The 57,155-nt window shown below is 34.7% G+C and carries 64 protein-coding genes (1 of these 64 running past the window's edge); 38 read left to right on the top strand and 26 right to left on the bottom strand.

Annotated elements, in window-relative coordinates:
• The 3 genes in view from fdhD to CW357_RS06540 are tightly spaced (at most 28 nt apart) and all read left to right on the top strand, a layout consistent with a single transcriptional unit that may run on beyond the window.
• Positions 1-735: the 3' portion of a formate dehydrogenase accessory sulfurtransferase FdhD gene (gene fdhD, locus CW357_RS06550; RefSeq protein ID WP_119414886.1), read on the top strand. Its footprint begins 60 nt before the window's first position; 735 of the gene's 795 nt are visible here — the last part of the coding sequence; its start codon lies beyond the left edge, outside the window; it ends in the stop codon at positions 733-735.
• A 24-nt stretch (positions 736-759) separates the two neighbouring features.
• On the top strand, positions 760-1,779 hold the full coding sequence (gene moaA, locus CW357_RS06545; RefSeq protein ID WP_119414887.1) for a GTP 3',8-cyclase MoaA: 1,020 nt from the start codon (positions 760-762) through the stop codon (positions 1,777-1,779).
• A gap of 28 nt (positions 1,780-1,807) precedes the next feature.
• Complete coding sequence (locus tag CW357_RS06540; protein WP_124217627.1) at positions 1,808-2,590, top strand: formate/nitrite transporter family protein; 783 nt, start codon at positions 1,808-1,810, stop codon at positions 2,588-2,590.
• 42 nt (positions 2,591-2,632) lie between these two features.
• Here CW357_RS06540 and moaC read toward each other — a convergent pair whose 3' ends face one another.
• The 3 genes from moaC to CW357_RS06525 are packed head-to-tail and all read right to left on the bottom strand — an operon-like array spanning position 2,633 to position 4,204.
• Positions 2,633-3,121: a cyclic pyranopterin monophosphate synthase MoaC gene (gene moaC, locus CW357_RS06535; RefSeq protein ID WP_124217626.1), complete on the bottom strand. Its 489-nt coding sequence runs from the start codon at positions 3,119-3,121 to the stop codon at positions 2,633-2,635.
• Positions 3,114-3,716, bottom strand: a complete 603-nt coding sequence (locus CW357_RS06530) for a molybdenum cofactor guanylyltransferase (protein WP_124217625.1) — start codon at positions 3,714-3,716, stop codon at positions 3,114-3,116. Before CW357_RS06530 ends, moaC begins: the two co-directional genes overlap by 8 nt.
• Positions 3,713-4,204 (bottom strand): MogA/MoaB family molybdenum cofactor biosynthesis protein, encoded by a 492-nt coding sequence (locus CW357_RS06525; RefSeq protein WP_124217624.1) that lies wholly within the window; start codon positions 4,202-4,204, stop codon positions 3,713-3,715. Before CW357_RS06525 ends, CW357_RS06530 begins: the two co-directional genes overlap by 4 nt.
• 94 nt (positions 4,205-4,298) lie before the next feature.
• On the opposite strand from CW357_RS06525, the gene CW357_RS06520 reads away from it, so the two are divergent.
• The 8 genes from CW357_RS06520 (at position 4,299) to CW357_RS06485 (ending at position 10,494) form a co-directional block, all read left to right on the top strand.
• Positions 4,299-5,315, top strand: a complete 1,017-nt coding sequence (locus CW357_RS06520; protein WP_124217623.1) for a thiazole biosynthesis adenylyltransferase ThiF — start codon at positions 4,299-4,301, stop codon at positions 5,313-5,315.
• A gap of 13 nt (positions 5,316-5,328) precedes the next feature.
• Positions 5,329-6,618 carry a molybdopterin molybdotransferase MoeA gene (gene glp, locus CW357_RS06515; RefSeq protein WP_119414893.1) on the top strand — a complete coding sequence of 430 codons (1,290 nt, stop codon included), beginning with the start codon at positions 5,329-5,331 and terminating at the stop codon, positions 6,616-6,618.
• On the top strand, positions 6,582-7,097 hold the full coding sequence (mobB, locus tag CW357_RS06510) for a molybdopterin-guanine dinucleotide biosynthesis protein B (protein WP_119414894.1): 516 nt from the start codon (positions 6,582-6,584) through the stop codon (positions 7,095-7,097). Before glp ends, mobB begins: the two co-directional genes overlap by 37 nt.
• A gap of 1 nt (position 7,098) precedes the next feature.
• Positions 7,099-7,575 carry a molybdenum cofactor biosynthesis protein MoaE gene (locus tag CW357_RS06505; protein ID WP_119414895.1) on the top strand — a complete coding sequence of 159 codons (477 nt, stop codon included), beginning with the start codon at positions 7,099-7,101 and terminating at the stop codon, positions 7,573-7,575.
• Positions 7,568-7,801 (top strand): molybdopterin converting factor subunit 1, encoded by a 234-nt coding sequence (gene moaD, locus CW357_RS06500; protein WP_119414896.1) that lies wholly within the window; start codon positions 7,568-7,570, stop codon positions 7,799-7,801. Before CW357_RS06505 ends, moaD begins: the two co-directional genes overlap by 8 nt.
• A 299-nt stretch (positions 7,802-8,100) precedes the next feature.
• Positions 8,101-9,555: a D-alanyl-D-alanine carboxypeptidase/D-alanyl-D-alanine endopeptidase gene (gene dacB / locus CW357_RS06495; RefSeq protein WP_119414897.1), complete on the top strand. Its 1,455-nt coding sequence runs from the start codon at positions 8,101-8,103 to the stop codon at positions 9,553-9,555.
• Positions 9,556-9,595: 40 nt separating this feature from the next.
• Positions 9,596-9,979: an OsmC family protein gene (locus CW357_RS06490; RefSeq protein WP_119414898.1), complete on the top strand. Its 384-nt coding sequence runs from the start codon at positions 9,596-9,598 to the stop codon at positions 9,977-9,979.
• 86 nt (positions 9,980-10,065) lie between these two features.
• On the top strand, positions 10,066-10,494 hold the full coding sequence (locus CW357_RS06485; protein WP_119414899.1) for a GatB/YqeY domain-containing protein: 429 nt from the start codon (positions 10,066-10,068) through the stop codon (positions 10,492-10,494).
• Positions 10,495-10,559: 65 nt separating this feature from the next.
• On the opposite strand, the gene CW357_RS06480 is transcribed toward CW357_RS06485, so the two are convergent.
• Positions 10,560-11,264, bottom strand: coding sequence for a hypothetical protein (locus CW357_RS06480; protein WP_119414900.1), 705 nt, complete (start codon positions 11,262-11,264; stop codon positions 10,560-10,562).
• Between the two features lie 266 nt (positions 11,265-11,530).
• On the opposite strand from CW357_RS06480, the gene dacB (CW357_RS06475) reads away from it, so the two are divergent.
• The 3 genes from dacB (CW357_RS06475) (at position 11,531) to CW357_RS06465 (ending at position 14,654) form a co-directional block, all read left to right on the top strand.
• Entirely contained in the window at positions 11,531-12,979 is a 1,449-nt protein-coding gene (dacB, locus tag CW357_RS06475; protein WP_119414901.1) for a D-alanyl-D-alanine carboxypeptidase/D-alanyl-D-alanine endopeptidase, read from the top strand.
• 157 nt (positions 12,980-13,136) lie between these two features.
• A complete protein-coding gene (locus CW357_RS06470) occupies positions 13,137-13,577 on the top strand; it encodes a BrxA/BrxB family bacilliredoxin (RefSeq protein WP_119414902.1) in 441 nt (146 codons plus the stop codon).
• Between the two features lie 60 nt (positions 13,578-13,637).
• Positions 13,638-14,654 (top strand): aromatic acid exporter family protein, encoded by a 1,017-nt coding sequence (locus CW357_RS06465; RefSeq protein ID WP_119414903.1) that lies wholly within the window; start codon positions 13,638-13,640, stop codon positions 14,652-14,654.
• A 362-nt stretch (positions 14,655-15,016) separates the two neighbouring features.
• Here the strand turns inward: CW357_RS06465 and CW357_RS06460 are convergent, their stop codons facing one another.
• From CW357_RS06460 to CW357_RS06445, 4 genes are all read right to left on the bottom strand, one after another.
• Positions 15,017-15,559 carry an SMI1/KNR4 family protein gene (locus CW357_RS06460; RefSeq protein ID WP_119414904.1) on the bottom strand — a complete coding sequence of 181 codons (543 nt, stop codon included), beginning with the start codon at positions 15,557-15,559 and terminating at the stop codon, positions 15,017-15,019.
• A 540-nt stretch (positions 15,560-16,099) separates the two neighbouring features.
• Positions 16,100-17,659 (bottom strand): lipase family alpha/beta hydrolase, encoded by a 1,560-nt coding sequence (locus tag CW357_RS06455; RefSeq protein ID WP_124217622.1) that lies wholly within the window; start codon positions 17,657-17,659, stop codon positions 16,100-16,102.
• Positions 17,660-18,252: 593 nt separating this feature from the next.
• Entirely contained in the window at positions 18,253-18,534 is a 282-nt protein-coding gene (locus tag CW357_RS06450; protein WP_119414906.1) for a hypothetical protein, read from the bottom strand.
• A gap of 218 nt (positions 18,535-18,752) precedes the next feature.
• Positions 18,753-19,211 carry a VOC family protein gene (locus CW357_RS06445; RefSeq protein ID WP_119414907.1) on the bottom strand — a complete coding sequence of 153 codons (459 nt, stop codon included), beginning with the start codon at positions 19,209-19,211 and terminating at the stop codon, positions 18,753-18,755.
• A 219-nt stretch (positions 19,212-19,430) separates the two neighbouring features.
• Here CW357_RS06445 and CW357_RS06440 point away from each other — a divergent pair, with 219 nt between their 5' ends.
• The 5 genes from CW357_RS06440 to CW357_RS06420 all read left to right on the top strand — a co-directional run bounded on the left by CW357_RS06440 (position 19,431) and on the right by CW357_RS06420 (position 22,317).
• The gene (locus tag CW357_RS06440; protein WP_119414908.1) at positions 19,431-20,207 is read left to right on the top strand and encodes a class I SAM-dependent methyltransferase; all 777 of its coding nucleotides are present in this window, start codon (positions 19,431-19,433) and stop codon (positions 20,205-20,207) included.
• A gap of 331 nt (positions 20,208-20,538) precedes the next feature.
• A complete protein-coding gene (locus CW357_RS06435; protein ID WP_119414909.1) occupies positions 20,539-21,063 on the top strand; it encodes a P-loop nucleotide/nucleoside kinase family protein in 525 nt (174 codons plus the stop codon).
• An 18-nt stretch (positions 21,064-21,081) separates the two neighbouring features.
• On the top strand, positions 21,082-21,267 hold the full coding sequence (locus CW357_RS06430; RefSeq protein ID WP_119414910.1) for a hypothetical protein: 186 nt from the start codon (positions 21,082-21,084) through the stop codon (positions 21,265-21,267).
• The gene (locus CW357_RS06425) at positions 21,254-21,538 is read left to right on the top strand and encodes a non-canonical purine NTP pyrophosphatase (RefSeq protein ID WP_119414911.1); all 285 of its coding nucleotides are present in this window, start codon (positions 21,254-21,256) and stop codon (positions 21,536-21,538) included. The genes CW357_RS06430 and CW357_RS06425 overlap by 14 nt, the downstream gene beginning before the upstream one ends.
• 386 nt (positions 21,539-21,924) lie before the next feature.
• The gene (locus CW357_RS06420) at positions 21,925-22,317 is read left to right on the top strand and encodes an NUDIX domain-containing protein (RefSeq protein ID WP_119414912.1); all 393 of its coding nucleotides are present in this window, start codon (positions 21,925-21,927) and stop codon (positions 22,315-22,317) included.
• Positions 22,318-22,446: 129 nt separating this feature from the next.
• Here the strand turns inward: CW357_RS06420 and CW357_RS06415 are convergent, their stop codons facing one another.
• Positions 22,447-23,271, bottom strand: a complete 825-nt coding sequence (locus CW357_RS06415) for a non-homologous end joining protein Ku (RefSeq protein WP_119414913.1) — start codon at positions 23,269-23,271, stop codon at positions 22,447-22,449.
• 109 nt (positions 23,272-23,380) lie between these two features.
• Here CW357_RS06415 and CW357_RS06410 point away from each other — a divergent pair, with 109 nt between their 5' ends.
• Positions 23,381-25,210, top strand: coding sequence for a DNA ligase D (locus CW357_RS06410; protein WP_124217645.1), 1,830 nt, complete (start codon positions 23,381-23,383; stop codon positions 25,208-25,210).
• A gap of 53 nt (positions 25,211-25,263) precedes the next feature.
• Here CW357_RS06410 and CW357_RS06405 read toward each other — a convergent pair whose 3' ends face one another.
• Both CW357_RS06405 and CW357_RS06400 read right to left on the bottom strand, forming a co-directional pair.
• The gene (locus CW357_RS06405) at positions 25,264-25,890 is read right to left on the bottom strand and encodes a nitroreductase family protein (protein WP_124217621.1); all 627 of its coding nucleotides are present in this window, start codon (positions 25,888-25,890) and stop codon (positions 25,264-25,266) included.
• 185 nt (positions 25,891-26,075) lie between these two features.
• Positions 26,076-26,438 carry a VOC family protein gene (locus tag CW357_RS06400; RefSeq protein ID WP_119414915.1) on the bottom strand — a complete coding sequence of 121 codons (363 nt, stop codon included), beginning with the start codon at positions 26,436-26,438 and terminating at the stop codon, positions 26,076-26,078.
• 181 nt (positions 26,439-26,619) lie between these two features.
• On the opposite strand from CW357_RS06400, the gene CW357_RS06395 reads away from it, so the two are divergent.
• The 3 genes from CW357_RS06395 (at position 26,620) to CW357_RS18185 (ending at position 27,801) form a co-directional block, all read left to right on the top strand.
• A complete protein-coding gene (locus CW357_RS06395) occupies positions 26,620-27,003 on the top strand; it encodes a YhfM domain-containing protein (RefSeq protein WP_119414916.1) in 384 nt (127 codons plus the stop codon).
• 126 nt (positions 27,004-27,129) lie between these two features.
• On the top strand, positions 27,130-27,456 hold the full coding sequence (locus CW357_RS06390; RefSeq protein WP_119414917.1) for a hypothetical protein: 327 nt from the start codon (positions 27,130-27,132) through the stop codon (positions 27,454-27,456).
• Positions 27,457-27,624: 168 nt separating this feature from the next.
• Positions 27,625-27,801 (top strand): hypothetical protein, encoded by a 177-nt coding sequence (locus CW357_RS18185; RefSeq protein WP_164489556.1) that lies wholly within the window; start codon positions 27,625-27,627, stop codon positions 27,799-27,801.
• Between the two features lie 6 nt (positions 27,802-27,807).
• Here the strand turns inward: CW357_RS18185 and CW357_RS06385 are convergent, their stop codons facing one another.
• Both CW357_RS06385 and prli42 read right to left on the bottom strand, forming a co-directional pair.
• Complete coding sequence (locus CW357_RS06385; protein WP_119414918.1) at positions 27,808-28,101, bottom strand: transposase; 294 nt, start codon at positions 28,099-28,101, stop codon at positions 27,808-27,810.
• Positions 28,102-28,265: 164 nt separating this feature from the next.
• The gene (gene prli42, locus CW357_RS06380; RefSeq protein WP_255416300.1) at positions 28,266-28,391 is read right to left on the bottom strand and encodes a stressosome-associated protein Prli42; all 126 of its coding nucleotides are present in this window, start codon (positions 28,389-28,391) and stop codon (positions 28,266-28,268) included.
• Positions 28,392-28,486: 95 nt separating this feature from the next.
• On the opposite strand from prli42, the gene mce reads away from it, so the two are divergent.
• The 4 genes from mce to CW357_RS06360 all read left to right on the top strand — a co-directional run bounded on the left by mce (position 28,487) and on the right by CW357_RS06360 (position 32,576).
• Positions 28,487-28,897 carry a methylmalonyl-CoA epimerase gene (gene mce, locus CW357_RS06375; protein ID WP_119414920.1) on the top strand — a complete coding sequence of 137 codons (411 nt, stop codon included), beginning with the start codon at positions 28,487-28,489 and terminating at the stop codon, positions 28,895-28,897.
• 8 nt (positions 28,898-28,905) lie between these two features.
• A complete protein-coding gene (locus CW357_RS06370) occupies positions 28,906-30,459 on the top strand; it encodes an acyl-CoA carboxylase subunit beta (RefSeq protein WP_124217620.1) in 1,554 nt (517 codons plus the stop codon).
• A 482-nt stretch (positions 30,460-30,941) separates the two neighbouring features.
• Positions 30,942-32,063 (top strand): M20/M25/M40 family metallo-hydrolase, encoded by a 1,122-nt coding sequence (locus CW357_RS06365; RefSeq protein ID WP_119414923.1) that lies wholly within the window; start codon positions 30,942-30,944, stop codon positions 32,061-32,063.
• 27 nt (positions 32,064-32,090) lie between these two features.
• The gene (locus tag CW357_RS06360; protein ID WP_119414924.1) at positions 32,091-32,576 is read left to right on the top strand and encodes a chemotaxis protein CheW; all 486 of its coding nucleotides are present in this window, start codon (positions 32,091-32,093) and stop codon (positions 32,574-32,576) included.
• A 76-nt stretch (positions 32,577-32,652) separates the two neighbouring features.
• Here CW357_RS06360 and CW357_RS06355 read toward each other — a convergent pair whose 3' ends face one another.
• From CW357_RS06355 to CW357_RS06330, 6 genes are all read right to left on the bottom strand, one after another.
• A complete protein-coding gene (locus CW357_RS06355; RefSeq protein WP_119414925.1) occupies positions 32,653-33,828 on the bottom strand; it encodes a YbfB/YjiJ family MFS transporter in 1,176 nt (391 codons plus the stop codon).
• A 230-nt stretch (positions 33,829-34,058) separates the two neighbouring features.
• The gene (locus CW357_RS06350) at positions 34,059-35,483 is read right to left on the bottom strand and encodes an NAD(P)-binding domain-containing protein (protein ID WP_124217619.1); all 1,425 of its coding nucleotides are present in this window, start codon (positions 35,481-35,483) and stop codon (positions 34,059-34,061) included.
• A gap of 58 nt (positions 35,484-35,541) precedes the next feature.
• Positions 35,542-35,874, bottom strand: coding sequence for a hydroxyisourate hydrolase (gene uraH / locus CW357_RS06345; RefSeq protein ID WP_119414927.1), 333 nt, complete (start codon positions 35,872-35,874; stop codon positions 35,542-35,544).
• An 11-nt stretch (positions 35,875-35,885) separates the two neighbouring features.
• Positions 35,886-36,410 (bottom strand): 2-oxo-4-hydroxy-4-carboxy-5-ureidoimidazoline decarboxylase, encoded by a 525-nt coding sequence (gene uraD, locus CW357_RS06340; protein WP_119414928.1) that lies wholly within the window; start codon positions 36,408-36,410, stop codon positions 35,886-35,888.
• Positions 36,411-37,730, bottom strand: coding sequence for a nucleobase:cation symporter-2 family protein (locus CW357_RS06335; RefSeq protein WP_119414929.1), 1,320 nt, complete (start codon positions 37,728-37,730; stop codon positions 36,411-36,413).
• Between the two features lie 143 nt (positions 37,731-37,873).
• Positions 37,874-39,490: a PucR family transcriptional regulator gene (locus CW357_RS06330; protein ID WP_124217618.1), complete on the bottom strand. Its 1,617-nt coding sequence runs from the start codon at positions 39,488-39,490 to the stop codon at positions 37,874-37,876.
• A 184-nt stretch (positions 39,491-39,674) separates the two neighbouring features.
• On the opposite strand from CW357_RS06330, the gene CW357_RS06325 reads away from it, so the two are divergent.
• The 3 genes from CW357_RS06325 to allB are packed head-to-tail and all read left to right on the top strand — an operon-like array spanning position 39,675 to position 43,499.
• Positions 39,675-40,928, top strand: a complete 1,254-nt coding sequence (locus CW357_RS06325) for a Zn-dependent hydrolase (RefSeq protein ID WP_124217617.1) — start codon at positions 39,675-39,677, stop codon at positions 40,926-40,928.
• 1 nt (position 40,929) lies between these two features.
• The gene (locus CW357_RS06320; RefSeq protein WP_119414932.1) at positions 40,930-42,186 is read left to right on the top strand and encodes a pyridoxal-phosphate-dependent aminotransferase family protein; all 1,257 of its coding nucleotides are present in this window, start codon (positions 40,930-40,932) and stop codon (positions 42,184-42,186) included.
• Positions 42,183-43,499, top strand: a complete 1,317-nt coding sequence (gene allB / locus CW357_RS06315) for an allantoinase AllB (protein WP_119414933.1) — start codon at positions 42,183-42,185, stop codon at positions 43,497-43,499. The genes CW357_RS06320 and allB overlap by 4 nt, the downstream gene beginning before the upstream one ends.
• A 35-nt stretch (positions 43,500-43,534) precedes the next feature.
• Here the strand turns inward: allB and CW357_RS06310 are convergent, their stop codons facing one another.
• The 3 genes from CW357_RS06310 to phaQ all read right to left on the bottom strand — a co-directional run bounded on the left by CW357_RS06310 (position 43,535) and on the right by phaQ (position 45,287).
• Complete coding sequence (locus tag CW357_RS06310; RefSeq protein ID WP_119414934.1) at positions 43,535-44,074, bottom strand: GNAT family N-acetyltransferase; 540 nt, start codon at positions 44,072-44,074, stop codon at positions 43,535-43,537.
• Positions 44,075-44,337: 263 nt separating this feature from the next.
• Entirely contained in the window at positions 44,338-44,826 is a 489-nt protein-coding gene (locus CW357_RS06305; RefSeq protein ID WP_119414935.1) for a hypothetical protein, read from the bottom strand.
• A 44-nt stretch (positions 44,827-44,870) separates the two neighbouring features.
• Positions 44,871-45,287 (bottom strand): poly-beta-hydroxybutyrate-responsive repressor, encoded by a 417-nt coding sequence (gene phaQ, locus CW357_RS06300; RefSeq protein ID WP_119414936.1) that lies wholly within the window; start codon positions 45,285-45,287, stop codon positions 44,871-44,873.
• A 163-nt stretch (positions 45,288-45,450) separates the two neighbouring features.
• Here phaQ and CW357_RS06295 point away from each other — a divergent pair, with 163 nt between their 5' ends.
• The 5 genes from CW357_RS06295 (at position 45,451) to rnz (ending at position 50,229) form a co-directional block, all read left to right on the top strand.
• Positions 45,451-45,840 carry a polyhydroxyalkanoate biosynthesis repressor PhaR gene (locus CW357_RS06295; protein WP_124217616.1) on the top strand — a complete coding sequence of 130 codons (390 nt, stop codon included), beginning with the start codon at positions 45,451-45,453 and terminating at the stop codon, positions 45,838-45,840.
• Positions 45,841-45,932: 92 nt separating this feature from the next.
• Entirely contained in the window at positions 45,933-46,673 is a 741-nt protein-coding gene (fabG, locus tag CW357_RS06290) for a 3-oxoacyl-[acyl-carrier-protein] reductase (RefSeq protein WP_371683854.1), read from the top strand.
• Between the two features lie 26 nt (positions 46,674-46,699).
• Entirely contained in the window at positions 46,700-47,758 is a 1,059-nt protein-coding gene (gene phaC, locus CW357_RS06285) for a class III poly(R)-hydroxyalkanoic acid synthase subunit PhaC (RefSeq protein WP_124217614.1), read from the top strand.
• Between the two features lie 279 nt (positions 47,759-48,037).
• Complete coding sequence (locus tag CW357_RS06280) at positions 48,038-49,279, top strand: DNA polymerase IV (RefSeq protein WP_124217613.1); 1,242 nt, start codon at positions 48,038-48,040, stop codon at positions 49,277-49,279.
• Between the two features lie 11 nt (positions 49,280-49,290).
• Positions 49,291-50,229 carry a ribonuclease Z gene (gene rnz, locus CW357_RS06275; RefSeq protein ID WP_124217612.1) on the top strand — a complete coding sequence of 313 codons (939 nt, stop codon included), beginning with the start codon at positions 49,291-49,293 and terminating at the stop codon, positions 50,227-50,229.
• A gap of 314 nt (positions 50,230-50,543) precedes the next feature.
• Here rnz and CW357_RS06270 read toward each other — a convergent pair whose 3' ends face one another.
• The 4 genes from CW357_RS06270 to CW357_RS06260 form a co-directional block, all read right to left on the bottom strand.
• The gene (locus tag CW357_RS06270; RefSeq protein ID WP_119414942.1) at positions 50,544-51,500 is read right to left on the bottom strand and encodes an alpha/beta hydrolase; all 957 of its coding nucleotides are present in this window, start codon (positions 51,498-51,500) and stop codon (positions 50,544-50,546) included.
• Positions 51,501-51,722: 222 nt separating this feature from the next.
• A complete protein-coding gene (locus CW357_RS18180; protein WP_164489555.1) occupies positions 51,723-51,875 on the bottom strand; it encodes a hypothetical protein in 153 nt (50 codons plus the stop codon).
• Positions 51,868-52,239 carry a hypothetical protein gene (locus CW357_RS06265; protein WP_233548020.1) on the bottom strand — a complete coding sequence of 124 codons (372 nt, stop codon included), beginning with the start codon at positions 52,237-52,239 and terminating at the stop codon, positions 51,868-51,870. The genes CW357_RS18180 and CW357_RS06265 overlap by 8 nt, the downstream gene beginning before the upstream one ends.
• Positions 52,240-52,320: 81 nt before the next feature.
• A complete protein-coding gene (locus CW357_RS06260) occupies positions 52,321-53,406 on the bottom strand; it encodes a CotH kinase family protein (RefSeq protein ID WP_119414943.1) in 1,086 nt (361 codons plus the stop codon).
• A gap of 299 nt (positions 53,407-53,705) precedes the next feature.
• Between CW357_RS06260 and CW357_RS06255 the strand changes: the two genes are divergently transcribed.
• The 3 genes from CW357_RS06255 to CW357_RS06245 all read left to right on the top strand — a co-directional run bounded on the left by CW357_RS06255 (position 53,706) and on the right by CW357_RS06245 (position 57,065).
• Positions 53,706-55,235 carry a DEAD/DEAH box helicase gene (locus tag CW357_RS06255; protein ID WP_199670665.1) on the top strand — a complete coding sequence of 510 codons (1,530 nt, stop codon included), beginning with the start codon at positions 53,706-53,708 and terminating at the stop codon, positions 55,233-55,235.
• A 23-nt stretch (positions 55,236-55,258) separates the two neighbouring features.
• On the top strand, positions 55,259-56,038 hold the full coding sequence (locus CW357_RS06250; RefSeq protein ID WP_119414945.1) for a YqhG family protein: 780 nt from the start codon (positions 55,259-55,261) through the stop codon (positions 56,036-56,038).
• A 292-nt stretch (positions 56,039-56,330) separates the two neighbouring features.
• Positions 56,331-57,065, top strand: a complete 735-nt coding sequence (locus tag CW357_RS06245; protein ID WP_199670667.1) for a 3-ketoacyl-ACP reductase — start codon at positions 56,331-56,333, stop codon at positions 57,063-57,065.
• Positions 57,066-57,155 lie beyond the last annotated feature (90 nt).

Below are 57,155 nucleotides of genomic sequence, written 5' to 3'. Positions count from 1 at the left end.
GAAGATACAATCGTAACAGAATATGCTGTAACCGTTAAAGTTAATCAACAAGAATTTGTTACGATGGTTTGCACGCCAGAATATGTCAAAGATATGGTTATTGGCTATTTAGCCTCAGAAAAAGTGATTACTCACTTTGACGACATTGAAAATATTTGGTTTCAAGAAAAAGAGGGCGTTGTACACGTCCAAACCAAAAAGGTAAACCCATTTGCGAATAAGTTACAAAATAAGCGCTATATTACATCCTGCTGTGGAATGAGCAGACAGGGGTTTGTATTTGCGAGTGATGCACTAACTGCTAAGACAATGGAAGATATTCATATTCAATTGACTCCACAAAATTGTTTTGACCTTATGCAAAATATGCAGGACAATGCAGTGACCTTTCAAAAAACAGGTGGGGTTCACAATGCAGCCTTATGTGATGCTAAAGACATTATTTTGAGTCGTAAGGATATCGGCCGCCACAATGCGCTTGATAAAATTTATGGCTATTGCTTACAAAATGATATTTCGATTCACGATAAGGTTATTGTATTTAGTGGCCGTATTTCATCGGAAATTTTAGTGAAGGTGTCTAAAATCGGATGTGAAATCATTCTTTCTAAGTCAGCTCCAACTGAATTAGCTTTACAATTAGCAGAACAATTAGGAATAACAACTGTAGGATTTATTCGTCAAAATTCGTTAAATGTATATACACATCCAGAACGAATTCTATTAGATGTATAAGTTTAGCAGTATCTGAACAAGGAGATGAAAAGCATGAATTTGATACAAGATCAATATAAGCGCCCATTGAGAGATTTACGTATTTCCGTAACGGATCGTTGCAATTTTCGTTGCCGCTATTGCATGCCAGAGGAAATTTTTGGACCGGACTATGCCTTTTTACCATCTCAACAAATATTGTCATTTGATGAAATTGAGCGACTTGTTAAAATCTTTGTTTCTTTTGGTGTAAAAAAGATTCGTATTACAGGCGGTGAGCCTCTATTGCGAAAAAATATTGTAGAACTTATTGAGAGACTTCATCTTTTGCCTGGCGTAGAAGATATTGCGATGACGACAAATGGTTCACTATTGAAAAGTTTTGCAGAGGATTTAGCAAAAGCAGGATTGTCACGTGTATCTGTTAGTCTAGATTCTTTAAATGAAGAACGCTTTTTATCCATGAATGGTCAACGTGGTAAAGTGAAAAATGTTCTTGCTGGAATTGAAAAAGCAGCTCAAGCAGGAATCCAGGTCAAAGTCAATATGGTTGTACAAAAGGGAAAAAATGAACAAGATATTATTCCTATGGCTCAATTCTTTAAAGACAAAAAACATACATTAAGATTTATAGAATATATGGATGTAGGAAATTCCAATGGCTGGCGCCTAGATGATGTTGTATCGAAAAAAGAAATTCTTCATGCGATTCAGCAATTTTCACCGATAGAGCCATTAAGTCCTAATTATAAAGGAGAAGTGGCTACTCGTTATCAGTACAAAGATAGTGATCAAGAAATAGGTATTATTTCTTCTGTGACCGATTCATTTTGTTCTACTTGTTCACGAGCACGTATTTCAGCTGAAGGAAAGCTTTATACTTGCTTATTTGCAACAGAAGGTACAGATTTACTTAAGCTTTTACGCTCTGGAGAAACTGATGAGACAATTGCAAAATGCATTGCCGACGTCTGGCAGAATAGGACAGATCGCTATTCTGATGAGCGAAAAGAGCACACTTCATCCCCTAAGAGAAAGATAGAAATGTCTCATATTGGTGGATGATAAATTGATAGAAAAGAGGATTTATAGAATGGCAGTTAATAAACCAGAAGAAATTACACAAATCGCCATTAATGCAGGTGTAACTAAAGTAAATAGTTCAATTTTAAAGATGTTAATCTTAGGATTTTTAGGGGGCGCATTTATCGCCTTAGGTTTTTTACTCGATATTCGAGTTAGTGGTAGTATGCCGGAAGCATGGGGAAGCTTCTCAACATTTGTAGGTGCAACAGTATTCCCATTAGGCCTTATTTTAGTATTATTAGCAGGTGCTGAATTAATCACAGGAAATATGATGTCTGTAGCAATGGCTTTATATGATAAGAAAATTTCAATTCCAGCATTATTAAAAAACTGGTTTTGGGTAACACTTGCCAACTTAGTTGGTGCTTTATTTGTAGCTTACTTCTTTGGACATGTTGTTGGTTTAACAGAAACAGGACCATTTTTAGATAAAACAGTAGCTATCGCAAAAGCAAAAACTGCTGATTCTTTCTTACAAACATTTATTTCTGCTGCTGGTTGTAACTGGCTTGTATGTTTAGCTGTTTGGTTATCTTTCGGTGCGACTGATTTTGGTGGTAAAGTTGCAGGTATTTGGTTCCCTGTTACAGCGTTTGTTGCAATTGGTTTCCAACACGTTGTTGCCAATATGTTCGTTATTCCAGCTGCAATTTTTGCAGGACAAGTTACTTGGGGAGCATTCGTAGGAAATGTTATCCCAGCTTTCTTAGGAAATGTTGTTGGTGGTGCCATTTTTGTTGGCTTATTCTACTATATTTCATATGCAAAATCAAAAACTACAACAAAATAAAACAAAATAAAGAACACAAAAAAACCGGCTTATGCCGGTTTTTTAAAAACGTTCATTTAAAAAGGTACCGCTTTTACCACCAGTTTTTTGTACAAGATAAGTGTCTTGAATCACCATCGATTTATCGACAGCCTTGCACATATCGTAGAAGGTTAAAGCAGCAATGGACACAGCTGTTAATGCTTCCATCTCAACCCCTGTATTTCCTTTACATTTTACAAGTACTTCTATATGAAGTGCGTACCCTGAATCTGTTTTTTCGTAGTTAAATGTAAAATCCGTCCCCTGTAACATGATAGTGTGACACATCGGAATAAGATCAGAGGTTTTCTTTGCGCCCATAATTCCTGCAATTTGTGCAACTTGTGTGGGATCTCCCTTTTTAATATTCCCTTGTTGAATGGCTTCGTATAATTTAGTTGATAATAGAACAGTACTTCGTGCAATAGCTGTTCGTTTCGTTTCGTTTTTTTCGGAAATATCGACCATTTTAGGACGACCTTCTTCATTCCAATGCGTAAATTCAGTCATGATAATCTCCTTTTTTGTGCTGTATTGAGTAATTGGGCCAATCAGTTATGGCGTTAATATTGATGAATACTTGCTCATCATCTGGGATAGATACATAGCAAACATTCAGTTGGTCGAGTAATGATTGCATACTTCTTTTGTTTTTCTGCAATAATTTTTCTGTTTTTTGCAATACACTACGATGGTAGAGTGCAGCTAGTGGCTGTATTTTATCCGATTGCATAGGTACGATAGCATCATATGTATCGTCTACAACGGATAACATCTTGTTAACAAAAGATGATGTTATAAAAGGCATATCACATGCAAGTACGAAAAACCAATCGGCATCTGGTGTGTTGGATATAAGATGATGTATCGCAAAAAGCGGTCCTTGATGTACTGTTTTCTCAATACTCAAGCGAACATCCTTGTCTTTGAATTTCGTGGATAATGATGCGTTTGTTGAAATAATAAGTGGCTTAAGTTCATTCTTTTTCAATGCTTGTAAGCTATATTGATATAATAATTGCCCATTGAAATTTTCGAACATTTTGGGCTTTCCATATCTAGAGGATTGACCACCAGCTAATATGACACCTGCAATTTTTGTCATCGATGTAACTCACCTATAAAATGTTGCACTGTAGGAATGATGAGTTTACTCATCCCAAGTTTAACTGCATTTGTTGAACCAGGTAAAGCATAAATCGCAGTTTGTTTTAAACAACCGGCAACAGCACGACTAAACATGGCACGCGGACCTATTTCTTCATAGCTTAATGAGCGAAATAGTTCACCAAAACCGTGCATTTCTTTTTCAAAAAGCGGTGTTACTGCTTCGTAAGTGACATCACGTGATGTAAATCCTGTGCCACCTGTTACAATGATAGTATTAATATTAGGATCATCACACCATGCTTGTACTTTTTCAGTAATTGTAGCAGCATCATCTTTTACAATACAATAATCAGCAGTGTGAAATCCAACTTCTTCAAGAAGTGCTTTAATTTGTTGGCCACCCTTATCTGTCTCTATTGTGCGGGTATCACTAACAGTTAAAACTGCAGCATGTATGTCACGATCTTTATGGGTTGGATGCATTGTGAATCCTCCTATTGATAGAATCAATGATTAATTATAACGATATAAAATGAAAGGTCAAATAAAATTTAATAAGAGAAAGGCAGAGTTTTAAATGAATGATCGATATTCTAGACAACAATTGTTTCAGCCGATTGGTGAAAAAGGGCAGGAACTATTGCAACAAAAACATGTACTTATTGTAGGAGCTGGAGCATTAGGTAGTGCTAGTGCAGAGGCTATTGTACGAGCCGGTGTAGGTAAAGTGACAATTGTGGACCGAGATTATGTTGAATGGAGTAATTTACAACGTCAACAATTGTATAGTGAAGAAGAAGCTGAGCAAAAAATACCTAAGGCCATTGCAGCACAGGACAGATTAAAACGTATTAATTCGAACGTGCAGATTAAAGGAATTGTCATGGATGCAAGAGCAGAGTCACTAGAGAGTATCGTACATGATGTAGATATTATGATTGATGGTACTGACAATTTTGATATTCGTTTTGTTATGAATGATCTAGCACAAAAATACCAAATTCCTTGGATATATGGCTCGTGCGTTGGAAGTTACGGTACAACTTATACGATCATTCCTGGAAAAACTCCATGCCTTCACTGTTTAATGCAGTCAGTGCCGAATATGACGATTACTTGCGATACAGCAGGTATAATTAGTCCAACTGTTCAAATAGTAGCAGCTTATCAAGTAGCAGAGGCTTTGAAAATTTTAGTGGGAGATTGGAACGCTGTATGTAAGACGTATCGAACCTTTGATGTTTGGAATAATCAGCATTATGATATGCGTGTACAAAATGCGAAAAAAGATGATTGTCTGTCATGCGGTGAAAGCGCAATTTACCCATATCTATCTTATGAAAATCAAACAAAAGTGGATGTATTATGTGGACGGAATGCTGTACAAATTCGCCCAGTTCGACCAGATGGGTATAATTTAAATTACTTAGCACAGCAACTTCAAAAGCATGGCACTATTCAACAAAATCCATATTTAATATCATGTCAATTAAAGGATTATCGCCTGGTGATTTTTAAGGATGGTCGAGTACTTGTACATGGTACAAATGATGCAAAGCAAGCAAAAAATTTATATTACAGTTTATTAGGTTAAGGAGCGTATGAAAATGTTAGAAAAAAGAACACCAATTGCAGTCGGTGAGGCTGTTCGTCGCATAATGCAATTTGCTTTTACAGGAACAAAAGAAATGGTACCGTTAACTAAGTCGTTTGGTCGTTTTTTAGCAGAAGATTTAAAAGCAGATCATGACGTACCAGCCTTTGATCGCTCACCTTATGACGGTTTTGCAATACGTGCTGAGGACAGCGAATGTGCTTCAGCTGATCATCCTGTCTCTTTTGAAGTGGTAGGAGAAATTGGAGCTGGCTTTGTTTTTCCAGAACAAGTACAAGAGGGACAAGCTGTCCGTATTATGACAGGAGCTCCAATTCCAGAAGGCTGTAATGCAGTTGTTATGCTGGAATTATCAAAGACATATGAAAAAGACGGTAAGTCTTATATGGAGATTAAACGTGCTTATAAAGAGGGCGACAACATTTCATATCAAGGAGAAGATATGAAAAGAGGAGAAACACTTGTTCAAAAAGGAACGTATATTAATCCAGGTGTTTCTGCATTATTAGCTACTTTTGGTTATCGTGAAGTACCTGTAACACGTAAACCAGTCATTGGAGTGATTGCAACTGGAAGCGAATTGTTAGAACCAGATGAGGCACTTCAACCTGGTAAAATTCGTAATAGTAATGCTTATATGATATTGGCTCAGATCGAACGTGTTGGAGCAGAAGCACGTTACTTTGGTAAATTTAGTGATAATCTTGATATTTGTATTGAAGCAGTGAAATCTGCTTTATCGGAAGTGGACATACTCATAACAACTGGTGGTGTTTCAGTAGGGGACTATGACTACTTGCCTGCAATTTATAAGGCACTTGGTGCAGAAGTGTTATTTAATAAAGTAGCAATGCGTCCCGGTAGTGTGACAACTGTTGCACAGCGTGATGGACAGCTATTATATGGACTTTCAGGAAATCCTTCTGCTTGCTATGTTGGTTTTGAGCTATTTGTTCGTCCAGTTGTACGGACAGCATTTTCAAATCCAACACCACATTTACACAGAGAACAGGCAATATTAGGAGAGGATTTCAAAAAGGCAAATCCATTTACACGCTTTATCCGTGCAAGTGTATCCTTTGAAAATGGACAGCTTATTGCAGCACCATCAGGCTTTAATAAATCGAGTGCTGTTTCCTCTTTAGCAAAAGCTCAAGCTTTCATCGTACTACCAGGTGGTACGCGCGGTTATGAAAAGGGCATGCGTGTAGACGTATTATTACTAGAGGATGGACTAGGGAGTGAGTGGCCTTGGGACAACATTGTGCCGTCCTACAGATAGTAGGCTACCAAAATAGTGGCAAGACAACATTAATGGAGAAACTAATTATTGCGGCAACAGCAGAAGGGGCACGTGTTGCAACGATTAAGCATCATGGTCATGGTGGAGCTCCAACAGCTGTAAATCGAAAAGACAGTCAACGCCATGAACAAGCGGGAGCGATTGTTGCTGGTGTCGAAGGAGCAGGTACATTGTTTTTGACTATTCAGCAAGCATCTTGGAAACTAAAGGAGCTTGTTGAATTATATCAACAATTTCAGCCTGATTTGATTTTAGTAGAGGGCTATAAGAATGAAGATTATCCAAAGGTCGTATTAATCCGTCATCAGGAAGATGTCGCTAGTTTGAAGAAACTGACAAATATCATTTGCGTGCTTTATTGGCAAGATGTAGACCCATCAACTTTTACATGCCCTGTCTATCCGATAAAGCAAGAAGATCTTTATTTGAATCTTTTACTGGAAAAAGTGAGGAATTAGAATGGAAGAAAATTTATTTATTATCACAGATCAGCCTATTCGCGTAGAGGAAGTTACAAAAAAGGTTGAGAGTCGCAATGCAGGTGCTATTACTGTTTTTATTGGAACGGTTAGAGAATTGACAAAGGGTAAAAAAACTTTGCATTTAGAGTATCAAGCGTATCCACCAATGGCGATTAAAATGTTTCAACAAATAGAAAAAGAAATAAAAGAAAAATGGCCAGAAGTACAGATTGCTATTACGCATCGTATAGGACGTCTAGAAATTTCAGATATTGCAGTTGTTATTGCTGTGTCCTCACCACACCGAAAAATAGCCTATGAGGCAAATGAATACGCTATTGATCGTATAAAGCAAATTGTACCGATTTGGAAAAAGGAATTTTGGGAAGATGGTACAGCTTGGATAGGCGATCAGCTCGAGAATGTACCTTATCCGTCAGAAACACCTTTTGAGGAAGGAGATAAGCATGATTAACATCTTACTTTTTGCACAACTACAAGAGGCAGCTGGTCACTCACAAGTTACAATGGATGCCTCAGAAGTAACCGTTCAACAAGTAAAAGAGTGGTTAGAGAAGCAGTATACTTTAACATCTTTACACCAAACGATGACTGCCGTAAACGAGGAATTTGCAACCGATGATACAATTGTAAAATCTGGTGATACAGTAGCGTTAATCCCACCGATTAGTGGTGGTTAGAAAGTCTATCTACTATCAAGTAATGTTCTTTAAAATAACTAGTTTCATGTTTGTGAATTCAATAGTATTTTTAAGTTCTCTACATACTCCTAATCTCTATTTTGTGAGGTTAGGGGTTTTTTTATTATGTAATTATAGTGAACAAATTTAAAAATCTTAAATTGAATAATTAGAAATACCCTATAAAATGCGAAAAACTCTATCGATAGAACGGATTTTCTAATCTTAATAGGAAAAGGTTAGAAGAATATTGAATTCTTATAAAGAGTAAGAATATTCTTTCGCAAAGGGGAAATCATATGAAAAAAAGATTACGTATTTTTCTAACTTCTTGTATTATCACGTTTGGTTTGTTTGGTGCGAACATGTCAGCAGAGGCTAGTACAACTCAAACCCAAACTCTTGACCAATCTATTAAACAAATTGTCAACGATAAAATGGCTGGAGCCGATGTCAGTGTTGCGATTAGGGATGATAAGGGGAAAATTATTTATGGCTTGAATGGCAATCAAAAACAAAAACCTGCATCGAATATGAAGTTATTAACAAGTGCCGCAGCTTTAGAGATATTAGGGGAAAAGTATCGATTTAAAACTAGTATTTATTCTACTGGAAAAGTAAAAAATGGTGTTTTAAAAGGAGATCTTTATCTTCAGGGAAAAGGTGATCCAACTTTAAATAAGGAAGATCTTGAACAGTTTGTTAATAGTATCGCAGCTCAAGGAATTAAACGTATTGAAGGAAGAATTGTAGCAGATGATTTTTGGTTTGACCAAGATTTGTTAACGCCAGGGATTGCTAAAGAGGATGAGTCTTATTATTATGCAGCGCCAATCACAGCATTAACAACTTCTCCAAATAACGACTATGATTCTGGGACGATCATTGTTGAAGCAAAAGGTGAAAAAGTAGGAAAGAAACCATCTCTTACAATAACGCCAGAATTAGGGGATTTAGTTATTGAGAATAAGGGGAAAACAGTAGAGGCTAACGAGCCAAATACGTTAACGATAGAGCGTCAATTTAGAACAAATAAAATTGTTGTAAGTGGAAATTTGCCTATTAATAAGAGTTTAAAAGAATGGGTAACTGTACAAAATCCAACAACTCATACACTAACAATGTTTAAAAATTTACTAAAACAAAACCATATTCAATACTCAAAGGACAAGCTTTATCGTGCAAAAACACCTAAAAGTGCCAAACTAATTACTCAAAAGCAGTCAGTGACGCTTTCACAATTGATGATTCCTTATATGAAGTTAAGCAATAATGGAATTGCGGATATTTTAGTGAAAACAATGGGGAAAGTAAAAATGCAAAAAGGTAGTACAGAAGCTGGTCTGAAAATATTAAGACAATATGGAGAGTCACGCCATTTAAATATAAATCAATGGATTTTTGAAGATGGCTCAGGTATGTCACATAGCAATCGAGTATCCAGTAATGATTTAACGAAACTTTTGTATACTGTTCAAAAAGAAAAATGGTTTAGTACCTATTTTAATAGTCTGCCAGTTGCTGCAAACTCGGAAAGAATGGTAGGAGGTACACTTCGTAATCGTCTAAAATCACCACTTACAGCGGAAAAAATTTTCGCAAAAACAGGGTCATTGACAGGTGTTAATACACTAAGTGGATATATAATAGGAAGTAGTGGTAAAAGCTTTACATTTAGTATTTTAGTACAGAACAAATCCGGTACAATCTCAGTTATTGATGAAATTGTGGAAGTAATGGCTGAGAATTTATAAATCCTAAAGAGTAAAGTATAGGTTAAAAGGAGAATGAGACATGACGATTATCAAACATACAAATCGACAAATTGAAATTGTAAATGGAGCGGGTATACAAGCGAAAGGTTCCACTAAAAGTAATCTAGAAGGATTAAATCCTAAAGAGTTAATCGAAGCATCTGTTGGTTTATGCATTGCATTAACAACTCGTCAAATTTTAAAACGTGATGAGATTAACTATAACTTGGATGATCTAACAGTTACAGTACAATCTACTAAAGGATCTGGTGTAAATCGTTTAACAGCTTTTGATATTCAAGTTCAGTTACCTGACACTTTAGATGAGTCCTATAAAAGAAAATTACTCAAAAGTGTGAAAAGGGGTTGTACTATTGGAAATACCATTGAAAATGGGGCAACTGTAAAGATTACCGAGAATTAGATTCAATATATTTATTTAACACTAAGATTGGATAACCAACAAAAGTGTTATAATAGATATAATTGAATAAAGAAGGAATGAGTAATATGTTAAAAACAGTTGTTTTTGATCAATTAAAAAAAGCCATGAAAGAAAAAGATGTAGTAGCAAAAGGCGTTTTAACTATTGTAAAATCATCTCTTGACTTGGCACAAAAAGAAAAAGGTTCTGAATTAACGCACGAAGAAGAAATTGCCATTCTAAACCGTGAAGTAAAACAAACACATCAAGCTTTAGAAGGTGCTGAAAAGGCCAATCGTGCTGATTTAATCGAAAAAGAAAATAGAAAGCTTGAAATTTTAAAATCATTTTTACCTGAGCAATTATCCGAAGAAAAAGTAATCGAAACTTTAAAAGAAGCTGGCATCACTTCAGGGATGAATATGGGTGAAGCGATGAAAATTGCAAAACCTTTGCTTGCTGGCAAAGCAGAAGGTTCAATGATTGCAAAAGCTGTTAAAAGTTTAATCAAATAGATAGATGATAAAGTGAAAAAAGTTTAAGAAAGTAGCGATTGTTACTCTCTTAAACTTTTTTTGTTTTAATTTATTTTTTCACCACTTTTGTTATAAATGGTTATTTGAATGTTTCTTTCTTTTATAAGTTTATTTGAATGTAACTTATCTAATTCTAGAAATATTTTCTTTTCCATTTCTTTACCCATAGTAGACTTTTTTTGTTTTCTACTTAACAAAGTCTTTATTCCAATATTTAACTCTGTGGGTGTATTCTCTAAATTTATTTGGTCCATTTGTTTTGGATAAAACTTTGATAACGCATCCTCTATTGTTGTGCTTATTTCTTGCATTAGATGGTGTTCTTCTATAACTTCTTTGCTAACTAGTTTACTTATTTCACTTTTGGTCACTTTGACAACATACTTTTCAAATGGTGTTGATTTAATGGTATTTTCTACAAACTCTTTCACTTCATCTTTTACTGAGTCATAGTACTCTTGACTTCCAACTACTTCGATTTTTATCTCATTTAAACTAATTTTATATGTACCTATTTTGTATTTTTTTGATGTTTTTTCTTTTAGCTTTTCTAAGATATTAACTATTTCTTTATCTGAAGGTCTAGTGTTTTCTTTAGCATTAAGTTGATTAGTGAAAACAAAAATACTCCCTACGATGAATAATGAAAACAGGATGAAAATAACCTTTCTTATGTTAATACCTCCTTGAATAGCAGTATACGTAAATTTTTCTTGGAAAATGATTATGTGAATATTGAAAAGCCCCAAACTATATTACATAAAATACTTTTTAACATAATGAGGATGTCAAATTATTTTAAATGCTGTAGATGATAACCTTTATTGACATAGAAGTACCATATTAATTTATCGGAAACAAAATTACTAAATTCCTTTCAAGATGAATATATATAACAGTATCGACAAAACTAAAAATGGAAAGAATTATGATAGTTTTAGCTTATTAAATCAAATGAAATTTGCAATTCGATTTCAATAACAAATACCATTGTTTAAGAGCAAGGAGCCGAAAAATGTCAAAAAGGATCCGTATACTTCTCGTTACTTGTATGATGATCTTCAGTTTATTGGGCTTACAAATTCCTACAGAAGCTGCTACTCCAAAACTAAATAAATCCATTGAGAAAATTGTGAAAAGTAAAATGGCAAATGCTGAGGTAAGTATTGCAGTTCGTGATGAAAAAGGAAAAGTCATCTACGATTTAAATGGAAATCGGCAACAAAAACCTGCATCGAATATGAAATTATTAACCGGTGCTGCTGCTTTAACAGAATTGGGATTGGATTATCGTTTTCTTACGAATATATATACAACCGGAAAAGTAAAAAATGGTGTACTTCATGGGGATTTATATATACAGGGGAAAGGCGATCCGACTTTAACAATCGAGGATCTTGAAGAATTTGCACGTTTTTTTGCATATTCAGGATTAAAGAAAATAGATGGACGTATCGTAGCAGATGATTTTTGGTTTGATCAAGACTTATTGACACCAGATATTCAAAAAGAGGACGAGTCCTATTATTACGCAGCACCTGTCACTGCTCTAACGATGTCCCCTGACAGTGATTACGATTCTGGTTCAATCATTGTAGAAGCAATAGGCAAAAAAGTCGGGCAGAAACCAAAGATTAAAATAACCCCTGAATTAGGCGACCTAAAGATTGAAAATAATGCTAAAACCGTTTATGCCAATCAATATAGCACCCTTAAGATAAAAAGAGAATATCGAACAAATAAAATTACGATTAGTGGCTATTTACCACTAGGGAAAGATGCGAAAGAGTGGATTACAGTACAAAATCCAACTGAACATACCATTACTTTGTTTAAACACGTATTAGAGAAAAATGGAATACAATTTTCAAAAGAAAAATTCTATCGTGAAAAAGTGCCAGCAAAAGCAAGGTTAATCGTTCAAAAACAATCCATTCCACTTGCAGAGATTATGATTCCTTATATGAAGTTAAGTAACAATAGTATTGCAGATATTTTGGTCAAAACAATGGGAAAGGTAAGAATAGGACAAGGAAGTACAAAAGCAGGTTTAAGTGTCCTAAAACAATATGCTTTTTCGAGACATTTACGTATTGATGATTGGACCTTTGAAGATGGCTCTGGTATGTCACATAATAATCGTGTATCAAGCGTAGATTTAACACATCTCTTGTTTGTCGTTCAGAAAGAAAAGAGATGGTATGGTACATTCTTTGATAGTTTACCAGTTGCTGCACATGCAGATCGAATTATCGGAGGATCACTTAGAAATCGATTTACTACGCCGTTAACTAGAGAAAAGGTATTTGCGAAAACAGGTGCAATCGAAGGCGTCAATACATTAAGTGGCTATTTCATAGGGAAAAGTGGGAAAAAGTATATTTTCAGTATTTTAGTACAGAACCAAAAAGGAACGGTTCCAGTGATTGATGAGATTGTAGAAGTAATGGCGGAGGAATTATGATGGGATTTGATAGAGAAGTAATTTCTTATGTTACACCATGCAATCGTTTAAAACTTGGATATTCCTATTAAATTGATACGTTTTTGAAACAACTACTTTGAAAACCATTGCCACAACTGTTATAGTAATAATTGATATTGAAAGGAGCGATTATTCTATGAATATGGATTATGATTTATTTATGCAAGATATGCTACGTCAAGCACGCAGTGAAATGACTGATAATGGTTATGAAGAACTAAAAACAGCTGAAGAAGTAGACGAAGCATTTAAACGTGAAGGTACAACTTTTGTAATGGTGAACTCAGTATGTGGTTGTGCAGGCGGTATTGCTCGCCCAGCAGCTGTTCATGCATTAAATTATGATAAACGTCCAGATCATTTAGTTACAGTATTTGCAGGTCAAGATAAAGAGGCTACTGCACAAGCACGTATGCACTTTGGTGAAGATCATATTCCTTCATCTCCATCATTCGTACTATTAAAAGATGGTAAACCAGTAGCTGAAATTGGTCGTCACGAAATCGAAGGACATGACCCAATGTCTGTTATTACAAATATTCAAGGTTATTTCGAAGAATTCTGTGAAGAAATTTAATCTTTTTTAAAGAGAAGAGCGCTATTTTCTATAGTGCTCTTTTTTTAGGAGGTGGTTTCTGTGAAAAAATTTCATATTGGCTATCGAATATTAAAAACGGCACTAGGTGCAGGATTGTCAATCGGTATTGCACAATATTGTCATTTAGATTTTTTCTCATCAGCAGGTATTTTAACAATCCTTTGTATTCAACCAACAAAGCGTAAATCTATTCATGCAGTTTATACGAGGGTTATGGCAACATTAATAGGTATTGTCATGTCCGTTGCTTTCTTTGAATTATTAGGCTATCACCCGTGGATACTAGGGTTGATGGTGCTATTCTTCTTGCCTATACTCGTTATGATAAAGGTTACACCTGGTTTTGTATCCTCCGTCGTTATTATTTTACATATTTTCTCTACAGCCCATTTCACATGGGGCTTGTTGATAAATGAATTATTATTAATGTTGATCGGTTTCGGAACGGCCTTAGCGGTGAATATGTATATGCCAGATATACAAATTAAGTTAGATGAATACCGTTTGAAAATAGAAGAATTATATAGCAAAATATTTAAGGAAATTACAAAATACTTGCGTAATGGAGACACTAGTTGGGATGGTAAAGAACTTGTTGAAGCGGATACAATCATCAACAAAGGTAAGGCACTTGCTTATCAAGATGTAGAAAATCACCTGACGAGACATGAAAATCTCTATTATCAATATTTTGATATACGTGAACGACAACTAGAAATAATTGAGAGAGTTTTACCGAAAATCACAAACTTACCGGTCATCGTAGAACAGGCGGAACTTGTAGCAGATTTTATGGAAGAGCTGTCTGAAAACGTCCATTCAGGTAATACAACTCAAAAATACCGTAGTAAATTAGAAGATGTAAGGATAGAATTTGCAAAGCTCCCATTGCCGACAACTCACGAAAAGTTCTTAGCCATGGCGTCACTATACCAATTCATCGAAGAAATGGATCGATACCTTGTCATTAAGAAAGATTTTAAAGGAATAAGACCATCATATCGGCGTTTGGCAAGAAAATTAAAAGATAGAAAACAGGGAAGTTCCCAAAATTGAGTTGAAAAATGTATCACTTTGAAGTGTGTTATTAACATTTCGGGTGGTGCACAAGCGTAAATATATGCTTTTAACACCATTTCAGATGAGTCACCTAAGCTATCGAATATGATAAAAAATTAACGATTTGGCAGGCTTATTCCTCTTACACCACAATAAAATTCTAAAGCAGACTAAAATAGATTAACGGATTTGTTCTTTTGTTCTTCATTCATCATATAACTTCACACGCCCTATAAGTCACATGTACCACTGCAAGACCGTTATTAATAATTAAAGTATGCTTGTAGCTTATCTCTGCTAAACAAACACCAGATACTCACTAAATAAGAGTCCTGGTGTTTTATATCATTATGAAATAATTAATATTCTGGAAGGTTAGAATCTTCCCAAAAAAATTCTCCAGTGTTTTCTATAACATTCTCAACAAAAGTTACAAACGATTCTTCTGTTGCCTCAGGCATTATATGTCCTACATAAATTGCACCTTGCGAAGAATGCTTTTTAAGCTTATGCGCGTCCACCATTATATATCCTACATCTGGAAATTCTCCAATAGGATAATCTTTTGTAGTCTTTAGATCTTCTTCTTTCTTAAATTCTTGAACATCTTTAAATCCTTCACGAATTTCGTCTAGACTAAAAAATTTAAATTCCATAAGATAACTTTTGAAAAGTGTCATACCATTATGTAGCAATAGAAATTCCCTATAATCTTGCGGGGCTTTTATCCCTAATTCTTTCTCAAGTGAACGAATATCTTCTTCTTTTGCTGGGGGATTAAAAATACACTTTTCACGTAAAACAGTACCATCACGTTCGATTAAGCCATCTGGATCTAATCGAGAAAAGTTTTCATCTAATTTACTTTTTAAATTGTCTAAAACTTTTTTGATTTCTGGCATATGTTGTTACCTCCCGACTATTTAATAATTAGCAAACCTCGAGGTGATTTTTTGATGTTTTTCTAGTAATTCCTATACAATTATTTAATTTTGATCTTCCTCCATATGCTACAGTTTTTATATGATGTAAGTCAATTTTATCTCCTGGCCAAATCTGGTTGCACGTTATACTTCTTTTCGTATTCATTTCTAATTTTTTTACTGGAGCTCGATTGTAATTTGCTCCTTTTTGCCAATCAGCGCGAATATTAGAAGCTACTTTTTTAGACCATTTATCTAATTGGGGAATTTAACTAATTTATTATTTAATAAAGTATATGTTCCATCGGGTATAGCCCTAATTTCTTTCTAACACCGCTGTCATTTTGATGGTAATATCTCTTATAATACCTTTTGAATTTAGATATTCCATATATTCACATTTTCCTCGGCATAGTGATTCCAAAAATGCTTAATCTTACGCTTCTATATTTATCGCTAGTCCTTTTTAACACCATAAACAAGCCCTCTTATATTCATAAGAGGGCTCTTTTTGCCTATCTATTCAATATAAACTGAGCGAACCAAAGTCCAGATTGATTCTTTGCCATTCGGGTGTTTTGTTTTCATGTCAACAGTCATGTTATATACGCCGGGTTTTGAAACTTTCGGTAGCTTGGAGGTGAACTTGGTTCCGTTTGTGCTCTTAGGATTAATCGTTTGCTTTAGTTCCTTTCCATTCGGATCTTTGAATTTGAAGGAAAGTTTTGTTGTTCCTGCTTGCTTTGGCGTTTTTAAGGTGAATGATGTTTGATCTGCCTTACCTTTGCCAGCCATGTCGAGTTCCAGCTTCCCAGGTTCATCAAAGGAGGAGACTAGTAAGTAGGCATCCTTGTCATTCGTTGCCTTCATTTGTACTGTCCAGGAACCTTCGACGAGTTCATCTGGTTGGAATGTATAAACGTTTGCGCCAGAGAGAATCATTTCATCTTTTACTGGGCCTGTAGCTTTCATAATTGTTCCGTCTGGTGCAACTAACTCAACAGTCGTATCATTGCTGGCTGTATAGACGGAGATAGTGCCATTTGTTTTGGCAGGAACATAGATTTCTTTTTTGGTGATTTGGTTATCTGATAGCTTGCCTCCCGTGATATAGTTGGAGGATTCACTGTGGATAGCCGCGTCTGTTTGACTCGATGTTTCGTTATTAGTGGACAATTGGCTGACGGTAGCACTGCGTAAATAAGGTTCAATCCTAGAAAAAACTTTGGAACCTTGACGGATATTATCATGATCAATTGTGCTATCGGTGAATAAGTGTGTGCCATAAGGCAGCTTTGCGCTGGTCTCTGTAACGAGTCCGTCATTTGCCCCATAGATAGATAAATAGGCTCCACCGAGGGATAGTGCAGAAAGGGCCGGTCCTTTGTTTGTTCCAGCTACCGTATAGTATTTATTTTTACTGCGGTTAGAATTGCTGTCAGTTACGGAGCGGAATTTTGCCATTTCCCCAACCTGTAATGAATAGGTACCTGCATCATTTTGCCCGAGCAGTTCCCCAAGCCATCCTGCATACCAGCTATATGAAAGGTCTGCTAATTCGGATCCATAATGAGGTGATCCTAATGTGATAACCCTGCCGACATATGAATGAGCTCCGTAATGTATAAGGGCTGCTTGAGTATCAGGGCCACCCTTACTATGAGCGATGATATTCACTTTCTGCCCATTAAAGTGTCGAGATATTTCTCCGAGCATGGAGGCTAGTAGGCGTCCATTTGTGTATTGATTTTCAGAACCATTGCCTGCCGCGTCATATAACTGGACGAAAACAGTCTGATATCCAGCTTCGTAAGCTTTCGTATATATGTCATTAACTCCGTGATAAGTTGTTTCCCCATACCAGCTTGTTGAGCTGCCATTCTTCCCTTGGACAAAGACAATCGGTGGTTTTGATGAAGTGTAATTCGGTGGACGGTCACCAAGGAACCATTCTCCAGGGGTGAAGGTTTCACCAGGTGGCTTCAGCTTTCCGGCTGATACTTCTAAAGAAAGAACATATGGCGTAAAAACCATTAAACATAAGAAAAAGACTAAAAACCTTTTCATCAATCGACTCATTAAACGCCTCCATTACAAATTCTTTTTTGAACTTTACTACAATTACGTGATGAAAACAGTTGATATTCCCAAATGTGTAAAAATGAATATTAAGTTGGGTTTCTATTATTGTGAAGCACCCTGTATTCCGATGGAGGCTTTGTGACTAAGGAAGAATATGTTCGACAATTCCATACAAAGAAACAGACTGTATGTACTTTAAAATTAAAACAAAATAAAAAATGTATCACATTTTGAAGCACATTTTTAAACACTTCAAGTGGTACATTTTTATTAACTTTGGAAGCAGATGACTATGCCCTTACTCTGATCAAAGCAATCTGTTCGTAGGAGTATTGCGATTTTGACAGCATTCGCCAATGTACTAGGCTATATAACTTATTAAATCGATATAATCATCTGGTGGGTGACAATCTTATCAAACGCTGTTCATTAAATGTCACTATGTCATTCATTTTTTAGATGAATATAAGATGAATATAATAAAACGAATAAAAGTGTAGGGAATGATAATAGTATCGAGGAAGTATGTAGAAGAAAATATTGAAATACTTAATGGAGAAATAGCTTTAAATAATATAGAAGCTTTTCCTTTATTTAGGCCAAAACATTCCTCTTAACAAAGAATCGATGAATTCTTCTTGTGTTAAAAAAATAGTGAGACCAGGTGCAGCAATGCAAAATCGGCCATCTGGTTGATAAAAAACTGGAACTGACTCGTTGGTTTCATATAAAAGTATTTTCTGTTTCTTTAAATGAGTAACTTTCTTTAAGTCTTGTGTGATCTTGAATAGCTCTCCCCAGAACGGAAGATATGGTTTCTCTTGATATAAACTAATTACTTTTTTTAAGTCTTTTTGAATTTCGTTAATCATTTTCAGCCAACCTTAATAAATAAATTATTCTTTACACAAAATTTTATTATATTATATTAAACCAAATATTTAAATGGAGGATTTTTACAATCTATTAGTTTATGAATCTATAAGGATTAGTTCCCTAATTCTAAGCTGTTATAAATTTACCGACTGAACGTGTATTATAAAGATTGCTATTATGAACATTGTATAAAACAAAGTAAATGCATACTGTTTTATTCCTGCGTACGATTCCATTCTTCTAAAGTCATTTTTTCAAATGCTTCTTCAAAGTCTAATCTTAAAGGAGATATAAATTCAAGACTATTACCATCTAGATCTTCAAAATAGATAGCTGCGTGGGCTTGAGGATTATTATTTAATACAAGCGGCTGTTCTTCACCGGAAAACCCGAAAGCAGGTCTTATTGCTATTCCTTTTTCCTCTAACCAATTTTTAATGTTATTCATATCGTCTCTATCAATTTGAAAAGCAACATGTCTTAGCGATGGGTGATAAGGGGTGTTCACTTTATCAGTTTCCCATAAACCTAACCAACTCTTTCCCTTTTCAATCCAAAAAAATACAACCTTTTTTGATTGATATGCGATCTCTAAATCTAAATTTTGGTAAAACTCAATTGATTTTTGAAGATTACTAACTGGTAAATGAGCTTCGTATAAACCTTTAATCATTGGAACACAACCTTCTTTCAAATTATTTTGTATATTTTGAGTATAAAGGTAAGTTCAATCAGTTAACATACAACTTTGGGATGAACAAATAATGACTGATCGAATTGTAATAAGAAATAATTATTACTTTATATAAAAAACATAACTTATATTTATATATAATTATGGGGTAAAATGGAAATGTAATGAATCAAAAGAAGAGATGGGTGATGTTAAAGAATGGGTATTGATTTTCATAATAAAGAAATTCGAGATTCTTATACATCTAGAAATGCTCACAACTCATGGATTGAAGCAATAAGTAAACTTGTTCCTATCAAGGATATTTCTAAAGCTTTAGATATTGGATGTGGAGGAGGAATCTACTGCAAGGCACTTTCGGATAGGGGAGTCGATTCTGTCACTGGCATAGATTTCTCTGAACCCATACTTGAAGGGGCAAGAGAAAATTGCAAAGAATATAAAAACGTATTTTTTAAGAAAGGCAATGCTTATGAGACAGGTTTAGATAACAATAGTTTTGATCTACTACTTGAAAGAGCATTGATTCATCATATTGAAGATTTACATGCATGTTTTAAAGAAGCGTATAGAGTGTTGGAGGATAACGGATTTTATATTATCCAAGATCGAACCCCTGAAGATTGTTTGTTGGAAGGCACTAATAGCAATATTAGAGGATATTTCTTTGAGCTCTTTCCAAAATTAGTTGAAAAAGAAACGAAACGCAGACATGATAGTCATTTGGTAATCGAAAAACTAAAAGAAGTTGGATTTAAAGAAGTTACGGAACTTAAATTATGGGAAACACGAAAAGTTTACGAAAACAAAGAGCAATTGCTAAATGATTTAAAAGAAAGAACAGGTAGAAGTATTTTACATGAATTAGACAATAATGAATTAGACAAGTTGACCAATCATATTAATCAGTCAATCTCAATAGAGACCAACATTGTCGAAAAGGATAGATGGACGATTTGGATGGCTATTAAATAACTTTTTATTCTTTCAGGCATTTAGCTTTATGAATCCACTTACTGTAATATTTATACTACTACTAGGCTTTTTAGATATTTAAGAGGAATTACACGCAAAATGTAGAATATAAAATAATGGGGATTGTTATAAGAATATGGTTTATGAGCAATGCGAGGGCTCTATACCACTAAAATGCAGTCAAAGGCTTATTCATTAATAATTAGTTTTAACTCGTTTAAGAGCATCCTTATGGGTGCTCTTTTACATACATTTGCTGAATTAGTAAGCTAGGAAAGAAATATTACTAAATTTTTGAAGTAATAAGTGTGGGATAGAAAGGAATTTATACATGTTTTTTATTCAAATGTCTGGGTTTCCTGGATCGGGTAAATCTACATTAGCCTTAGAAATAGCTAATAGAACTAACTGTATTATTATTGATCATGATGTAACGAAATCAGCATTATTACATTCAATTAACGAAGATGAGATTAATGGAAAACCGCTAGGCGGAATCGCGTATAATATTGATTTTGCGTTAGTAGATTTTTATTTATCACAAGGAAGAAATGTTATCCTCGATAGTCCTTGTTTGTATGATGAATTGATCGATAAGGGGACTATAATCACTCAAAAATATAATGCTAATTATAAATATATTGAATGCTATCTCGATGATTTTGTTGAAATAAACAGGCGTTTAAAAACAAGGAATAAAATGGTTAGTCAAATTTCAGAGGTGAAATCACTAGAAACATTTAATCGGACGCTTAAAAGTAGTAAAAGACCATTAAATTGTAAATGCTTTTCGGTAAATAGTGGGAAATCATTAGATACATATATTAACGAAGTTATAGATTATATTAATAGTTAACGAGGAGTAGTGATACATATGCGTAATTTTAAAGTCGAACTAATTGTTATAGGGGAAGGAACGTTTGATGAAATGATCGATTTTGAAACAGTCCAACTGATGATGCAGTCAGAATACGTTACAATTGCAGGGAATACTATCAGAGTAAACTATAAAGAGGTTACAAGCGATGGTATCGTAAGGTTTAAAGGTGAAAGAATATAAAATAGAGAGAGAGAGAACAGCAGAGGAGCAAATGATGAAATTAGGGTTAGTCACTTCAAACATTGGAAAATATGAAGAATTCAAAAGGACATTAAAGAAAATCGAAAACCTTGAACTGATTTTGATAGACAACATATCGAATAGTAATGAAGGATCAAATATTGAAAAAAATGCTCAAACGAAAGCCCTGACTGGTAGTATGGAGGTGACATATCCAGTAATCGCAACTGATGAAGGATTATTTTTAGATTTTCTTCCAAAGTCAGAATAGCCTGGTGCATATATAAGAAGAATAATCGGACCATATGCAACAGATGAGGAAATTATTGAACATTACACTAATCTAATCGGCGAAAATAAGACTGGAACAGGGACAATTATAACTTCCTATGTTATTGCTTTTGGAGATAAAATTATTAATAAGGGATTGTATGTTCAAGAGTGTATATTTAAAACGCCTGCCTCAAGTGCGAGAATCACAGGAAGACCATTAGCATCATTACACTATTCTGAGGAGTTCAACAAATTTTATAGTGAATTGAGTGCTAAGGAAGCAATATATGAATAATGATTTTTATAAGGAAATCGTCAAATTCGTCTTACAAACTCTAAAAATATAACAATAGCAAGTTAACACGAAAGGACAAGATTAAATCCATGCGAGCAGGAACAGTTATTTATAACCCAAAGGAAAAAGAAGTACTACTTATTCATAGACTAAAAAACGGACGTGAGTATTGGGTTAATCCTGGTGGAACGGTTGAAGAGAACGAAAGTGCATTAGAAGCAGCTATTCGTGAAACTCATGAAGAAATTAATTTAAAATTATCACCTCAAGATCTTACAACATTTGTTGAATTTCAAACGACGAAGAAAGAAGTTTACTTTCTAACAGAGCTGTTTGAGAAAAGTGAATTTGAAATTCATGGAGAAGAAAAAGAGAGAAGTTCAGAAAATAATATTTATCAACCAACATGGGTTCCTATTTCTGAAATTCAACATATAGAGTTAGTTCCTGAAGAGTTGAAAAAATCGATAGTAGAAATGTAGAAAGAGTGGTCAATATGCTAACTAACAGTTCTTGAATAGATGGAAAGCCAACGTTTTGGGTGCACTTCACTTCAACGTTGGCTTTTTCTATACGGTGATTCAAAAACTGATTGAAGTTTCAAATTATCTTTAAGATGTCTTTTCTTTTAAAGTCTTTGTCCGTTTTCTTGGCGTTTTTTTCTTTGTCTTTTTCAATGATGCTTGGAGTGCGCTCATTAGATCTGTCACGTTATCAGGGAGTTCTTTTTCTACATTATTAGCTGTAACTGTGTTTTCGGCTTTTTTCTCTTCGATTAAGTCTAAGAGAGCAGTTCTATAATCATCTGTATATTTATCCGGATCAAATGTTGTGGTTAGTTGATCAACGAGCATCAATGCCGTTTCAAGTTCTTTTTCCACAACTATTTGTTCGGAAGGTATATTTGGTACATCGCTAATGCTTCGGACTTCATCTGGATAATGGATGGTTTCCATTACTAAAGTATTTTTATAAACACGTAGGGCAGCTAATTGTTCTTTTGAGCGAATAATAATCTTAGCTACGCCAATTTTCCCGGAATCCTCTAGTGTCTTACGTAGAAGCGTATAGGCTTTTGAACCTGTTGCATCTGGAGAGATATAATAGCTTCTTTCAAAATAGATGGGATCGATTTCTTCTAGTTTAACAAAATCGATAATTTCAACAGCTTTATCTTCATTTTCTTTCCTCAAATTTTCTAAGTCCTCTGCATCTAATACGACAAATTTGTTTTTTGTATACTCGTAAGCTTTAACGATATCCGCTTCTTCCACTTCTTTGCCGCAACTTTCACATACCTTTTTATAACTAATAGGTGTATGGCATTCTTTATGCAGTTGACGTAACTTTACATCCTTATTTTCAGTAGCAGCATGTAATTTAATCGGAATGTTGACTAAACCAAAGCTGATACTACCTTTCCAAACTGTATGCATATTTTCACTCACCTTCTTTTCCTTATTATTGAAGACATTAGTTGTTTTTATGTATTAGATATTCGAATTGTTCAAAAGCTATTAAAAAAGCGTGAAGGTTGGATGGATGTTGAAACCGATGTTATTAACTCAATCAGATGAAATACCTAGTGGAGAGGATTGGATCTATGAAACAAAATATGATGGATTTCGCTGTATATTAGAATGGGTAGATGAACCTGTTTTAATCAGTCGAAATGGAAAAAATTTAAATCCTCACTTTCCAGAAATACTAGATTATTTACAAGAAATAAAAGATCAAATAAGTTCTTATTTGCCACTAAAAGTAGACGGAGAATTAGTATCCTTATCCAATAATTTCAAAAGTCAATTTTCAGTCGTGCAACTTCGTGGGAGATTGAAAAGTCAAAATTCCATTAATAAAAACGCTCATCAATTTCCGTGTCATTACGTCGTGTTTGATCTTCTAGAACGAAAAGGGGAGGATGTAACAAATTTAGAATTGATAGAAAGAAAGGAATTATTAAAGGAATTATGTGGGAGTGTGAACATCCCAACTTCTATTAATTATGAAGACAAAAGACGAGTTCAACTGATTGATGATTTTTTGGATGCCAGTAAGTTGTGGACAATTATAAAGATTCATAACGGAGAAGGTCTTATAGCGAAAAAAAGAAAAAGTACTTGGATGAGTGGTACTAGAACGACCAATTGGTTAAAAATAAAAAATTGGTTTTACGTAACAGTTATAGTAACCAAATTTGATAAGAAGAATGGCTACTTTACTGGAGCCGTATATCAGGATGATGCTCTTGTTGAAGTTGTTTTATTTCGTCATGGTTTAAAAGAAGAAGAGTTCAATGTATTAAAGAAGTTATTTGAAGACAGTGGGACTAAGTTAAAGAACGAAGTATGGGAGTTAGCGCCATCTTTTTGTGTAGAAATTGCTTGTATTGATTTTCTTGGGGGAATGTTGAGGGAACCAAGATTTCATACATTTAAACTTAATGTTGAACCAGAAGAATGTACTTGGGAAAAGATGCTACATCAACTTAAACCGATACCTGAATCTGTTCAAATTACGCATCCTGATAAGCCCATTTTCCAATCTATAGGGATAGTTAAAGAAGATTATCTTTATTATTTACAAAGTGTAGCGCCATTAATGTTATCCTTTCTTCGTAATAGACCATTAACACTTATTCGTTATCCGCATGGTGTACCCGGTGAGAGCTTTTACCAAAAGAGTAGTCCGGAAAAAGTGCCTGATTTTGTTTCTACAGCATTTGTAGATGATACGCACTTTATCCTTTGCAACAATATTGAAACACTTTTATGGTTGGGCAATCAGTTGGCTATCGAGTTTCATATCCCGTTCCAACCTATTCAGACGGTTTATCCTACGGAAATTGTGTTTGATCTAGATCCACCTTCAGTTGATGAATTTTCTTTAGCAGTTGAAGCAGCTCTTCAACTAAAAGCTATTTTTGATCAGTTTGAGTTAAAGTCGTTTATCAAAACATCAGGCGGTAAAGGTATGCAAATTTATATTCCAATACCAAAAGATACCTTTTCATATGAACAGACAGGATTATTCACAAAATTTGTATGTGATTTTTTGGTCGAACAAAATCCAAAATGGTTTACTATCGAGCGCTTAAAAAAGAATCGTCATAACAAGCTTTACTTAGACTATGTTCAACATCGTGAAGGAAAGACAATCGTTGCACCCTACTCACCGAGGGGAAATGCTCAGGGACTAATTGCAACACCTTTACATTGGGATGAAGTGAACCGTTCGCTAAAACCTCAAATATTTTCAATCCCAAATGTTCTAGCACGTATTAAGGAACAGGGGAATCCATTCCTTCCATTTAGAGACGTAGTTGTAGAAAATGAGCAATCGCTAAATAAAGTACTTCAGCAATTACAGCATTAATTGAAATAAAAAAAGAGCATTCCGGTAATGGAGTGCTCCTTTTTTAGTAAGTGTTAGATGAATTTAGCAATTTTATCTAATGGTAAACGAGAAGTACCATATGCAGGTGCAACTGCTTTACCAATTGCAATAAGTAAAACTGGTTTTATATGATTTGGCAATTCGAATTTTTCAGCAAATGCTTTTTTGTTAAAACCACCCATTGGAACTGTATCATATCCCATATCTCTTGCAAGAAGCATAATTTGCATAGAGATTAAGCCAGCATCAAAAGTAGCGATGTTTGTTAAAATTTCTTCTGGAAGATTTGAATATAATTTTAATGAGTTTTCAATCATCATATTTTTTATATTTTCATCCATATAACCTAATTCGAAATTCTTATTGTAAATTTCTTCAGTATTGTTGTACATTTCGATATCGCCCAAAACAGCAATAATTGCTGAGGCAGTTTCTACTTGTTCTTGGTTATTTGAAATTTTGCGTAGCTCTTTTTTTACTTGATCGTCTTGAATAACTAGAAAACGCCAAGGTTGTAGGTTACTTGATGATGGTGCAGTTGCGGCTTCTGTTAAAAGTTCCTCTAATTGAGATTGTGGAATTTTGAATTGAGGATCATATTTACGTACGGATTTTCTTTCGTGCATTACTTTATTTAAAGTACTTTGTGTTAGTGTCATTTTTTACGCTCCTTAATCTATCATGTTGAGATTCTACTATACGACATTCCCTTTTAAAATCCAAGTAAGTTGCTCAAACTAATATAAATTAGAATTGTTTATATAGAAAGTGAATTTTTGAAATAATAAAAAGCATAATCACTTAAAATTATGCTTGAATGTATGAATGAGTTTAGGATGAAAATCTATTGGAATTCTAAAATTTCAATATGATTTCCAAAAGGATCTTGAATTACATTGAAAATACCTGGAGGACATTTTTGTGGTTCTTTAAACAATAATTCAATGCCTCTTTCTTGCAATTCCTTCATATCAGCGGGTAAATCGTTTGAGCGGATTCCTAAAACCGTTTGGGCATTTTCAAAATAATTGAGTGTATTTTCTTTTTCTGCTTTTTCTAGAATGATGGAGTGACCATCAAAACTCAATTCTACAATATTCTCACCATAATTTTTTTCTAAGTTAAAGCCTAATCCATCACAATAAAATTTAACTGCCTTTTCTACATCATTTACTTTGATAGAAATCATGCAAAGTGATAGTTCCATGTTTCAACACTCCTTTTTAATAGTCGCTATGTGTAAATTTCTCTAATGATATTTCAAATACCTTTAATCATACAAAATTCTATTTTAAGAATTTTGTGTTGCAAAAAAATAAATATATAATATGTAATAAAATGTAACTAATTTAATTATTATCCGTCTTAATAAAGGGGAGGTGTAAAGGATGAATGTAAAAGGGTACCTATTCATTCTTATTTGCTGTTTAAGTTTAGTTGCTTGTAATACTGAAAAAAATTCATCAGAAGTTGTAAAGAGCGTTGAAATTCAGGAAACAATTGATTTTTCGAAAGTAAAACCTAATTCTCTAAAGACTATTTCAAATGATGAACAAATCCACATTATTCAAAATGCATTGAACAGAGCTAAAAAAATAGAAGGAATCGTAGATATTGGTTCTCCACAATATAAGATTAAGTTAAAGGATACGGAATATTTCTTGTGGATGAATAGTGATGATACGGCAACGATTATGAATATAAAAGATACTAATACTATCTATAAAATTGATTCGGCTAAAAAGTTAAGAGAAGTAATTGAAAACCTTTAAGACGTACTTCTATATTGCAATTAGAAGCTAGTGTTAATTTTTATCCTTCTGAAAATTTTTTATCATAAATCTTCTATCAATTAAATAATCTAATACTAGATTTAAATTTAGTAGGAGGGGAGTAAATTGGTAGAAGAACGACAAACAAAAGATACAGCTACAGTAGTTATGGATGAAATTGTAAGTAAAATTCAACAATTTGATGAAGACTCTATTCAATCATTCGACCGCCAAAGATTTTTGGCTCAAAAAAGACAAATACTAGTGAATGCTTATGGCAAAACGAGTAGTGGCATGACTCAACTGATTATGAATGATATGATCAATGAAATCGATCAAGAAATTGCTCACCTCGATGAAAATACTCGTTTATGTAATCAACACAAAGACTATTATATCGAAATTTTGAGAGTTGTGAGAGAATCGGTTGAAGAGTTAAAATTAGTGAAATAATTATGTTAGGGTTATCCCATAAGAAAAAAACTTCAGGGATAGCCCTTTCTTTCTATAATAAATGTCTGCTCTATATCGCAGTAATTTCATTTTTAAATTATAAAAATACATAAAAAGGCAACATAAAGGAAAAAGTAATACGAAGATTATAAACGAAAGGTGAGGCAATTGGGATTTACGGAATTTTTGACTATTATTTTAATCGTACTGAAATTAGTAGGTGTTCTCAATTGGTCTTGGTGGTTAGTACTAATTGTAGAAATAGTGGCTATTAGTATATATATTATTGTCTGGATGGTTTGGTTGTTCTATTACGTAAAGCTTAAACAAGAAAAAAATACTTAAATGGCTTCAATCTTTTGTTTCTTCAATTGTAAGTAAGATTAATCTGTATATGAAATATATACCTAGATATCCACCAGTGGCTAAGAAAAATGGATTTAAGAAAATAGCATGGATGGTAGTCATAAATACGGCATTTTCTTTAATAATTTGATAAATAGAAGTCGAAGCAATATCACCAAAAATAACAATAGCTATTAAAGCAAGTATATTAAAAATGAAACGGAAAGTTTTTATTTTTAATTGTAGGAAGAACATAACAAGTGGTAAGACAATGCTGGAAATAATAAGTAATACTTTCATAAGAACTAGCTCCTATCAGAAAAAAGTTGTTAAAACAATTTATTTCCTTTCTAGAAGTAGTTTATACGAAAATAGTACGGGATTTTAAACATTGTTTTTAGATTTAGCAATGACAGAAATATTACAGCAGACCCATTATAGGTTAGATAGATCTGCTGAATTTACTAATTAATCATTGCTAAACCGAAAGTTAACATTGAAAGGACCATAATGGCTGCCATCAATATTACAACAATTTTCTGGATTTTCTTATTGCTCATTCTCGTTCTCTCCTTTTTTTCTTTAAAAATATTTTATCAAATATATTTTATTTAACAAGTACTAGAGTTTTCTGAAAAATTTATGTACAATTGTGTTATACAACATAGAAGGAGTTGGGGGACTAATGGAGAATGTTGATCATATTGGTATAGCGGTCAAGGACTTAGATGAACGCGTTACATATTATACAAATGTGTTAGGTATGAAGCTAATCAATGTAGAAGAAGTAGAGTCTGAGAAAGTAAAAGTTGCATTTATCGATGCGGGAAACACACATATTGAACTGTTAGAACCACTCACAAAAGAAAGCGCTATCTATAAATATTTGGAAAAGCGTGGTGAAGGCATCCATCATATAGCACTAGCCGTTACTGATATAGAACAAGAAATGGCTAGAATGCGTGAAGAAGGAGCTCGCCTGTTATCTGAAGAACCTAAAATTGGAGCGGGTGGAGCAAAGGTTGTTTTCATTCACCCTAAATCATCATATGGAGTACTTTACGAATTAGTAGATAGAAGTCAAACAAAGGAGTAATCAGTTAAATGGATATGTACGATAAAATCAATGAATTGTATGATCGTAAAAGTGAAATCAAACTTGGCGGTGGTGAAGCCAGAATCGAAAAGCAACATAACAAAGGTAAATTGACAGCTCGTGAACGTATCGACTTATTACTAGACGAAGGAACTTTCGTTGAGATCAATCCTTTCGTAAAACACCGTACAGTAGATTTTGGTATGGATAAGAAAGAGGGACCTGGTGATGGGGTTGTTACTGGTTATGGTAAAGTAAATGGTCGTCCTGTCTACCTATTCTCACAAGACTTTACAGTGTTCGGTGGTGCACTTGGGGAAATGCACGCTCAGAAAATTGCGAATGTTATGGATTTAGCAGCTAAAAACGGAGCTCCATTTATTGGTATTAATGATTCAGGTGGCGCTCGTATTCAAGAAGGCGTATTATCTCTTGACGGCTACGGTCACATTTTCTATAGAAACTCCATCTATTCGGGTGTAATTCCACAAATCTCTGTAATCATGGGACCATGTGCAGGTGGTGCTGTTTATTCTCCAGCAATCACTGACTTTATCCTAATGGTTGATAAAACATCACAAATGTTCATCACTGGACCAAAAGTTATCGAAACAGTTACAGGTGAAAAAATTTCATCTGAAGGTCTTGGTGGTGCAAAAGTTCACAACTCTGTAAGTGGTAATGCACATTTCCGTGCAGCAGATGAAGAAACAGCAATTGAACAAATCAAACAATTGCTTAGCTACTTACCACAAAACAATACGGAAAAAGCTCCAGTTGTGAAAGTTGAAAAAGAAGAAGATGACAACTTCCGTTCTGAATTATTGGATCTTGTACCTGTCGACCAAACAAAAGCATATGACGTACGTAAAGTTATTGAACAAGTAGTAGATAAAGATTCCTTTATGGAAGTTCAAAAAGACTTTGCAAAAAATATTGTCGTTGGTTTTGCACGAATTGACGGAGAATCAGTTGGTCTAGTTTGTAACCAACCAAAAGTACTTGCTGGCGGTTTAGATATCAATTCTTCTGATAAACTTGCTCGCTTTGTTCGTACTTGTGATTCTTTCAACGTACCGATTATTACTTTCGAAGACGTTTCAGGCTTCTTCCCAGGTGTTAAACAAGAACACGGCGGAATCATCCGTCACGGTGCAAAAATCCTATTTGCTTATTCAGAAGCAACTGTTCCGAAAATTACAGTTATTCTTCGTAAAGCTTATGGCGGTGCGTATGTTGCTCTTAACTCTAAATCTATTGGGGCAGATATGGTATATGCATGGCCAAACGCTGAAATCGCAGTAATGGGTGCATCTGGTGCAGCAAATATCATCCATGCAGGTGAAATTGCAAAATCAGCAGATCCTGAGGCTACACGTGCTCAAAAAATTGAAGAATATAAAGAAAAATTTGCAAATCCATATGTTGCAGCATCTCACGGCTTAGTAGACGATGTCATCGATCCTCGAGAAACTCGTATCAAACTAATGCAATCACTTGAAATGCTACGTACGAAAAAAGAATCAAGACCTTATAAAAAACACGGGAATATTCCTTTGTAAGGTAAAAGTACAAAACGCCTCAGGTCATGAGGCGTTTTTCTTTTGGAATCATATAGGTCATATTCACGAATATTTTGGTCCAATCCACGGGAAATAGGATCCAATCCACGGGAAATTAAGAGTAATCCACGTAGTTTCGGACTCAATCCACGCAAAAACAAACTGAATCCACGTTCCGGACAATTCAAGTCTTAAAAAGATACTCCCAAAAATAAACTCAATAAATAAGTACCCAAAATTCAATTTTTCCTGACAATTTAAGTCACTTAAAAGCAACTTCAAAAACAACTCAATCCTCAATAAATAAGCCCCCAAAAGTCAACTCGTTCGGACCATTTAAGACTCTAAGATATCCTTAAAAGTGTGAAAAAATTACAAACTTCAATATATAAAGCAACAGATAGATGATTTCTTAGCTTTTTGTGATAAAATTGTGAAGGAATAAGGTAGCAATACTACCATATATAAAGGAGTCTTGAATGATGCCAAGTCGTATCGTAGAAGAGTTTTTAGAATTAGTACAAATTGATTCAGAAACTTATCATGAAGAAAAAATTTCACCTGTATTAAAAAGTAAATTAGAAGCATTAGGTTTCGACGTTTATGAAGATGATGCAGCTAGCCGTAACGGTCATGCATCTGGTAACTTAATCGCCACACTTAAAGGTACATTAAAAGATGTTCAACCAATTTACTTTACATCTCATATGGATACAGTAGTACCAGGTGTAGGTATTAAACCGATTATTAAAGAAGACGGATATATTTACTCAGATGGCACAACAATCCTTGGCTCTGATGACAAAGCAGGACTTGCAGGATTATTAGAACTAGCTAAACGATTAAAAGAAGAAAAAATCGAACATGGCGATATTCAATATGTGATTACTGCTGGTGAAGAATCAGGTCTTGAAGGTGCAAAAGAATTAGACCATGAAAAAGTATATGCAAAATATGGATTTGCTGTCGATTCAGATGGTAAAGTCGGCGAAATCGTAACAGCTGCACCTTTCCAAACAAAAATTTTCACAACAATCAAAGGTAAAACTGCACATGCAGGAGTAGAACCTGAAAAAGGAATTTCAGCAATCACAATCGCTGCAAAAGCAGTAGCACGCATGAAATTGGGACGCATTGACTCTGAAACAACTGCCAATATTGGTCGTTTTGAAGGCGGTAAAGCAACAAATATCGTATGTGATGAAGTTTCTGTTTTATCTGAATGTCGCTCATTGAACGAAGCAAAACTTGTTGCTCAAGAAAAACATATGAAAGAAGCTTTTGAATCTGCAGCGAAAGAAATGGGCGGAGAAGCAGAAGTTGAAGTAAAACGTATGTATCCTGGTTTCCACTTTGGCCCAGATGATTTAGTCGTTAAAGTTGCACAAGAAGCAGCAAAAAATATCAGCCGTGAACCAAAATTAGTACAATCTGGTGGCGGTAGTGATGCAAACGTAATCGCTGGATATGGTATCCCAACAGTTAACTTGGCAGTAGGTTATGAAAAAATCCACACAACAGAAGAACGAATTCCTGTTGAAGAATTAGAAAAATTAGCCGATTTATTAGTTGAGATTGTAAAATGCTCAGCTAAAGTAAAATAATTTTATCTATGAAGAGAGTGTGAATTTATGCCAAGTACGAAAGTTGTTGTTTTTAGAAGCGGACAAGAGGAATATGCAGTTCCTGTTGAAAAAGTAGTATCAATTGAAAAATTTGAAAAAGTAAACCGAATTCCACATATGCCTGATTATGTATTAGGTTTAATTAAAGTTCGTAACGAACTACTACCAATTCTTGATTTTGAACAAATTTTATATAATCGCAAAGCCAATTCATCGGATGCTAAAATCATTATTCTTCAAACTGAAGACTTTGTATATGGACTTTTAGTCTTGGAAGCAAAAGAGATTTTAGATATAGAAGAAGATAAGCTTAAACAAATTGGACTTGTAAATTATGCAAAAACACAATATTTTAGTGCAGTGGCTAATTTAGAGAATCGAATGATTACAATTGTATCACCTGATGTATTAGTGAATACATTAGATGGTATTAAGGAATTGAAAGAATACATGAATTCTCTAACTGAAGAAGAACTGCAAGCAATGGTATAAAATTCAAATCAAAAATAGAGCGTATTAGAGAACATCTCTAATACGCTTGTTTTTTGAGCAATTGTAAGTCAATTTGCTATATGGTAGATGTTTTGGCATCCAACTTTAATTGAGTGAATTTTTTTCCAAATAACAGTAAGCAGAGAGAGAAAAAAACAACGCTACTAGCAAAAATGAGTGCACTATTATAGGTTCCATAATATGTAGTTAGTTTCCCAGCAATAAGTGGGCCAATGATTTGACCGAAAGCATAATAGGTAGTTAAGGTGGAAACGACGGTTGCACTTTTTGTTGGAAATAGCTCTCTGCAATAGGAAGTTGTTAAAACAACAATACCAACAAAAGTAACACCAAAAAGGAGAGCTGAGCACATTACACCGATGACCGATTGTGAAAGAACGGGCAACAGCATTCCAATGACTTGAAGAATATAAGCAATCGCTAGAATGAGTATTGGTTTGAACTTAGTCATTAAAATCCCCCATATAGGTGCGGAAGGAATAGCACCTATCCCAACAAATACCCAAGCGTAACTTGCATACTTGTGCAAACTTGGTATTTCGTTGATCATATCGACTAAAAAGGTCCCTGTAATAATATAGCCAAGTCCCTCTAGTCCGTACGCAAAGATCATCCATGGCATAAAGCCAGACCAAATTTTTTCAGACTTCACTGTATTGCTTTGTGGTAATGTAGGATTTTCTAATTTTCTCCATAAAAAATGATTGATACATATAAACAAACCAGATAATATACCGAGTCCTATAAAAGCACCTTGCCAAGCGAAGAATTGTTGTAGGTAGGGTACTAAAATGCCTGAAAGAGCGATGCCAATACCAATTCCACTAAACACATAACCAGACCATTTTGTTAAAAAATGTTGCGCTAAATAATCGAGAAGTATACTAGATGTTAAAACGAAGATGAGGCCCCCGGTAATACCATTGATTAAACGTAAAAACAGCCAAACAAAGAAATGATCAATAACGCCCATAGCGATGATTGAAAGTACACATAACCAAGCGTTCATCACAAGTTTGCCTTTTCTGTTTTTAATAAACCCTGCCCATAAAGCACCGATAAAATAGCCAATATAATTTGCCGAAGCCAACCAACTACCCTTTTCAACCGACATTCCTTCAGCTTCTCGCATAAAAGGTAAAATAGGAGTAAACGAAAATCGCCCAATTCCCATTGCAACAGCCAAAAATAAAATCGCCCCAATAATTACACCCATATGCTGTCGATTCAATAAATCACCCCACTTATAAGTAAAAAAATGACATTAACGAATAAAAATAGTATAACTTATTGGACGATATTGGTAAATGACGAATTGGAAATTCTAATACTAGTTCGGATAAAAAGGTCATATTTGCAGTTAAAGCATCAGAAAAGGGGGACAAACTAAATATTAATCGAGTTTGTCCCCCAGTATTAAATATACTAAATAACTTTATAAATCTAGAAAGAGATTCAGAACTAAACAATCTCTTTGGTGATTTGTAAATCAGCAACAAATTCCACTTGGTCGTAATCAAAATATTCTTGAAGAATTTTTTTCTGATCATCTTTAAATAACTCATCAGCAATCCCTTTTACAAGCTTTGGAACTGCGAATCGCAATCCTGATAATGCTGAAGCGGACACGCCATTACTGATAAGTGCAGAATAATTAAATGCAAATATCCCATATAAAGCAGATACACCTTCAGGACAATTAGCCACAAAAGAAAATTCAGGTGTTAAATAAGGATGCAGATCAATAAGTTTATTTGCAATATCCGGATGTGCTTTATAGATATCGCCCCAACGTGTGATATAAGGTTCTACTATTTTAAGTTCTGGCCGTAAAGCAGGATCTGTTACAAGTCCAGTACTAATTATTAAATAGTCGAATATAAATTCTTGATGGGGTGTTTTTACGATGATTCCTTCTTTTGAATCTTGGACTTCTAGCCACGGCGAGCCTAAATGCAGATGAAATCCTTCCTTTGAACTTGCTCGTGTAAAAGTATCGTTTGTAGGTGGTTGATTGAATTTGAAAAAATGAGACATGACAGCATATTTGTCGTGATCGGATAGTGTATGAAAGCGACTAATAATGCCAGAGCTTTCTAATTTCCGCATAGGGTTTATACGTGGGAGTTCTTTTCTACGGGCAAAGACATGAGCTTCACGAATTCCTGATGCTAAGGCAAAATTGGCATTATCAAAAGCAGAAGCTCCTCCGCCTAATATGCCGACTTTTTTACCTTTTAAAGAAGAAAAATCAATAGTTTCAGAAGTATGGGCATAACGAGACTTTGGTAAATTATCTTTGATTAATGCAGGGGTATGCCATTCACCGCCTCCTTGAATGCCTGTTGCAAGCACCACTTTTCTTGCGAGAATGGAAGAATAGGTACTCGCTTTTTTAACTGAAATTCGATTAAGCTCTTTATCAATCGGTTCGATTAAAGTGACACGTACATTATTTTCGACGGGTAATGAGAGGATTTCACGATACCATTTCAAATAATTCATCCAGTCAGTTCTTGGTATTTTATCAATCTTGTCAAAACCTTCTATACCGTATTGTGCGGTCCACCATGATTGAAAGGATAGTGATGGAACGCCAAGCTCGATAGAAGGGAGGTCTTTTGGTGTACGCAATGTCCTCATGCGAGCATATGTTATCCATGGGCCTTCAAACCCTTTCTTATTTTCATCTAAAATAAGAATATTTGTAATGCCTTCCTTTAGAAGTCCGAATGCTGCACTTAAACCACTTTGACCACCACCGATAATAACAACATCATATACATGGTCACCGTTATAAGATCGTGGTTTCACCCAAGTAGGTTGAGCGTATCCAATGTACGAAAGATCTACTAATACTTGTTTATTTAAAGCTTCTAGGCTCATCTAAACCAATCCTTTCCATTTTAAAATAGAAATCTAGTTAAAATATCAAAGTTCTTATTTAACTTCCCCTGTATACTTGATAGCTCCAAGGCGTTACTAGTAACGGCACGTGATAATGACTGTCCTTTTCAATCGTAAATCGTACTGGTATTGTAGATAAGAAAGGAGAAACCGGTAGAGGAACCCCTTTTGACTGAAAATAAGTATCGATATGAAAGACGAATTCATATGTACCTCGCTCGAAAGGTTTGTTGATAGTGGGGGTACATCTCCCGGATTCGTCTGTTTCGACTGTTAAAAGGAATTGATGATTGAAATATACATCTACTTGCACATTTTGGGCGGGTTTCCCATGATATAAATCTAGAACATGTGTTGAAAGTGAAGTCATTGGTTTTCTCCTTATTCAGTAATTTTGATTGGATTCATTTTTTCGATTAATTGAACGAATCTCAATTCAGCGATTCGATTAATTTCTTTTAAAGCAGTTTTAAATTCTTCATCGTAGCTGTTTGCTAGTCGTAATTTCATCATTTGTAAAATTTCTGATTTCGTGTGATCTGCAACTGCAATGATAAATGGAAAGTGAAACTTTTCTTGATAACTGTTATTACAAGTTAAGAATTCATGATACTCATCACTATTAAGTGCATTTAATCCTGCTTTTTGTTGCTCTTCAGTAGAGGTACTACTCATTTTTATTTTTTTCCCAAGCTCTGGATGTGCTCGGATTAAAGCTAATTTTTTTTCGAAAGGAGCATGGTCTAAAACTTGCTGCATTGTTTCTAAAATGTCACTTATTTGGTCAAATGGTCTACTTACTACTGCTTCTTGAGGAATCCAGGGCGACGATTCGTAAATGTCTTGAAAGAGTTCTATAAACTTCTCTTCTGAAGAATGATTAATCATCTCTAAAGGTTGCTTCATTTAGTTTCCTCCTTGTGATGCAAGTGAAATATCTTTACTGGTTTCAACTGATTTTTCTTTATGAGATAAAAGGAGATTTAATAGCATAGCTGCTAAACTACCTGTGATGATTCCATCACCAAATAGAGTTTTGATAAAGGATGGTAAGCTTGAGAATAATTCAGGAACAACAGTGGTACCTAGTCCTAAAGAGATGGAAATAGCAATGATTAATAAATTGTTTTGGTTTGTAAAATCTACAGTGGTTAGCATTTTAATACCAGATGATACAATCATTCCGAACATGACAACTGTTGCTCCACCTAAAACAGCAGTAGGTATTAATGTAGCAAGTGCAGCAATTTTAGGGACAAGTCCAAGTAGAACTAATATTAAACCAGCTGCAATTGTAACTTTGCGGTTTCTTACACCAGACATTTGGACAAGACCGACGTTTTGTGCAAATGTACTATAAGGGAAAGCATTGAAAATTCCACCAAGCATAAAGGCAAGCCCTTCTGCACGATAACCTTTTTCGAAATCTTGTGGTGTCAGTTTTTTATTTGTAATATCACCAAGAGCTAAAAAGGCGCCTGTTGACTCAATCATAATGACAATACCTACAATAAGCATTGTTATAATTGGAACGATATCAAATTGTGGAATTCCAAAGAAAAATGGCGTTGGGAAATGAGCCCAAGAAGCTTCTTTTACAGTAGTAAAATTTAATGGATTCATAAAACTAGAGATAACGGTACCGACGAAAATACCAACAAGAACAGCTATAGAACGCCAAAAACCTTTACCAAAGTACTGAATGATTAATATGATTCCTAAAGTAGCGATTGATAAGATTAGGTTTTGGGCAGAGCCGAAATGAGGGCTACTTGCACCTCCAGCCATATTCTTAACGCCTGTTGGAATTAGAGAAAGTCCAATGATCATAACTACTGTTCCTGTTACAACTGGGGGAAACAACTTGATGATATGGCTAAAGTATTTTGCGAATAGCACGATGACTAAGCCGGTAACAATAATAGCTCCATAAATAGATGTTATGCCATACTCTTTGCCAAGTGTGATCATCGGTGTAACTGAGACAAATGAAGTCCCTAAAACAACAGGTAATCCAATACCAAAGTATTTATTGCGCCACATTTGCAGTAAGGTAGCTAAACCACAAGTAGATAAGTCGATGGCAATTAAATAAGCAAGTTGTGTGGGAGATAAACCGAGTGCGCCTCCTACAATAATAGGTACTAGCATTGCACCTGCGTACATTGCTAAAACATGCTGTAATCCTAGTGAGACAGCTTTCGAATGACTGAGTTGGTTCTTCATAAAAATCCCTCCACTTTAAATGTTAAATTCTCTAACTTAAAACGTTAGCTTTCTTTACATGTTAAAAATAAAAGGCTGAAATGTCATTAGATACAATAGCTAAATATTAGCAATTATTTTAGATAAAGTAACTGAAGTTGAAACTAGATGAAGGGTTGAAGCTTTAAATCTTTTCGTATTCGTAAGGCGAGTCTTAGTTGAATGGTGACTTCGGAATCTTTTAAATCCTTTTGTAATAGCTGGCTGCATTTATCAAGTCGATAAATAACAGTATTTCGATGAACGAACAGTTTTTTAGCTGTTTCGGATATTTGGCAATGGCATTCCAAATATGCATAAAGTGTTTCGAGAAGAAGCGTTTGTTCTTCAGAGTCGAGATTAAGTAAAGGTTCAAATAATGTTTGGTAGAAGTCGATTAATTCATTTTGTGGGATGATTTGTAATAACTCGTTGATCCCTTTTTTTCTATAAAAATGAACACAAGTTTTTGTGCTTTGATGATTTGCGGGGATAGCGCTAAAAGCTTCTTTATATGCATGTTGTAAATCTATAAAAGATCTCGTTGGATTGCTAATACCGAAACTTAAATGAATATCTAAAAAGTAATGAATATATAATTCTAATTCTTCTAAAAATTCAGTTAAAAATAAAGATGAATTGACGGAATGATCCTGGATTTCAACCAGTAAGACTAAGTGATTGTGAATGATAAATGGGTAAATAGGTAATTGGATTTCCTTTATACTTTCTTCGCAAAACTGCTGAATGAGCTTAGAAAGAGTAAACGAATTAAAAGTGGAAATCGTTTGTTTCGTGCGTCCAACGATACACAAATAGGATTGATCGTTGCGTAAAGATAATTCCTCAGAGCATGCGTTAACATAAGAAGTTGTTTGTATGTTGCTATCTATAAATTCTTGCAATGTTTGATTGCGAATCGAACGTGCTTGTTGCTCCAATGCTTGTTCCTGCATAATCGCAAAAGATAGGACATTAATAGCTTGTTTTATAAACAAATGCTTTTGGAACTGTTCTTCTTTTATAAAACCCACGATAACTAAATAATAGTTTTTGTTCAAGTTTGTATGTACAGGATAAAAAGTATAGCTGCAATGATTGTCTAATATGGATATACTCCAATTTTGTTCGGGTAAAGTGGGATATTGCCCTCCTTTTTTAATGACTTCATGTAGGGAAGGGGGTAAATAAAAGTTATGCTTTGTTGTATATACAGGATGAAAAAAGTAGTTGATTAAGCTTACTTTTTGTTCGATGATGGCTGATAATTTTTGGAGTAATGGTAGGATTCCTCGGCCGCTTAATATCAAGTCTGTGAATTCATGATGAATGTCCATTGCTTCAGTTAGTAATGAAGCTTCATTTTGTAAAATTTTTTCTGTAATCAGGAAGTTGATCTCTCCAAGTGATAAATGTTCAGGTAATTGGATGAAAGCTAAGTTTAACTGGTTCGCAAGTTCTAATATGTCTTCAGGTATGGTGTGAAGAAAGCGGTTCTTTTTAATAGCGATTCCTGCGCAACCAGCTCGATGCATACTTTCTAGTAAATTATGAAAATACGTTTCATTGTTTTTTAGATGATAAGCTGTTGTGATGATCAATTGGTTAGGGAGTAAGTATTGCATTATGTCGGGTGCGTCCATCATCGTAACAGTTTTTATCCGACGGCTTATACCGTTTTCTCCGGCGATAAGTGTAATCGGTGATAATTCTTTTAAATTTAATAATTCCACTACATTCACACTAGACTCCTCCTCTTGTTAAATGTATGCTATGTTATAAAATCTAACATAAATAAGTTAACTTTTCAAACATATTTTGGTTAATTTATCTAAAAATTCATACATCTTTCTACAAATACGTCAATGAACTATACCACTTCTTTTTTTAAAATAAGGATATAGCAGAAAGAAAGGTGGGACATAAATGCTTAATCTTTGTTCATCAGAGAAATATAAAAATGTCCAACATTACCTAGATTGGTTAGCTACTTTTGGCGAGACAGCAGATGGTGGTGTGACAAGGCTACTATACACAGAGGAATGGCAGGCAGCACAGCATGCGCTTAAAGAGGAAATGCGAGAAATAGGTATGGATCCTTATTTTGATAAAGTAGGCAATTTGTATGGTCGTATAGAAGGATTCCAAGAAGAAAAGCAAGTCATTTTAACAGGCTCGCATATTGATACGGTTGTAAATGGTGGAAAGTATGATGGTGCTTATGGTGTTATAGCGAGTCTTTTAGCTGCGAAAATGTTGTTCGAGCAATATGGTCGCCCACGAAAAACAATAGAAGTTGTATCTTTATGTGAAGAAGAAGGAAGTAGATTTCCACTTACATATTGGGGATCAAAGAATATTACGGGTGAATATTCTTTAGAAGATATAAAACAACTAGAAGATCAAAATGGAATATTATTTCAAGATGCCATGGGAAAAGCAGGTTTTCCGATTGCAGCTTATAAAGGTGATAAGAGGAGTGATATTGAACACTTTATAGAGGTTCATATTGAACAAGGTGCTATTTTAGAAAAGAATAATATTGATATCGGTTTCGTTACACATATTGTTGGACAACATCGTTATACGATTCAATTTATGGGTGAAAGTAACCATGCAGGAACTACCCCTATGGAAGAAAGAAAAGATCCGATGGTTTTTGCAGCTAATTGCATTGATGCCCTAACCAAAATAGCAAAAGAGGAATACCCAGGGCTTAGGGCAACAGTTGGTAGCATAAATGCTGAGCCAAATGTTTCAAATGTTGTCGCTAAGACGGTATCTATTACTTTAGATATTCGTCATCATCAAGAAGGTATTTTAAAAAAATATAGCGATGAAATCTTACAAATGATTACAGAAAAGGCGAATGACAGTGGAATTATCTGTAAGGCCGAAAAATGGGCGGACAGTCTGCCTGTAGCTTTAGATACATCACTACACAGTACGATGGAAAAAATAGCGAAAAACAATGGACTTAAAAGTGTACAAATGGTCAGTGGAGCAGGACATGATTCGCAAATTTTAGGAGCCCACTATCCAACTACGTTATTTTTTGTCCCTAGTCAAAAAGGAATTAGTCATTCGCCACTAGAATTTACCAAAGTTCAAGATTTAGAGCATGGCATATTACTCTTAAAAGAAGTGCTTTATAAATTAGCTTATGAAGGAGTGCAATGATATGAATTATCGCCAATTACAAACACCTATCCGTACCATTATGACCCCTGGTCCAGTAGAAGTGGACCCTAGAGTTCTGCAAGCAATGTCAACACCAATTCTCGGTCAATTTGATCCGGCTTTTACAGAGATTATGAACGAAGTAATGGATATGTTACGTATGATATTCCAGACAAAAAATAAATGGGCATTTCCAATTGATGGTACATCTCGAGCTGGTACAGAAGCATTATTATGTAGTGTGATAGAGCCTGGAGATCGAGTGCTTGTCCCCATTTTCGGGCGCTTTGGGCATTTGTTAGTTGAAATTTGTGAACGATGTGGTGCTGACGTATATACGATGGAAACAGCTTGGGGAACAGTATTTGAAGAAAAAGATATTATCGAAAAGATAAATGAAGTCCAACCAAAAGTTGTCGCAATTGTCCATGGTGAAACAAGTACAGGGTCTATGCAGCCATTAATTGAAGTCGGTAAAATCTGTCGCGGGCAAGATCGTCTATTGATCGTAGATGCAGTGGCTTCAATGGGTGGGGTTAATATTCCGGTGGATGATTGGCTTATTGATGGGATTATTGCCGGTACCCAAAAGTGTCTATCGATTCCTTCAGGTATGTCATTAATCACCTATAATGAAAGAATAGAAGAAATCATTCAACGTAGAAAAAAGGTAGAGTATGGAATTGCAACTGAAGAAGACAGTAAACAAAATGATACCAAAACGATTCAAAGTAATTATTTAGATTTGGCGATGCTACAAGATTACTGGAGTCCACGGCGATTAAATCATCATACAGAAGCTACCTCTATGATTTATGCGTTACGAGAAGGGTTGCGGCTAGTATTAGAAGAAGGAATATATGAACGATTTGGTCGTCATCAATATCACGAAAAAGCTTTAATAGAAGGTATTAAAGGGATGGGGTTAGAACTGTATGGTGATCCGGAATGTAAACTTCCAACAGTCACTTGTGTAAAGATACCAGATGGAGTAGATGGGGATTCAGTTCGCCAATTTATGTTAGAGCAATTTGGTGTTGAAATCGCATCATCATTTGGTCCTCTTCAAGGGGAAATTTGGAGAATTGGAACGATGGGGTATAGTTGTCGAAAAGAAAATATCTTAAAAGTATTACAAGCACTTGAAGCAGCTTTAATCCGTCATGGCTACGAGCCAAATCGTGGGCAAGCAGTAGAAGCCTCATTGGACTTTTACGAAGCTCCAAAATTTGCAAAGAAATCAGGTGTTACACAATGATTATTTTTTCTGGAGCAGAAGTAGTTGAGCCTCATCAAGTAACAAAGTGTGATGTTGCTATTGATGGTCAAAAAATTATCGCAATTGCGCCACATATTGAAGATGTGAATGCTACGCGAATAGATGTATCGGGAAAAATCATTTTACCAGGTGTAGTAGATGCACATGTTCATCTAAACGAACCAGGAAATGAAGAATGGGAAGGCTTTAAAAGAGGTTCTACTATGCTTGCAGCAGGAGGTGTAACTACTTTCTTTGATATGCCATTAAATAGTAATCCACCAACGATTAATGTGTCAGCATTAGAACTCAAAAAACAATTGGCAGAACAAAAGTCTAATATCGATTATCGATTTTGGGGAGGATTAGTACCAACGAATATTCCTCTATTACAATCATTAGCTGATAATGGTGTAATTGGTTTCAAAGCATTCTTGTCTAATTCCGGTTTTCAGCCATTTTCATCAGTAGATGATCAGGCATTACTACAAGGAATGTTTGAAATAGCAAAGTTAGGAAAAATATTAGCCCTCCATGCAGAAAGTGATACCATTACTTCATGTTTGGCAGAGCAAAAGCTTGAAAAAGGTACTGTTACTGCCAAAGATTATTGTGAATCACGTCCAATTGTAGCAGAAGTAGATGCAGTGCAACGGGCATTACATTATGCTGAAATTACTGGATGTGCCCTTCATTTTGTTCATATTAGTACACCTCAGGCCGTGGAGATTATTCATGAATACAAACAAAAAGGTTTAGATGTAACGCTAGAAACATGTCCTCATTATTTACTTTTTAACGACACAGCTTTCGATTCTCATCAAGTTTATGCGAAATGTGCACCTCCATTACGCTCAGAATCTATTCGTAAAGAACTGATTGTGAAATTGTTGGAAGGGAAAATCGATTATATTGCATCCGATCACTCACCATGCCCAAAAGAATTGAAGGAACTAACACCTCCGAATTATTTCAAATCTTGGGGTGGTATTAATGGTGGACAATTTACACTTCTTTCAATTTTACAAATTGCAGAGGAATATCAATTACCACTAACGGATGTGGCTCGATGGACAGCACAAGCACCTGCACAGCGCTTTGAATTAGGTGGAAAGGGAGAAATCGCAGTGGGGATGGATGCTGATTTTGTTATTTTTGAAAAAAATCCGTTTAAAGTAGATGAAAAGATGATTTATGCAAAGCATAAAGGCACAATCTATAAAGATTTCAATTTTGACTATCAAATTATCAGCACATATTCAAGAGGGAAAGAAGTTTTTCAATCTAAAAATAGCCAAGTGGTTGGCGGTTAGGCCTTTAACCATTTGGCTATGAATTTAGCCTTAATTTACTTGTCTTCCCACTCATCGGCTAACATTCCATAAACAACATGATCGACAAAGTGATCGTAAAGCCATTCATTACTACGAAGGATTCCTTCTTGTACAAACCCTAGTCGTTCAGGAATACTTCTACTTTTTTTATTTCCAACTGCTGCTCGTATTTCAACTTTGTTTGATTGCAATTCATTAAAAGCATAGGTAGTTAAAGCTTTTGCAGCTTGAGTCATAATACCGTGACCTTGATAATCTCTACCTAACCAATACCCAATGTATGCAATACGATGTGTGCGATCAATTTTGTTGAAGCCAGTGATGCCGACGATATCACCCTTCCAAATAATTGCTAAATTTAATAATGTACCGGCTTTTCCACCGATTTGGCTAAATTTAATATACTCCAAAGAATCTTCTACAGATTTTGTACCATCAACCCAAGGCAACCATTCTCTCAAATATGGACGATCTTGATCTGTTAATGTAAATATCGCTTCTGCATCCTCAGGCTGAACTGGTAGTAATAATAGATCTTCAGAAATTTGTATCATATGTGAATACCACCTTTTGGAATATTCCTATTATTGTAATGGATGATACTGTAAGAAAGCAATAGTTATTTTCTATTTAAGATGTCTTATTCTTAAAAAGAAACTGTCTATTATGTGTTCATCTTATAGCAGAATAGACAGTAAAAAATGCTTTTCCTCATTTAAATGAAGAAAAGCATTTTTTCTTGTATACATAATTATTTGTGAGTCTGGAAGTGTTTAAAAGTTCCCCATCAACACTTCTTTCGTTAAGATCGTTTCTTCTAAACACTAAACAACCCTTTTTGAGTTTGTTTTAATTGTTCAGCTAATTCTTCAATTTTCTCAATGACTTCTAAGCGTTGTTGTTTTTGTTCTTCAAGAGCATCTTTTACTGTAGATTCTAAAAGGTTATTTGTTTGTACTACAGTATCTAAGATGGAATGACTCGGATTGCTGACTAATTCTTGTGATTTGTCAGTAATTTCTTGCACACTTGTTAACCATTTAGAAAATTGCTCGTATTGCTCGTTGCTAAATACTTCTTTTACGCTAGTTTGCACATTTTCTAGAATTTCTTTTGTTGCTTTTTTGGATTCTTCCTCGATTGTGTTAATCGTAGATACAGTTGATTCGATAAAGTCTTTTTGATAAGTGAATGATTGTAAAGCTTTTTCACCCACTTCAGTTTGAAATTGTTGCCAAGTTTTTAACCCATTTAACAATCCATCCCATACTAAATCTACGCTTTTTTCTGTTTGTTCTTTCACCATTTACGTTTCCTCCCTTTTCTTCGTGCATTTATAATGATTGCATTTCATTGCATATCATCCATTGGCCTTTCTTTTTTCGGTGAAGACTGATTGATGGGGAAGAAAGGATTGTATAAATCTAAAAAGTTATTTAACAATGTTTGATATTGACTTAGTGAACCTGCCCACATATCCAAATACTTTTCCCCAGCATCAGTTAAAGAATAAACTCGTTTAGCAGGTCCTTTTTCCGGAGTATCCCATTCCGATGATACTAAATTGTCTTTTTCAAGTTTACGAAGAAGACGATAAAAATTCCCCTGATTAATAGGAGTAAAGCCAAATTGAGTAATTTTCTCCATTAATTCATAACCGTGTGAATTCCATTCTCGTAAGTGTAATAGCATAAGTGGTATTAAAAGTTTTTGAGGTGTACCAAAAATTGAATCGCTTTTTTGATTTTTCCCTTCTCTTGTATCCATCACATTCACCTCCTCACTTCAGTACTACATATAAGTGTAATTTACACCTATATTTATACTTATGTTCTTTCGATAAAATAAATTCCTATTCTTTTTTAGTCATATTATTAAAAAACAAACCATAAGGTGTCTTCATAGGTGTTTGAAAAGGAGATGATTTCCAGTGGGTCAAAATACAACACTAGATCCTTTTAAGATTTGGAAGGAAGTGTACGAAAAAACAGAAAGTACATGGAGAGGTACAATTGAAAATTCACTTGGAACCGAACAATTTGCACAAGGGTTAGGACAAGTTCAAAACCAATACGTTCAATATCAAGAACTAGTCAAAACGTTAACTGAATCTTATTTGAAGCAAGCGAATATTCCTAGTATTGAAGAGCTTGCGAAAGTGGCATCTATGATTGTAAACGTAGATACCAAAATTGATAATCTAGACGATTTCATCTTTGAGCAAAAAGAAACAACCACCTTAGAAATAGCTCAAGTGAAACAAGATATTAAAAATGTTGAACAAAAACTAGATCAACTAATAGAACTACTAAAAAAATAAAGATTAGATGCTATACCTTACGATACTAAAAAAATGAGGAGTGATTTTGTATGTCAGCAATTGAATTAAAAGAACTAGGAAAAGTAAATTATGTGAAGCCATTAGCAAATAAGGTAGCAATCGTAACAGGTGCATCACGTGGAATTGGTGCTGAAATAGCTAAAGCTTTAGCAAAAAATGGTGCAACGGTTGTAGCAACGTATAGCTCATCTGAAGTAGAAATGCAAAAAATTATACAAGAAATCGAAGAACAAGGCGGTCAGGCAATTGCGGTGAAAGCAAATGTTAGTGAATTAGAAGATTCAAGACGCCTTATAGACGAAGTATTAAAACAATTTACAAAAGTTGATATTCTTATTAACAATGCTGGAATTACAAAAGATCGCTCATTCCGTAAAATGTCAAAAGACGAATGGGATCAAGTGATTAACGTCAATCTAAATGGTATTTTCCATACCACATCAGCAGTGATTAATCACATGATTGATCGAAAGTATGGACGCATAATTAATATCAGCTCTATTATCGGTCAAGCTGGTGGATTCGGTCAGACGAATTACGCAGCCTCCAAAGCTGGTATTTTAGGGTTCACTAAATCACTTGCACTAGAAACAGCGAAGAGCGGCATTACTGTCAATGCTGTTTGCCCAGGATTTATCGAGACAGAGATGGTAGCAGCTATGCCTGAAAAAGTGAAAAATAACATTATTGCAAAAGTACCTATGCAACGATTAGGTACAACTTCTGAAATCGCTGAAGCTGTTCTTTATCTCATCCAAGCAAGTTTTGTGACTGGTCAAGAGATAAACGTAAATGGTGGATTGTATATGTAAAAAAAGAAAAATAAAGGAGGTAATATATGCTTACAAAAGAATTCAAAACTCCCTCTGATGAAGGATTAAAAAAAGTCAAAAGACTAACAGAGGTATTTGTTATGGAACCAGAGCCTCAAGTAGGCCAGACGCCGAAAGAAGTAGTTTGGACAAAAAATAAGGCTAAATTATATCGCTATCAGCCAGCTGTAAAAAAGACCAATAAAGTACCTATCCTCATGATTTACGCGCTCATTAACAAGCCATATATTTTAGACTTATATCCTGGAAACAGTTTAATCGAACATTTAACCAATAAAGGACATGATGTTTATCTATTAGACTGGGGAGTGCCTGGCTATGAAGACCGTCATATGAAGTTCGATGATTATATCGTCGATTACATCCCGCAGGCTATTAAAAAGGTATTAAGAAAGTCACAAGCAAAGGAAATAACGCTACTAGGTTATTGCATTGGTGGTACAATGTCAGCTATTTTTACGGCTTTGAATCCACAACTTCCTATTCGTAATCTTCTATTGTTGACTAGTCCGATAGATTTTACAGATGCTGGTCTCTTTACGAAGTGGTTGGATAAACGCTACTTCCAACTTGATAAATTGGTCGACACTTTAGGGAATATTCCGTTTGAAATGATTGACTTTGGAAATAAATTACTAAGTCCTATTTCAACGACATATGGACCATATGTGTCGATTGTAGATCGAGTAGAAGATGATAACTTCGTGTTAAATTGGAAACTAATGCAGAAGTGGTTGAATGATGGAGTTCCTTTCCCTGGAGAGGCGTATCGACAATGGATTCGAGAATTCTATCAGGAGAACAAACTGATTAATGGTGAGCTGGTGATTCGTGGAGAAAAAGTAGATTTATCCAATATCAAGGCTAATCTTCTTAACATTTCTGCAACACGCGATAACATTGCATTGCCAAATCAAGTTGCACCGTTAAATAATGTAGTATCTAGTAAAAATAATACCTATCATAGCGTTGAAACAGGACATATATCTGTTGTTGTTGGACGCAAAGCCATTAAAGAAATCCACCCATATATTGAAAATTGGATTACTGAAAACTCATATTAACAAATAGAAAGCTTAAAAGTTTTAAATAAAAGAATAGATGTATTTTCATAGTGGCTGTGCCTAAGTAGGAAACTTATGGTGCAGTCACTTTTTTTATAACAAAGAAGTTTTGGCAGAGTGCTCGAAATAAGATTTCACCATCATCTTTGCAAAGGGCTTGTCTCAAATTGCCTTAACAGACACGTTTTTTGGTGGCTTCAAATAGTAAAAAGATGTCCCAAATGTTGTTATTTTGTTATACTAGAACGAGAACATTTGGTCGATTAAGGAGGGAGGAGTATGGCTACTCACGGGAGAATTATCTTTCATATTGATATGAACTGTTTTTATGCTTCCGTTGAACAATCATATAACCCCGAACTTAAAGGAAAGGCGCTTGCTATTGCAGGTAATCCAAAAGAAAGAAGAGGAATCTTAGTCACTTGTTCTTATGAAGCGAGGGCTAAGGGCGTCTATACAACAATGGCTGTATGGGAAGCAAAGAGAAAATGCCCAGAGTTAATATTGATGGCTCCTAATTTCGAACGTTATCGTCAAGCGTCTCAAGCAATGTTTGCCATATTACGTTCATACACAGATTTAGTAGAACCGGTTTCAATTGATGAAGGATATATGGATGTGACGAATATTGTTCATGGACAAGATGCGATTGAACTGGCAGAGTCTATTCAAACAAGAATATTACATGAACTGGATTTACCATGTTCAATTGGAATCTCACCAAACAAATTTCTAGCCAAAACAGCATCAGATATGAAAAAACCAATGGGTATCACTATTCTGAGAAAACGAGATGTGCCTCAAATGCTATGGCATTTACCTGTTATTGATATGCATGGAGTAGGGGAGAGTACCGCTAAAAAGCTTGAAAGTATTGGGATTCACACTATAGGCGATCTTGCGAATATAGAGGAGTATACGATTAAATCGAATCTAGGGAAAAATGGACTTCGACTAAAAGAACGTGCGAACGGGATAGACCAGCGGGAAGTTGATCCAAACTCTATTTATGATACGAAATCTATCGGCAATTCCACGACTTTTCCAATAGATTTAATGGAAATGTCGGAACTAACTGAAGCAATCGGCAAGCTCTGTGAGAAGGTAGCCAAACGATTAGATGCAAAAAATTTAGCAGGACATACGGTATCAGTTATGATTCGAGATACAGATTGGCATAATAGTAATAGAAGTAAAACAGTATCAAATGCTTTATGGAAACAACAGGATATCGAAACAATTGCTATTGAGCTCACCAGAAAGCATTGGAACGGTTCGCCTGTCCGCCTACTTGGTGTTACAGTCAGCAATGTTATTGATAAAAAAGAAACCGTAGAGCAGCTATCTATCTTTTCTTTCCAAAAATACGTAAAAGAAGAACCTGTATTGAAAATTGTTGAAGAGTTGCAACATAAATTTGGCAAAGATATCATTACAAAAGGTATTAAAAATATTAAAAAAACAACATATGAGTCACAGACTAGTTTTAGTAAAGACTTTTTAGATGACCATAAACTATAGGAGGAAAATCATTGCATATACAATTTTTAGGAACAGGTGCAGGGATGCCCTCTAAAACACGTAACGTAAGCTCTTTAGCGTTAAAATTACTAGAAGAAATCGGCTCCATTTGGTTGTTCGATTGTGGAGAGGCAACACAACATCAAATATTACATACAACTGTTAAACCACGTAAAATAGATAAAATTTTTATCACTCATTTACACGGTGACCATATTTATGGATTACCTGGTTTGTTAGGTTCTCGTTCATTTTTAGGTGGAGATCAGCCGTTAACTATATACGGTCCAAAAGGACTTAAAGAGTGGATAGAATTAACGTTACAGACATCTCAAACGCATCTAAATTATGCAATTGAATATGTAGAAGTAGGGGAAGGAATTGTCTTAGAAGATGAAAATTTCATCGTAACTGCAATGCCACTTGAACATGTTGTTCCGTGCTTTGGCTACCGAATAGAACAAAAGCCATTACTAGGCACTTTGCAAGTTGAAAAAGCAATCGCTTTAGGGGTGCCAAAAGGTCCGTTACTAGGTCAATTGAAAAATGGACATAATGTCACTTTGGAAGATGGCACGATTGTTCGAAGCGTAGATGTTACAGATGAACCTAAAAAAGGATTTACAGTGGCTATTCTTGGCGACACTCGTTATTGTGAAAACGCCATTAAACTTAGTGAGAATGCAGATATTGTAGTACACGAATCTACATTTGATCACTCGACTAGTAATTTGGCAGCAAGTTATGGACATTCTACCAACATGGATGCAGCAAATGTTGCATTCAATGCAGGAGCTAAAAACTTATTGTTAAATCATTTAAGTGCTCGATTCTTTCCACAAGATATCGAGATAATGTTAAATGAAGCAAAAAAAATAATACCAAATACGTTTTTGGTAACAGACTTTGATGAGTTTAAGTGGATACACGAAAAACTGGAAAGAATCTAAAAAAATGGACTAGGAGAATTTTTTCCTGGTCCATTTAAAATATTAGGGGGTATTCATTTTTTCGGAAAAAATCAGACTGATGCAAGCGTTAAACGGAAGGAAAGAACCATGCAAAGTTACGCAACACATCAGTCTGAAAAAAAGGAGGATTCAACCACAAGCTAATAATGCTTTGATTGCACCATATCATAGCAATTATAGCTTGGATTGTATCATATGCTCAATAATACGCAATAATTGTGTGAAAGCCTTGAAAAAGTCAAAGCCGATTTAAATGGGAATTAAGTCATCTTACTCAGCCTAGAGATGACAACTTATTTAACACAAGAAGTCTTAACGGTATCAATGTCAATTGCCTTTTTGAAAAATTCAGCAATCAATTCACATGTCTCTTTCGTTTCTTCTTCAAAAAATTCCATCTTACTAAAATAACTATGGATAAGTCCTGGCAATACAATATGTTTTGCTTCAACCCCAGCTTCACGAAGACGAGTTACATAAGCAATTCCTTCATCTAACAAAACGTCATATTCGGCAGCAACCAAAATTGTTTGTGGGATATGTGACAAATCGTTTGCTAGCAATGGTGAAACAGATGAATTACTTTGAATATTTGCATCACCAATATATTGTTTGGTAAACCAAATCATGCCTTCACGATCTAGACCATATCCTTCTCCATATTTTTCATAGGATGAAGTATTAAAACATGTATTTGTAACGGGATAAATAAGCGCCTGTCCCAAAATTTCAGGGCCATTTTTATCAACTGACCATTGAGAAATAACAGCAGCAATATTCCCACCTGCACTATCACCAGCAACAAAGAGTTTTGTAGGATCACCTTGTAAAGAAGCAGCATTCTCTGCAACCCAAAGAAGAGCATCATAGCTATCTTGAACAGGAATAGGGAATGGATGCTCAGGAGCAAGACGATAGTCTACAGATACGACAATTGACTTTGTTGAACTTGTTAGGTAGCGACAACCTCCATCAGCATAATCGGGGCTACCGAAAACCCAGCCTCCACCATGGTAGTAGATAATAATTGGAAATGGACCAACTCCTATAGGTGTATAAACTCTAACTAAAATTTCTGCGCCATCGGAAACTTTAATAAGTCGATCTTCAACGGATGCAATCCCCTCAACCGATACTTGATGAATAGGAGAAGCTGCTCTTTCAGCTCGAGCCTCTTCTGGTGTCTGTTCGTAATATTGAATACCTTTATGAGCTTCAATATAAGCTAATGATCCTTCTTTTAATGGCATAAGAACACGTCCCTTCAAATTAACTATTAAAGCCATTATACCATAAAATTAATTAAACCTATAGAATAACTATGTTTTAAAAACAAAAAAGTAAAATAAAGAATAATATGTGTATGAAGTAGAAGAAAAAGGGATTTTATGATGGGCTTCCCCCATAAAAACCCCTGAATTTATTAGGTGTTAAAATAAAAAATGAACAAATAGCTAATCAAAAAAATAGAGCTAAACTTCAATTTCAACTTCAGATAAGGTAGCAATATCAGTTGACCCAAAGATGAGCATGAACAATAAAACAATTAAAATAATTGCATTTGTAAAACCCGTTCCGTTAAATGTTGAGCCATTCCCATATTTTTTTTCTTTTGATTTACTCATAATTATCACCTTTTCTCATTTTATCTTGGATTGCTTCAAACACTTCTTGGATAGTTAAATCACCATTTTCATCAAGAAAATCACTCAATGCATTTGACTTTTTCTTTTTATTGGATTGAAATTTACCAATTAAAGTAACGGTAATAATGGGAGAATCTCGAAATAATTGCACAGCATCTACTTTTATTTTTCCTGATAATAAAAGTGCAGCTGCGACGATATCTAAGTGTTTTCCTTTTGTTAAATCTTTCAATGTGTAATCAGAAATCGATCGGTGTTTTTTGAATTTTTGAGAGGCATCATTTTTTGAATAATAGTCCGATTGATTTTTGTGGTTACGATAATTGTTAGAGTTATCATACATTCAAGAAAACACCTCCTCAAACTAATTTATGCATATTACAGTGTCATGTGATTGGGTCTATTGGTATCGAGGTAGATTCTTTTAATTAAAATATTTTAATTGCGTTTTTAAATAATGATTTCTATTTCGGATAAATTGTGTGATCATCTCTGGTTCATAGTCGAAGATTTCAATATTATTATTGATATAAGGGTCACGAAGATAATGAGGACGAACAAGTTGATGAAGTGACATGATTTTATCCTCTAAATAGTTGACAGTATATTTCGTTTCGAGGACTTCTTCTAATTTTTCTTTATACATTTTTCTGAATTTGTGGCTATCTAATAGCCGATCTTTTAGTAAATTACCGGGTCTTCCGTCGATTGGTACATATTTATGATCCATAATTCCGCCACTAATTTTCCTTCCCCATGTTGCATCATAATCCCATGGCATAATTTCAAACAATCCAGTTTCACTATTGCGGTAAATTGAATAATTATGATTAAAACCATCGTTATTCATTGTACAAACGGCACCCACAAGCCAACTGAAGTATTTATCTAAATCTAAATAATTTCCAATACGATAAGAAAAGTCTATGGAATCGGATTTATTGATCACCGTTATAAAGTCAATCAGATTTTGATCGTCGGATAATAATCCATGTACACGCTGTAGGCCAGAGAGGAGGGATCTTTTTCGTCTACCTTCTCGATCAAAAGCAAAATTTGCATCATTATTGGTCGCATAATAGATAGGTCCAGAGGGCAGACCTCTCTTTTTCAAAAAAAGATCATCAACAGATTCAAGTTGTAAATAGATCCCTCTAAATGTTTCATTTCTAAAAAAATTAATATGCTTGGTATCAGGAGCGAGCACTCCTAAATCTTGAAAAAAGTCAAGGGAGAGCTTGTTTCGAATAATGGAAGGATCCTTGTACTCTGCATTAAGATGAATAGCATGTGCTTCCAAAATATTATTTGAATTTTGGAAGTGAACAATATAAGATCTTTTTCGGAATTTTCTAGTATATGCACCTCGATAGCCAAGTCGAATTTTGTAGTCGATCCCGTCAATGTTTAATTTGGAAGGAGCCGCATAATCATTTATCAAGTTTTCTCTTAAAATATTCAACTCATCTTCGTCAATCGTTAATATATATGAAGGTACACTTTTAGACATATATATTCACCTCCCTTTTCAAATGTAAATAAGTAAATTTAACAAAAGCTTTCCTTAATCGATTAATTGACCAAGGAAAGCTCTATATGCTTTCATCATAATGTCTTGTAAGTTGGAACTTTAACTTTATAAATAAGAGCATCAATACAACGCAAAATAATAGCTGATACTATAATATTCATGTGCATTACTTTTGGTTAGATTTCTGACGTATTATGTAGTTTGATTTTCATGAAATATTCATAGTTATAGTTTTTTTGGACAAGTTAAGTGCAAGAAAAATTATTGAGGTGATGATCATGATTATTGAAAGGTCGCCTGAGTGGGAAGAAAGTTTTAAAGAAAGATTAGAACAACAAGATAATTGGGATAACTGGGCGCTATATAAGATGACTTACGAAGTAGAGAAAGCCAATTTAATCACGGAATTTACAGGACTTCAATCACCAAAATATTTACCGAACTTAACACCACTTGCTCATCAACTTGATGTAGCACAAACAGTTATAGAAAAGATGAATGGCAAAGCTATTTTAGCTGATGAAGTGGGATTAGGGAAAACCATTGAGGCTGGTTTAATCTTGAAAGAGTATCTAATTAGAGGTCAGGTGAAAAAAGCATTGATCTTGGCACCTGCTTCTCTTATCAACCAATGGGCAGATGAACTGAACAACAAATTTAATATTCCAGCCATTCCGTATAAAAAGAAATCTTCAATCGAATATATTGATATTGTAGTGATGAGTATGGATACCGCAAAGAAGAGTCCCCACAAAGAACAAATCTATGAACAAAATTATGACATGATTATCATAGATGAGGCCCACAAACTAAAAAACCACAAAACCAAGATTTATGAGTTTGTTCAAAGTTTAAAGAAAAAGTTTTGCTTGTTATTAACGGCAACACCCATTCAGAATGATGTGTTTGAATTATTTTATCTTATTTCTTTACTTAAACCGGGTCATTTAGGGAATTTTGAAGTGTTCCAGGAAGCCTTTTCAGCGAGTAAACATGATCTTGATAATGATGAGTTTTTAAAGGAACTGGTCAATCAAGTAATGGTGAGAAATAGAAGACAGGATACAGGGATAGAGTGGTCAAATAGGAAGGTTCAAAACATCTCCATCCAGTTTACAGAAAAGGAAAGAGAAGTATACGATATGATCCTGCAACTGAAGGATGTATCTCCTGTATTTTCTGGTTCGTTTTCAATGATTACTTTACAAAAAGAAATGTGCAGTAGTAAAGAAGCGACTTGTTTGACGTTAGAGAATATGATTCAAAACAGTAATGATGAAGAAGGACTTGAATTTGTCCATAAACTAATGGAAAAATTAATGTCTTTAGAGATTAATTCGAAAGCGGAAAAAACGTACGAAATTATTTCAGAAGCAAATGATAAAGTTATTATATTTACTGAATATCGTGCAAGTCAAATTTATCTACAATGGTTTTTGCACACAAAAGGTATTAAAAGCGTGCTCTTTAACGGAAAATTTAATAAAAGTAAAAGAGATTATATGAAGCATCTTTTTAAAGAACAAGCACAAGTCTTAATCGCTACCGAAGCGGGTGGGGAAGGGATCAATCTTCAATTCTGTCATCATGTGATTAACTATGATTTACCTTGGAATCCGATGAAATTAGAACAACGAATAGGACGCGTTCATAGGCTTGGTCAAGAACATGATGTACAGATTTATAACCTTGCTATTGCTAATACAATCGAACAAAATATTTTAGATTTATTGCAAACTAAAATCGATGTCTTTGAAAAAGTGGTAGGGGAATTAGATGAAATATTAGCATTCAAGAAGTCGATATAGGAAACTTCAGATGGAGGTCAGATATGTTTCCACAACAAGTTCACGAGTATATGAAAACATTTTTTCAAGAAACTAACTGTCAAATCATCGAAGAAGACGAACATTATTTAACCGTTCAACTGACGATAGATATGGATAAAAGAATTATGAATCGACCTTATTACTGGAAGTACGTTGAAAGTACGAATGGCGTTCCCGCACCAAGCCAGCTTACTTTAATAACAGATCAAAATCATGTAAGTAGCGAACTTAGAGGAGAAATTGTCCATTTTGGCTCTTATCGTTTAAACCAACTATTTAAAGCAACCAAAGAGTTAGGCAAATATGTTCAAATGTTTGAAAATACGGATTCTTTTGAAGGACAAACAATCTTAACGCCATATTTAGGCGTCAATTATAAAGTTTCCTATTTGTGTGATAAAACAAGAGAACATCTCTATTCTCTAGGGGTTAACTTAATGACAGGCAAAATCATTGATGATTTTCAAGATATAGTAACGCAAATCGATCTTGTCTCGGACTTACCAGATAATGCATTTCCTCTGCAATTTATTATCAAACCTTTACGTGGAATTGAACGATTGGATCTTGTCATCAACAATATTATCCAATTAGATGACCACACATGGGTAGAGGAAGCAGACAAAAGATGGAAAAGGGATCAAAGAGTATTAGACTATTTCTATAAGGATATAGATGAAAAACCAGAATGCTACGAAATCGAGGCAAAAGCCCTCGAAGAAAGATACAACGCCAAAATCAAAATTGAAATCATCAACGGTGGGTTGTTTTACTTGAGATGATAAAAGAAGCGTGAGTCGTGATAAAGAGTTCCTACCTTTCTATTCAAGACCTTAATAATGTACTACTAGACCATTCTCGCTCAAGCTTCCGACCGATGTCTTAATATGCAAAAATATCTTACAATAATGCTCCAACAGAAGGAAAAGGGTAATACATTTACTGATCCTAATTTTAAATCAATTATTACTTAGAAAGAGAGCGTATTTTTTGAACAAAAAGCTTTATTGTGATAATAATAGTTGAGAGGTAGCTAAATTATAAATGTTAGTACGTCAGTAATTGTAAAAGGAGATGCTTATTTTGGCACAATCACTAAAAGGTAAAATAGCTTATGTAACTGGAGCTGGACGAGGAATCGGTAAAGCAGTTGCAGTAGCTTTAGCAAAAGAGGGCGTAAATGTAGGTCTATTTGCAAGAACTGAAGAATCATTAAAAAGTGTAAAAGCAGAAATTGAAGCACTAGGTGTTAAAGCTGCTTACGCAACAGTAGATGTTTCATCACTTGAAGAAGTACAACAAGCAATTGAAAAAGTAACAAAAGAATTAGGTAAAGCTGATATTCTTATCAACAATGCGGGTATCGGTGGATTTGCTACTCTTTTAGATATGGATCCAGTACAATGGAAAAAAACTATCGATGTAAATCTTATGGGAACATATTATGTAACTCGTACAGTTCTTCCACAATTAATCGAAAAAAATGGTGGAGATATTATCAATATTTCTTCAACAAACGGTCTAAACGGTGCAGCAACTTCAAGTGCATATAGTGCATCTAAATTCGGTGTTATTGGTTTAACTGAATCATTAGCACAAGAAGTACGCAGAAACAACATCCGTGTTACTTCTCTAACTCCAAGTACAGTAGCAACAGATCTTGCACTAAATACAAACTTAATTGCAGAAAATAATGATCAAAAATATATCCAACCTGAAGATATCGCAGAAGTTATTGTTTCTCAATTAAAACTTAACCAACGTATCTATGTAAAAACTGCAAGTCTTTTAGCAACAAACCCATTCTAATGAATAAATCATAATCACTAAAGCACTTAGATGGATATTAACATCTAAGTGCTTTTTACTGGTTCTTTGTCAAATGTGGTGGTGTTTAAA

Source organism: Rummeliibacillus sp. TYF005 (assembly GCF_003844195.1).
GTDB lineage: Bacteria > Bacillota > Bacilli > Bacillales_A > Planococcaceae > Rummeliibacillus.
This window is presented reverse-complemented; position numbering and strand designations above follow the sequence as displayed.

Excerpts from the sequence above, each read along its gene's own strand:
- dacB (WP_119414901.1), top strand. The coding sequence starts at position 11,531 with ATGTCAAAAAGGATCCGTATACTTCTCGTTACTTGTATGATGATCTTC.
- CW357_RS06435 (WP_119414909.1), top strand. The coding sequence starts at position 20,539 with ATGTTTTTTATTCAAATGTCTGGGTTTCCTGGATCGGGTAAATCTACA.
- CW357_RS06405 (WP_124217621.1), bottom strand. The coding sequence starts at position 25,890 with ATGACACTAACACAAAGTACTTTAAATAAAGTAATGCACGAAAGAAAA.
- glp (WP_119414893.1), top strand. The coding sequence starts at position 5,329 with ATGTTAGAAAAAAGAACACCAATTGCAGTCGGTGAGGCTGTTCGTCGC.
- CW357_RS06520 (WP_124217623.1), top strand. The coding sequence starts at position 4,299 with ATGAATGATCGATATTCTAGACAACAATTGTTTCAGCCGATTGGTGAA.
- CW357_RS06460 (WP_119414904.1), bottom strand. The coding sequence starts at position 15,559 with ATGCCAGAAATCAAAAAAGTTTTAGACAATTTAAAAAGTAAATTAGAT.
- CW357_RS06260 (WP_119414943.1), bottom strand. The coding sequence starts at position 53,406 with ATGTCTAAAAGTGTACCTTCATATATATTAACGATTGACGAAGATGAG.
- CW357_RS06245 (WP_199670667.1), top strand. The coding sequence starts at position 56,331 with ATGCTTATTTTGGCACAATCACTAAAAGGTAAAATAGCTTATGTAACT.
- CW357_RS06325 (WP_124217617.1), top strand. The coding sequence starts at position 39,675 with ATGCTTAATCTTTGTTCATCAGAGAAATATAAAAATGTCCAACATTAC.
- CW357_RS06305 (WP_119414935.1), bottom strand. The coding sequence starts at position 44,826 with ATGGTGAAAGAACAAACAGAAAAAAGCGTAGATTTAGTATGGGATGGA.
- CW357_RS06350 (WP_124217619.1), bottom strand. The coding sequence starts at position 35,483 with ATGAGCCTAGAAGCTTTAAATAAACAAGTATTAGTAGATCTTTCGTAC.
- CW357_RS06395 (WP_119414916.1), top strand. The coding sequence starts at position 26,620 with ATGAATGTAAAAGGGTACCTATTCATTCTTATTTGCTGTTTAAGTTTA.
- CW357_RS06320 (WP_119414932.1), top strand. The coding sequence starts at position 40,930 with ATGAATTATCGCCAATTACAAACACCTATCCGTACCATTATGACCCCT.
- phaC (WP_124217614.1), top strand. The coding sequence starts at position 46,700 with ATGCTTACAAAAGAATTCAAAACTCCCTCTGATGAAGGATTAAAAAAA.
- CW357_RS06360 (WP_119414924.1), top strand. The coding sequence starts at position 32,091 with ATGCCAAGTACGAAAGTTGTTGTTTTTAGAAGCGGACAAGAGGAATAT.
- CW357_RS06455 (WP_124217622.1), bottom strand. The coding sequence starts at position 17,659 with ATGAGTCGATTGATGAAAAGGTTTTTAGTCTTTTTCTTATGTTTAATG.
- CW357_RS06490 (WP_119414898.1), top strand. The coding sequence starts at position 9,596 with ATGACGATTATCAAACATACAAATCGACAAATTGAAATTGTAAATGGA.
- CW357_RS06270 (WP_119414942.1), bottom strand. The coding sequence starts at position 51,500 with ATGCCATTAAAAGAAGGATCATTAGCTTATATTGAAGCTCATAAAGGT.
- CW357_RS18180 (WP_164489555.1), bottom strand. The coding sequence starts at position 51,875 with ATGAGTAAATCAAAAGAAAAAAAATATGGGAATGGCTCAACATTTAAC.
- CW357_RS06265 (WP_233548020.1), bottom strand. The coding sequence starts at position 52,239 with ATGTATGATAACTCTAACAATTATCGTAACCACAAAAATCAATCGGAC.
- CW357_RS06530 (WP_124217625.1), bottom strand. The coding sequence starts at position 3,716 with ATGACAAAAATTGCAGGTGTCATATTAGCTGGTGGTCAATCCTCTAGA.
- CW357_RS06365 (WP_119414923.1), top strand. The coding sequence starts at position 30,942 with ATGCCAAGTCGTATCGTAGAAGAGTTTTTAGAATTAGTACAAATTGAT.
- CW357_RS06370 (WP_124217620.1), top strand. The coding sequence starts at position 28,906 with ATGGATATGTACGATAAAATCAATGAATTGTATGATCGTAAAAGTGAA.
- uraH (WP_119414927.1), bottom strand. The coding sequence starts at position 35,874 with ATGACTTCACTTTCAACACATGTTCTAGATTTATATCATGGGAAACCC.
- CW357_RS06415 (WP_119414913.1), bottom strand. The coding sequence starts at position 23,271 with ATGCATACAGTTTGGAAAGGTAGTATCAGCTTTGGTTTAGTCAACATT.
- moaC (WP_124217626.1), bottom strand. The coding sequence starts at position 3,121 with ATGACTGAATTTACGCATTGGAATGAAGAAGGTCGTCCTAAAATGGTC.
- CW357_RS06385 (WP_119414918.1), bottom strand. The coding sequence starts at position 28,101 with ATGAAAGTATTACTTATTATTTCCAGCATTGTCTTACCACTTGTTATG.
- CW357_RS06335 (WP_119414929.1), bottom strand. The coding sequence starts at position 37,730 with ATGAAGAACCAACTCAGTCATTCGAAAGCTGTCTCACTAGGATTACAG.
- CW357_RS06400 (WP_119414915.1), bottom strand. The coding sequence starts at position 26,438 with ATGGAACTATCACTTTGCATGATTTCTATCAAAGTAAATGATGTAGAA.
- CW357_RS06430 (WP_119414910.1), top strand. The coding sequence starts at position 21,082 with ATGCGTAATTTTAAAGTCGAACTAATTGTTATAGGGGAAGGAACGTTT.
- moaA (WP_119414887.1), top strand. The coding sequence starts at position 760 with ATGAAAAGCATGAATTTGATACAAGATCAATATAAGCGCCCATTGAGA.
- CW357_RS06470 (WP_119414902.1), top strand. The coding sequence starts at position 13,137 with ATGAATATGGATTATGATTTATTTATGCAAGATATGCTACGTCAAGCA.
- dacB (WP_119414897.1), top strand. The coding sequence starts at position 8,101 with ATGAAAAAAAGATTACGTATTTTTCTAACTTCTTGTATTATCACGTTT.
- CW357_RS06525 (WP_124217624.1), bottom strand. The coding sequence starts at position 4,204 with ATGCATCCAACCCATAAAGATCGTGACATACATGCTGCAGTTTTAACT.
- CW357_RS06450 (WP_119414906.1), bottom strand. The coding sequence starts at position 18,534 with ATGATTAACGAAATTCAAAAAGACTTAAAAAAAGTAATTAGTTTATAT.
- CW357_RS06250 (WP_119414945.1), top strand. The coding sequence starts at position 55,259 with ATGTTTCCACAACAAGTTCACGAGTATATGAAAACATTTTTTCAAGAA.
- CW357_RS06485 (WP_119414899.1), top strand. The coding sequence starts at position 10,066 with ATGTTAAAAACAGTTGTTTTTGATCAATTAAAAAAAGCCATGAAAGAA.
- CW357_RS06445 (WP_119414907.1), bottom strand. The coding sequence starts at position 19,211 with ATGATTAAAGGTTTATACGAAGCTCATTTACCAGTTAGTAATCTTCAA.
- CW357_RS06255 (WP_199670665.1), top strand. The coding sequence starts at position 53,706 with ATGATTATTGAAAGGTCGCCTGAGTGGGAAGAAAGTTTTAAAGAAAGA.
- CW357_RS06440 (WP_119414908.1), top strand. The coding sequence starts at position 19,431 with ATGGGTATTGATTTTCATAATAAAGAAATTCGAGATTCTTATACATCT.
- mce (WP_119414920.1), top strand. The coding sequence starts at position 28,487 with ATGGAGAATGTTGATCATATTGGTATAGCGGTCAAGGACTTAGATGAA.
- uraD (WP_119414928.1), bottom strand. The coding sequence starts at position 36,410 with ATGAAGCAACCTTTAGAGATGATTAATCATTCTTCAGAAGAGAAGTTT.
- CW357_RS06505 (WP_119414895.1), top strand. The coding sequence starts at position 7,099 with ATGGAAGAAAATTTATTTATTATCACAGATCAGCCTATTCGCGTAGAG.
- CW357_RS06310 (WP_119414934.1), bottom strand. The coding sequence starts at position 44,074 with ATGATACAAATTTCTGAAGATCTATTATTACTACCAGTTCAGCCTGAG.
- moaD (WP_119414896.1), top strand. The coding sequence starts at position 7,568 with ATGATTAACATCTTACTTTTTGCACAACTACAAGAGGCAGCTGGTCAC.
- CW357_RS06280 (WP_124217613.1), top strand. The coding sequence starts at position 48,038 with ATGGCTACTCACGGGAGAATTATCTTTCATATTGATATGAACTGTTTT.
- allB (WP_119414933.1), top strand. The coding sequence starts at position 42,183 with ATGATTATTTTTTCTGGAGCAGAAGTAGTTGAGCCTCATCAAGTAACA.
- phaQ (WP_119414936.1), bottom strand. The coding sequence starts at position 45,287 with ATGGATACAAGAGAAGGGAAAAATCAAAAAAGCGATTCAATTTTTGGT.
- CW357_RS06540 (WP_124217627.1), top strand. The coding sequence starts at position 1,808 with ATGGCAGTTAATAAACCAGAAGAAATTACACAAATCGCCATTAATGCA.
- CW357_RS06420 (WP_119414912.1), top strand. The coding sequence starts at position 21,925 with ATGCGAGCAGGAACAGTTATTTATAACCCAAAGGAAAAAGAAGTACTA.